This is a genomic window from Micromonospora sp. NPDC049240 (genome assembly GCF_040647835.1).
In the GTDB taxonomy this organism is placed as follows: Bacteria; Actinomycetota; Actinomycetes; order Mycobacteriales; family Micromonosporaceae; genus Micromonospora.
This window is the reverse complement of sequence record NZ_JBEZCX010000001.1, coordinates 561,447-616,379: the sequence shown is the minus strand read 5'-3', so window position 1 is coordinate 616,379 and position 54,933 is coordinate 561,447. Positions and strand designations below refer to the sequence as shown.

Sequence of the window (54,933 nt, the reverse complement as noted above, 5' to 3'; positions counted from 1 at the left end):
GCGCTCGGCGAAGCCCGCCCCGCCGGGGTGACCGTCGTAGACGAACACGGTCGGGGCTTCGGTGTCCGGGTGCAGGGCGGTCGACAACCCGCCGATGTCCCAGCGGTCACACGTCGCCATCAGCGGCAGCAGGCCGATCGCGGCGTGTTCGGCGGCGTGCAGCGCGCCCGGCACGTCGGCGGCCTCGACGCCGGCACGAGCCAGCGACTCCGGCGAGAGCGTGAACCAGACCGCGACCGTACGCAGCTCGCGCGCGGGCAGGTCCAGCGGGCGGGTGTCGATCACCTCGCCGGTGGCGATGCGCCGGCGCTGGTACGACACCACCTGGCTGGTCACGTCCACCTCGCCGAGGAACAGCCCGACCGGGCCGGCGTCGACGTACGAGCGGACGGACACCACGGACAGTGAGGTGACGTCGCGGGCGTGGGTGGACCAGTCCGGCTCCTCGGCGTGCACCAGCGCGCAGCCGTCGGCCAGGTCGAGCGCGTCGACCACGTACGAGACGCCCTGGTGCAGGTAGACCGCGCCGGTGTGGAGCAGGAAGTGCGCGGAGCCGCCGTCGACGGTGCCGAGCAGCCGCCCGGTGGACTCCTCGACCACGCAGACCGGGGCGCCGCCCTCGCCGCGCAGGTCCACCTCGGGGCGTTCCCGGTGCCGCCAGTACCAGCCGGTGGGCCGCTGCCGCAGCGCGCCCGCCTCGACCAGCGAGTCCACCGCCTCCTTCGCGCCGTCACCGAACAGGTCCAGGTCGGCGGCGGTGAGCGGGGCCTCGTGCGCGGCGCAGGCGAGCTGCGGCGCGAGCACGTACGGGTTGGCCGGGTCGAGCACGGTGGCCTCGACGGGACGCCCGAACAGCGCCTCCGGGTGGTGCACGAGGTAGGTGTCGAGCGGGTCGTCGCGGGCCACCAGCACCGCGAGCGCCTCGTCGCCGGAACGCCCGGCCCGGCCGGCCTGCTGCCAGAGCGAGGCGCGGGTGCCGGGCCAGCCGCAGATCAGCACCGCGTCCAGCCCGACCAGGTCGACGCCGAGTTCGAGCGCGTTGGTGGAGGCGAGCCCGAGCAGGTCGCCGTGCAGCAGCGCCCGTTCCAGCTCGCGACGCTCCTCGCGCAGGTAGCCGGCCCGGTAGGCGGCGACCCGGTCGCCCAGCCCCGGCACCGCCTCGTCGAGCGACCGCCGCGCGTTCGCGGCGACCACCTCGGCGCCCTTGCGGGACCTGACGAACGCGAGCGTGCGGACGCCCTCGACCACGCTGTCGGCGAGCAGGTCGGCGGTCTCCCGGAGCGCGGAGCGCCGGACCTGGACGAGATCAGCGTCGACAGCCGAATCCGTGGGCGGCAGCAGCGGCGGCTCCCAGAGCGCGAACGTCACCCCGCCGCGCGGCGACGTGTCCTCGGTGACGGCGGTGACGGGCAGGCCGGTGAGCCGCCCGGCCGCCGTCGCCGGGTCGCCCGACGTGGCCGAGGCCAGCAGGAAGACGGGCGCTCGCCCGAAGCGGGCGCACTGTCGACGCAACCGCCGCAGCACGTGCGCGACGTGTGAGCCGAAGACGCCCCGGTAGGTGTGGCACTCGTCGATGACGACGTACGCGAGCCGGCGCAGGAAGCCGGACCAGTGGGCGTGCCCGGGCAGGATGCCGTGGTGCAGCATGTCCGGGTTGGTGAGCACGAACCGGGCGTGCCGACGGATCCACTCCCGTTCGGTGCGCGGGGTGTCGCCGTCGTAGGTGGCCGGGCGTACCCCGTCGAGGTCCAGGCCGGCGACGGCGCGGAGCTGGTCGGCGGCGAGCGCCTTGGTCGGGGCCAGGTAGAGCACCGTGGCGCGTGGGTCGGCGAGCAGCGTGCTCAGCGCGGGAAGCTGGTAGGCCAGCGACTTGCCGGACGCCGTGCCGGTGGCGACGACGACGTGCTGCCCCGCGTACGCCAGCTCGGCGGCCTCGGCCTGGTGCCGCCACGGCGCGACCACGCCGCGTGGCGCGAACGCCGCCCGCAGCTCCGCGGGCGCCCAGTCGGGCCACGGCGCCGGCTCGCCGACGCGGGCCGGCACCCGCTCGACGTGGGTGACCGGGTCGGTGGCGTGGCGCAGCCGCAGCCGGCGCAGCAGCTCGTCCGGCGTACGCCTCGGGCCGGGGCTGTCGTCGGTCACGTCCTGCACTCTCGCACTGGTGTTCGGAATTGGGAACCGCCGGGTCGGGGTATGGGGAGGGCCGGGCCGGTGACCCGAAGCGGTCGCACGGGGGGATGGTTAGATGCCCAGGAGAGTTTACCGAGGAGGGGCCGATGGAGCTGTCGCTGGCGACCCGCACCGTGGGGGAGCACACGGTGCTCGAGGTCGGCGGTGAGGTGGATGTCTACACCGCACCCCGCCTGCGGGAACGGCTCATCGAGCTGATCGACGGTGGGGCCCGCCACGTGGTGGTGGACCTGGGCCGGGTGGACTTCCTCGACTCGACCGGGCTCGGCGTGTTGGTCGGCGCGCTCAAGCGGCTCCGGTCGGCCGGCGGCTCGTTCGCGTTGGTCTGCGACAAGGAGCCGTTGCTCAAGATATTCCGCATCACCGCCCTGGATCAGGTCTTCCCGCTGCACCCGACGGTCGACGCGGCCATCGCCGCCGACACCACCGGCGCGTGATGGCCACCGTCAAGCTCTCCTTCTCACCGGCGCCGGTGCACGTGCGCACCGCCCGCCTGGTCGGGGTCGCGGTGGCCCGGCGGGCCGGGGTCCGCGAGGACCTGCTCGACGAGGTGCGGCTGGCCATCGGTGAGGCGTGCACCCGGGCGGTCGCGCTGCACCGGCAGTACGGGCTGGCGGAGCTGGTCTACGTGGAGATGTCCGACGGCGGGCCGTACACGGTGCGGGTGGTGGACCGGGCCCCGATCGAGGCGGGTCTCGGGTTGGCCGCGCTCGGCCCGGACGAGCTGGCGAAGGAGTCGCTCAGCGAGGACGCGCTGACCACCGGCGTGGGGTTCGCCCTGCTCGCCGGTTTCGTGGAGGACCTCCAGGTCCGCCCGGTCGACGAGGGTGTCGGCACCGAGGTCCGGATGGCCTGGCCGACCGGCCGCGGCTGATCCGATCGTTCCGCAGGCCGCGTTCCCCGCACGGGGAGCGCGGCCTCGTCGTGTTGACCGGCCTATATATCAGATTTCCTCGCATAACACAGTTACGAAGATCATCGAGACACGGTGCCCCCTCGCTGTGACCCTCACCACGCCGGAGGGCTACAGTACCCGGGTTGTCAGCAAGTGATCGCTCCCCGCAGCCAGCGGGAACGGGTGGATGGCGCGCGCTGGCGAGTTCGCATCCAGGCGTCGGCCCGTGCGTCTCCACGAGCCGACGCGAGTGTTCGGTACAGGAGGACACAGATGTCCGGGACCTTGGCCGCCGACGGCGGCGCACTGTCCCTTACCGGAGCCAACGTGACGTACGTCGTCATCGCCGCGGTCATCGCGCTGGTGGCGCTCGTCTTCGCCGCCGCCTTGACCAAGGCGGTACTGGCAGCCGGTACGGGAACCACCAACATGCAGGAGATCTCCGGGGCGGTGCAGGAGGGCGCGTCCGCGTACCTGCTGCGGCAGTTCCGCACCCTGGCGATCTTCGTGGTGATCGCCGTCGTGCTGCTGTTCCTGCTGCCGGTGCACGACACCGACGGGAACCAGACGCTGGTGAAGATCGGCCGGTCGGCGTTCTTCGTGGTGGGTGCGCTGTTCAGCGCGTTCATCGGCGGCGCCGGCATGTGGCTGGCCACCCGCGCCAACCTGCGGGTCGCCGCCGCCGCGCGGGAGCGCGAAGGTGGCCGCGAGGGCGCCATGAAGATCGCCTTCCGCACCGGCGGCGTGGTCGGCTTCCTCACCGTCGGCCTCGGCCTGTTCGGTGCGGCGCTCGTCGTCATCCTGTTCCGGGGCGACGCGCCGACCGTGCTGGAGGGCTTCGGCTTCGGCGCCGCGCTGCTGGCCATGTTCATGCGGGTCGGCGGCGGCATCTTCACCAAGGCCGCGGACGTCGGCGCCGACCTGGTCGGCAAGGTCGAGCAGGGCATCCCGGAGGACGACCCGCGCAACGCCGCCACCATCGCCGACAACGTGGGCGACAACGTCGGTGACTGCGCCGGCATGGCCGCCGACCTGTTCGAGTCGTACGCGGTCACGCTGGTCGCCGCGCTGATCCTGGGCCGGGCCGCGTTCGGCGAGGACGGCCTGGTCTTCCCGCTGATCATCTCCACCATCGGCGTGCTGGTCGCCATCGTCGGCGTGTTCATCACCCGGCTGCGCGCCAGCGACCGCAACGGCCTGACCGCGATCAACCGGGCCTTCTACCTCTCCGCGGTGATCGCCGCGGTGCTGGTGGCGATCGCCGCGTTCGCGTACCTGCCGGCCACGTTCGGCGAGCTGGAGGGCGGGCTGACCGACGTCGACCGCAACCCGCGGCTGGTGGCCATCGGCGCGGTCGTGATCGGCATCGTGCTGGCCGCCGCGATCCAGGCGCTGACCGGCTACTTCACCGAGACCAACCGCCGCCCGGTGCAGGACATCGGCAAGAGCTCGCAGACCGGCGCCGCCACCGTCATCCTGGCCGGCATCAGCATCGGCCTGGAGTCGGCGGTCTACTCGGCGCTGCTGATCGGCGCCGGCGTCTTCGGCGCGTTCCTGCTCGGCGGCAGCTCGATCACGCTGTCGCTGTTCGCGGTCGCGCTGGCCGGCACCGGCCTGCTCACCACCGTCGGCGTCATCGTCGCGATGGACACGTTCGGCCCGATCTCGGACAACGCGCAGGGCGTGGCCGAGATGTCCGGTGACATCGACGAGCACGGCGCGCGCACGCTCACCGAGCTGGACGCGGTCGGCAACACCACCAAGGCGATCACCAAGGGCATCGCGATCGCCACCGCGGTGCTGGCCGCGACCGCGCTGTTCGGCTCGTACACCGACACGCTGCGGACCTCGTACTCCGACGCGGGTGTGGGCGACGTCGGCACCGAGATCCTCAACGCGCTGAACGTGGCCAACCCGCGCAACCTGGTCGGCCTGATCATCGGCGCGGCCGTCGTCTTCCTCTTCTCCGGCCTGGCCATCAACGCGGTCTCCCGCTCGGCCGGCGCCGTGGTGATGGAGGTCCGCCGGCAGTTCCGCGAGCTGCCCGGCATCATGGACCGCACCCAGCGTCCCGAGTACGGCAAGGTCGTGGACATCTGCACCCGGGACGCGCAGCGCGAGCTGCTGACCCCCGGCCTGCTGGCCATCCTGGCCCCGATCGCGGTCGGCTTCGGCCTCGGCCCGGGCGCGCTCGCCTCCTACCTGGCCGGCGCGATCGGCGCGGGCACGCTGATGGCGGTCTTCCTGTCCAACTCCGGTGGCGCCTGGGACAACGCCAAGAAGCTGGTCGAGGACGGCGCGTACGGCGGCAAGGGCTCCGAGGCACACGCCGCCACGGTCATCGGCGACACGGTCGGCGACCCGTTCAAGGACACCGCCGGCCCGGCGATCAACCCGCTGATCAAGGTGATGAACCTGGTCTCGCTGCTGATCGCGCCGGCCGTGGTGGCCTGGAGCGTGGGCGACGACAAGAACCCCGCGCTGCGGATCACGATCGCCGTGGTGGCCGCGCTGATCATCGCGGCGGCGGTGGTGTTCAGCAAGCGCAAGGGCGTGGCCATGGACAGCTCGGACCACGGTGCGGGCACCCCGGGCCAGCGGACGGAGACGGTGGGCGCCTGACCGACGGGACGGTTCCCGGCCGGCCCCGGTCGGCCGGGAACCGTCCCGTGCACGAAACCTGACCGGTGGCGGTTCCGCCCGGAGGTCGTACGCTGCATCGCATGCGTACGCGCCGGGCGGCAACCGCCGGAAAGCTCACGGTGGTCCTGGCCACGCTGGTCCTCGTCGCCGCCGGCTGCGGCGGGCCCAGCCCACGGGCCTGGGCCGCGTCGGTGTGCCAGGCGCTCACCCCGTGGCGCGCGGAGATCTCCAAGCTGACCAGCAGCACCCGGCAGCAGATGACCGCGCAGACCACCCCGCCGCAGGCCAAGGAGAACCTGGTGCGGTTGTTCGCCGGGGCGGAGCAGGCCAGCGAGACGGCCCGACGCAAGGTCGAGGAGGCGGGCGTGCCGGAGGTCGACCACGGCCCCGAGGTCTCCGCCGGGTTCCGTGGCTCGCTGAGCAAGATGCGGGACGCGTACGGGCGGGCGCGGACCACCATCGACCGGCTCGACACCGCCCAGGCCGGCCCGTTCTACGACGGCGTGCGCGCCGCCGTGGACACGCTGAACCAGGAGTACGACGCGAGCGCGCTGGACACCAGCAAACTCAACTCACCCGAACTCAAAGAGGCCTTCGACGAGGTCCCGGAGTGTCGCTGACGCCACCCTCCCCGAATCCGAACCCGGCCCGCCAGCCCTCGCTGTTCTCCACCGAGGCGGCCGATCCCGCGCTGGCGGACCTCGCCGGCCTGCTCGCCGGGCCGGGTGAGGTGGTGCGGATGGGCGGCACGGCCCGGCTCTCCGTGGTGGTGGACGCGGCCTGGCGGGTGCACGTGCTGGTGGCCGAGCTGGGTGCCCGGGGCGTGCCGGCGGGCTGGGAGCCGACCGGGGACGGCCGGTACCGGGTGCGCACCGCGTACGCGAGCACGCTGACGCCGCTCGCCCGGGGCTGGCTGCACGGCGCGGCGAAGCGACCGCCGGCCCGGTTCCACCTCGACGGGCGGCGGTTACGGCTCTGGGCCGCCGCGGCCGGGGCCGCCGAACCGGCCGGGTTCCGCCTCGGGCTCGGCCCGGCCGACGAGCAGTGCTGGAAGGCGGTGCGCGCCGCGCTGGCCGCGGTGGGCCTGCCGGCCGCGTTCGTGGAGCCGGGTGAGGGCGGCCCCGCGTACCGGATCGGTGGGCGGCGGGTGACCCGGCTGGCGGAGTTGGTGGGGGAACGGCCGCCGGCCGCGCCGGCCGCCGACTGGCCGGGCCCGCACGGCTGACCCGTCGGCGCAACCCCGCCGGCTGTCCGATCGCCGACCGTCCCGGCGGCGGTTTGCGCAGGAATTCGACTGGAGCCGCCTCCGCCGGGGGGTGTGTGATCGTCACAGTGACCCGCCCGGCGCCCTACCCACGGTGTACGGTGGCGCCGTCCGGCAGGGTGCGGCCGGCGACCGCCGGGGAGGCGGCCCGTTCGCCGCCCACGAAACCCGGGGCGCGGACGGCGCGTTACGTTGGACGTCCGGGCCGACCGCGGTCCGGGTGGTGCAACACGGCCCGGAGCGGGCGTGGCGTAGGAGTGAGGTCGGGGAGAGACGTGCCGAGCAACGCTGGAACCACCCGTCTGGTCATCGTCGAGTCACCGGCGAAGGCCAAGACGATCTCGGGCTACCTCGGCCCGGGGTACGTCGTGGAGGCCAGCTTCGGCCACGTCCGGGACCTGCCCCGCAACGCCGCCGACGTGCCGGCGAAGTACAAGGGCGAGCCGTGGGCGCGGCTCGGCGTCGACGTCGACAACGGCTTCCACGCGCTCTACGTGGTCTCGGCCGACCGCCGCCAGCAGATCAACAAGCTGGTGAAGCTGGCCAAGGAGGTCGACGAGATCTTCCTGGCCACGGATGAGGACCGCGAGGGCGAGGCGATCGCCTGGCACCTGGTGGAGACGCTCAAGCCCAAGGTGCCGGTCAAGCGGATGGTCTTCCACGAGATCACCAAGCCGGCCATCCAGGCCGCGGTGGCCAACCCCCGGGAGATCGACCGCGACCTGGTCGACGCCCAGGAGGCCCGGCGCATCCTGGACCGGCTCTACGGCTACGAGGTCTCCCCGGTGCTGTGGAAGAAGGTCATGCCGAAGCTCTCGGCGGGCCGGGTGCAGTCCGTGGCGACCCGGATCGTGGTCGAGCGGGAGCGCCAGCGGATGGCGTTCCGCACCGCCGAGTACTGGGACATCCTGGCCACCCTCGCGGTGGCGAAGCCGGGCGAGGGTCCGCGCACGTTCAACGCCACGCTCGTCGCGCTGAACGGCGACCGGATCGCCACCGGCAAGGACTTCGAGCCGACCACGGGTCGCGTCAGGCCCGGCGCCGGGGTGGTCCACCTCGACGAGGGCGGGGCCAGAGGGCTTGCCGCCCGGCTGGCGGCCCGGCCGTTCACGGTCACCCGGGTCGAGGAGAAGCCCTACCGCCGACGCCCGTACGCGCCGTTCATCACCTCCACGCTCCAGCAGGAGGCGGCCCGCAAGCTGCGGTTCTCGTCCCAGCAGACGATGCGCACCGCGCAGCGGCTCTACGAGAACGGCTACATCACCTACATGCGTACCGACTCGGTGAACCTGTCGGAGACCGCCATCGCGGCGGCCCGCCGGCAGATCGTCGAGCTGTACGGCGAGCGCAGCGTGCCGCCGGAGCCCCGCCGCTACACCGGCAAGGTGAAGAACGCGCAGGAGGCGCACGAGGCGATCCGTCCGGCGGGCGACAACTTCCGCACCCCGGGCGACGTGGCCAAGGAGCTGTCCGGCGAGGAGTTCAAGCTCTACGAGCTGATCTGGCGGCGCACCATCGCCTCGCAGATGACCGACGCGGTCGGCTCCAGCGTGTCGGTGCGCATCCGGGCCGTCTCCTCCGCGCAGGAGGAGGCCGACTTCGGCGCCACCGGCAAGACCATCACCGACCCGGGCTTCCTGCGCGCGTACGTCGAGTCGAGCGACGACGAGAACGCCGAGGCGGAGGACGCCGAGCGGCGGTTGCCCACCCTGGTCAAGGACCAGCCGCTGACCGCCGACGAGCTGGCCGCGCAGGGCCACCACACCCAGCCGCCGTCGCGCTACACGGAGGCGTCGCTGGTCAAGGCGCTGGAGGAGCTGGGCATCGGCCGCCCCTCCACGTACGCCTCGATCATGCAGACCATCCAGGACCGCGGTTACGTCACCAAGCGCGGCCAGGCGATGATCCCGACGTTCCTGGCGTTCGCGGTGATCGGGCTGATGGAGCGGCACTACCCGCGCCTGATCGACTACGACTTCACCGCCAGCATGGAGAACGAGCTGGACGAGATCGCCGGCGGCGACCACGCCGCGGTCGACTTCCTCACCTCGTTCTACTTCGGCAGCGCCAACGGCGCCGGCGACCAGGCCATCGCGCACGCCGGTGGGCTGAAGAAGCTGGTCACCGAGAACCTGAGCGACATCGACGCGCGCAGCGTCAACTCGATCCCGCTGTTCACCGACGACGAGGGGCGGGAGGTCGTCGTCCGGGTCGGCCGGTACGGCCCCTACCTCCAGCGGGCGGTGCCCGGCGAGCAGCAGGCGCCGGCCGCCCCGGCCGAGGGCGAGGAGGGCGGCTCCCAGGGCGACCGGGCGCCGATCCCGGAGGGCCTGGCGCCCGATGAGCTGACCCCGGAGAAGGTGCACGAGCTGTTCCTCGGCGGCGGGGGTGAGCGCAAGCTCGGCGACGACCCGTCGACCGGCGAGCCGATCCTGCTGAAGTCCGGCCGTTACGGCCCGTACGTGGCCAGCGGGGAGCGGAAGTCGTCGCTGCTGCGTTCGCAGTCGCCGGACGACCTCACGCTGGAGCAGGCGCTGCGGCTGCTCAGCCTGCCCCGACTGGTGGGCGTGGCCCCGGACGGCGGGGAGGTCTTCGCCAACAACGGCCGCTACGGCCCGTACGTCAAGCGTGGTGACGAGTTCCGCTCGCTGGACTCGGAAGACAAGATGTTCACCGTCACGCTGGACGAGGCGCTGGCGCTGCTGGCCGCCCCGAAGACCCGCCAGCGCCGGGCCGCCGCGCCGCCGCTGCGGGAGATGGGCGTCGACCCGCTCACCGAGAAGCCGCTGGTGATCAAGGACGGGCGCTTCGGGCCGTACGTCACGGACGGGGAGACCAACGCGTCGCTGCGGCGCGCGCAGACGCCGGAGGCGCTGACGCTGGAAGAGGCGTCGGAGATGCTCGCCGAGAAGCGGGCGAAGGGCCCGGCGCCGAAGAAGAAGGCCACCAAGAAGGCCGCTCCCGCCAAGAAGACCACGGCGGCCAAGAAGACCACGGCCGCCGCGAAGAAGACGACGGCCGCGGTGAAGAAGACCACGGCCGCGAAGAAGGCCCCGGCGAAGAAGGCCGCCCCGAAGAAGGCGTCCTCAACTTCGAAGGAGTAATCGTGGTACGCATCCGCCCCGGGAGGGGCGGGCGCGTACCACGATCTCGGTCAGGAGCCGAGGACCTGCTTCAGGTAGGGGTTCGTGAAGAGGTTCTGCGGGTCCAGGTGGGTGCGGAGGGACTGGAACGCGGCGAACTTCGGGTAGGCGGGGGCCAGCGAGGCCGCGTCGCGCCAGTGCAGCTTGCCCCAGTGCGGGCGACCGCCCAGCTCGGTGGCCACCTGCTCGAACGCGCGGAAGTACGGCTCGTACGGCATCCCCACGTACTGGTGGACCGCCACGTACGCGGAGTCCCGCCCGTAAGAGTGGGAGAGCCAGATGTCGTCGGCGGCGGTGAACCGCACCTCGACCGGGAACAGCACCTTGAACGGCAGCCGGTCCACGATCCGGCGCAGTTCGGCCAGCGCGGTGGGCAGCGCGTCGCGCGGCAGCCCGTACTCCATCTCCACGAACCGGACCCGGCGCGGGGTGCAGAAGACCCGGTCGGAGCGGCCGGTGTAGGTGCGTTCGGTGAGCGCCCGGGCGGAGACGGCGCTGATGCCGGGCGCGAGCGCCGGCACCGCGCGGCCGAGGCGGCAGGCCCCGGCGAAGACGGTGTTGGCGAGGAACTCGTCGTCCAGCCAGCCGCGCCAGCGGGGCAGCGGCCGGTCGTCGGCGGGCACCCGGTCGTTGGTCTTGACCTGCACCCGGTCGGTGTACGGGAACCAGTAGAACTCGGCGTGGTCGTGCGCCTGGTGGAGGCCGGGCAGGTCGGCCAGCACCTCGGCGAGCGCGGCCGGCCGTTCGTGTGCGCGCAGCACGAAGGCGTCCACGCAGCGCAGCGTGACCTCGACCAGGATGCCGACCGCGCCGAGCCCGACCCGCGCGGCGTCGAACACGTCGGGGTGCTCGTCGGCGGAGCAGCGGAGCACCTCGCCGGTGCCGGTGACCAGCGTCAGGCCGGCCACGAACGTGGAGAGGCACCCGAGTGTCGCGCCGGTGCCGTGGGTGCCGGTGGAGATCGCGCCGGCGACGGTCTGCGCGTCGATGTCGCCGAGGTTGGGCACCGCCAGCCCGTGACCGGCGAGCAGGTCGTTGAGCGAGTGCAGCGTCATCCCGGCCGGTACGGTGACCAGGCGACGCGCCACGTCGACGGTGACGTCGGTCGCCAGGTCGGCGAGGTCGAGCCGGTGTCCGTCGGCGACGGCGGTGGCGGTGAAGGAGTGACCGCTACCGACCGCCCGGATGGTGGTGCCGGCGGCGGCGGCCCGGCGGACCGCCTCGGCGACGTCCGCCACGCTCCGGGGTCGCGCGGTGACCAGTGCCGTGCTGTGTTGGTTGCCGGCCCAGTTGGACCAGTCGGCGGGGCTACCGGCCATGGCGAACACTCCTCGACATGAATATGAACTGAATTCATATCAGGAACGTTGTGCCTGGTAAATACCGCAATCGAGGTCGGCTCGTTGTACCGGTAGTCACAGACTCGTGACGTGCGGATATGTTCAACCGTCGAAGGGGGGTGGCGCCGAGTGTCCACACCAGCCGCCACGACCGGGCCGCTGCGTCGGGTACCGGTGCAGGGTCGAAGTGTCGCGCGGGTCCAGCGGATGCTGGACGCCTGCGCCGAGCTCGTCGACGAGGTGGGGTACGAGGGGTTGACCACGACCCTGCTCGCCGAGCGCGCCGAGGTGGCGATCGGGTCGGTCTACCAGTTCTTTCCGGACAAGCGGGCGATCGTGCAGGCGCTGACGTTGCGGACCATGGAGTCCTACCTCCAGCGGCTCGACGAGCGCTTCGCCTCGGACGACCTGACCCACTGGTGGGACGGGGTCGACGCGGCGATCGACGAGTACATCTCGATGCACCGCACGGTGCCCGGTTTCCGTACCCTGCACTTCGGCGACGTGGTCGACCTGCACCTGCTGGACGACCAGCGCGACAACAACGGGGTCATCGCGGAGCAGCTCGCCCGCGTGCTCACCGAGCGGTTCGGTCTGGCCGGCGTGCCCGACCTGCGGTTCCACCTGGAGGTCGCGGTGGAGGCCGCCGACGCCCTGATCAAGCTGGCGTTCCGCCGCCGTGCCGACGGCGACGAGCGGGTGCTGGTCGAGGCGAAGGCACTCATCCGGGAGTACCTGCACCGTCAGGTCGACGCCCCGACCGAGGCCGTCCCACAGGGCTGAGCGGCACGCCGAGCGGCGGGTTCTGAGAGTGCGCCGGGGCCCGCCGTCGTCATGTCCCGACCTGTTCCTGCCCGGTCAGAGGAACGCGTGGCCCTCGCCCCGGTAGGTGGGCACGGTCGCCACCACGGCGTCGCCGTCGACCAGGTGCACCTCGTTGACGTGCTCGCACACCTCGCCCGCCTTGGCGTGGCGGAACCACACCCGGTCGCCGACCCGGAGGTCGTCCGCGGCGTCGCCGGCGAGCGGGGTCTGCACCTCGCCCGCGCCCTCCGCGCCGAGCAGCTTCAGCCCCTCCGGCAGCCACGGCCGGGGCAGCCGGCTCTCCGCCGCCGGGCCGGAGGCGATCCAGCCGCCGCCGAGCACGGTGGCCAGCCCGGGCGCCGGCCGGCGGACCACCGCGCAGGCGAAGAACGCCGCCGGGGTGGGCCGCCAAGCGCGGTACGCGTCGAACAGCGTCGGGCCGTACAGGCCGGAGCCGGCGGTGACCTCGGTGACCGCCGGGTCGGCGCTGGTGGCGGCCACGCTGCCGGTGCCGCCGCCGTTGACGAACTCCAGGTCGGCGTGCTCGCGGACCGCGGCGACCGCGGCCGAGCGGCGGGCCAGCAGTTCCCGGTACGACCCGCGCTGCGCGACCCGGATCGCCGAGCCGAGCGCCGCCTGCCCGGGCGGGGCGTCCCCGAGACCGGCGATCTGTGCCTCGTACGACATCAGGCCGACCAGCCGGAAGCCCGGCCGGCCGGCGACGGCGGCGGCGAGCGTGCCGGCCGCCCGGGCGCTGTGCACCGGGGAGCGGCGCACGCCGACGTGCACCCGGCCCCGCAGTGGTCGCCAGGAGGCGTCCAGGTCGAGGCAGACACGCAGCGCGGGCCGACTGCCGGGCGGGCACACCCGGTCGATCAGGTCGAGCTGCCCGGCGTCGTCGACCATGAGCGTGACCGCGTCGGCGAGCGCCCGGTCGGCGGCCAGCTCGGCGAGCGCCCCCCGGTGTGCGGTCGGGTACGCGACCAGCACGTCGTCGGCGACGCCGGTGCGGGCGAGCCAGAGCGCCTCGGGCAGCGTGAAGGCCATCACACCGCGCCAGCCGGGGCGCTTGAGCGCGCGGGTGAGCAGCTCGCGGACCCGCACCGACTTGCTCGCCACGCGCAGCGGCTTGCCCCCGGCCCGGCCGGCCAGCGCGTCGGCGTTGTCGTCGAACGAGGAGAGGTCGACCACCGCGTACGGCGGGTCGAGGTGGGCGGTCGCCCGGTCGAGACGATCGCGAAGTTCGGCACGGTCGATGGCCACGTCTGCACGCTAACTGTCCGGACGGCAATGCGAAATACCCTCGCGTCTGTCCGGGCTGCGGGCGGTGGTCCCGGCGGCCTAGGCTCGGCGAACAGGCGATGTCACGGGGGGCGACGCCCTCCGCGCGGCTAGAGTGTTCCACCGGGGATGCCCAGACCTGGGCCGGCACGTGGAGGTACGGCCATCGAAAGCCAGAAGAACGGCGAGTCGTCCGGCGTGTCGTCGTCCGGGACAGCCGCCGACCGGTCCGGGTTCGCCGCCATCCGCTCGGTGCTGCGCATCCGGCCGTTCCGCCGGCTGTGGATCGTGCTCAGCGCCGCCTCCTTCGGCGACTGGCTCGGCCTGCTCGCCACCGCCCTGTTCGCCGCCTCGCAGGTCTCCGGCAGCACCGCCCAGGGCGCGGCGTTCGGCGGCGTCACCGCGATCCGGCTGCTGCCGGCGCTGGTGCTCGGCCCGGTGGCGGGCGTCTTCGCCGACCGGTTCGACCGCCGGTGGACGATGGTCATCTGCGACCTGCTGCGCTTCGTGCTGTTCGCCTCGATCCCGCTCTACGCGCTCACCGGCGCGGCGGGCGGCCTGGTGGTCGGCTGGGCGCTGATCGCCACCTTCCTGATCGAGTCGATCACGTTGCTGTGGATCCCGGCCAAGGAGGCGGCGGTCCCCAACCTGATCCCGCGTACCCGGCTGGAGGCCGCCAACCAGCTCACGCTGATCACCACGTACGGCCTGACGCCGGTGGCCGCCGCCGTCGCGCTGGCGGTGCTGACCCGCGGCCTGCCCGGCGTGGTCGGCGGCAACCTGCCCGACTGGGCCCAGCCGGCCCAGCTCGCGCTCTGGTTCAACGCCTTCTCCCGGCTGGCCACCGCGCTGGTGGTGGCGTTCGGGATCAAGGAGATCAGCGAGGCCCAGCGCGGCGAGGCCCAGCGCACCGAGCAGAGCATGTTCCGCCAGTTCGCCGACGGCTGGAAGTTCATCGGCCAGACGCCGCTGGTCCGTGGCCTGGTGCTGGGCATCTTCGGCGCGTTCGCCGGCGGCGGCATCGTGGTCGGCACCGGCAAGTTCTTCGCCAACTCGCTCGGCGCCGGTGACGCCGCGTTCTCGCTGCTCTTCGGCGCGATCTTCGTCGGCCTGGCGCTCGGCATCGGGCTGGGGCCGATGGTCGTGCGGGACATGTCCCGACGCCGCTGGTTCGGCATGAGCATCGTGCTGGCCAGCGCCTCCGTGCTGGTGCTGGCGTTCGCCATCCACCTGTCCATGGCCATCCTCGGCGCGATCCTGGTCGGCGCCGGCGCCGGCATGGCGTTCCTGGCCGGCACCACGCTGCTCGGCGGCGAGGTCGCCGACGAGGTGCGCGGCCGGGTCTTCGCGGTGGTGCAGATCGGCACCCGGCTGGTGCTGATCCTGGCCATCGCGCTGAGCAGCCTCCTGGTCGGCGTCGGCGGCTCCCGCCAGCTCACCATCGCCGACCTGGGCATCTCCATCTCCTCGACCCGCCTGCTGCTGCTCGCCGCCGGCGCGGCCGGCATCTTCGCCGGGATCAGCGCGTTCGGCCAGATGGACGACAAGAAGGGCGTGCCGGTCCTGGCCGACCTCTGGGGCTCGATCCGGGGCCGCCCGCTGATGCCGGCCGAGTCGTTCGTCTCCTCCGGCCTCTTCGTGGTCTTCGAGGGCGGCGAGGGCGCCGGCAAGTCCACCCAGCTCGCCGCGCTCGCCGAGCGGCTGCGCGGCGACGGGCGGGACGTGGTGGTCACCCGCGAGCCGGGCGCCACCGGGGTCGGTGAGCGGATCCGCTCGCTGGTGCTGGGCACCAGCTCCGACGACGCGCCGTCGCCGCGTGCCGAGGCGCTGCTCTACGCCGCCGACCGGGCCCACCACGTGGCCACCGTGGTCCGCCCGGCGCTGGTGCGGGGCGCGGTGGTGATCAGTGACCGGTACGTCGACTCGTCGCTGGCGTACCAGGGCGCCGGCCGGACGCTGCCGGTGGACGAGGTCTCGTGGCTCTCCTCCTGGGCCACCGGGGGGCTCAAGCCCGACCTGGTGGTCCTGCTCGACGTCGAGCCGCGCACCGGGCTCGGCCGGGTGACGGCCCGTCGGGAGGGCACCGACCGGCTGGAGGCCGAGTCGCTGGCGTTCCACGAGCGGGTCCGGTACGCGTTCCTCGACCTGGCCGCCGGCGACCCGAAGCGTTACCTGGTCCTCGACGCGTCCCGCCCGGTCGAGGAGATCGCCGACGCGGTCGCCCGCCGGGTGGACGAGTTCCTCGTCGACCCGGCCGGCATCGTGCACCCGCGTCCGGCCCAGGGCCCGGACACCTCGGTCCAGCCCGAGTTATCCGAATCGGAGCTGGTGACGATGGAGCAACGCCGACAGTGACGGACGTCTTCGGCGATCTGGTCGGGCAGGACGAGGCGGTGGCCACGCTGCGGCGCGCCGCCGCCTCGGCCGCCGCGCTGCTGCGCGCCGCCACCCTCGGGGCGGCCGGCGCGGGCGCCCCGACCGGCGGCGGAGACCCCGACGGGTACGACGACCTCGACGCGCTCGCCGAGCAGTTCGACGAGCCGGGCGACCCGGAAGGGCCCGGTGCGACCGGCGACCCGGGCGCGACGGCGCCCACCGCCGACCCCGCCTCCGCCGACCCCGGTGCCGGGATGACGCACGCGTGGATCTTCACCGGGCCACCCGGTTCCGGCCGGTCGGTGGCCGCCCGGGCGTTCGCCGCCGCGCTCCAGTGCGTGCACGGCACCGGCTGCGGTCGTTGCCCCGGCTGCCACACCACGCTGGCCGGCACCCACGCCGACGTGCGGCTCGTGGTGCCCGAGGGGCTCTCCATCGGCGTCGGCGAGATGCGCGCGCTGGTGCTGCGGGCGGCGAGCACGCCCTCCGGCGGTCGCTGGCAGATCGTGATCATCGAGGACGCCGACCGGCTCACCGAGGCCGCCGGCAACGCGTTGCTCAAGGCGGTCGAGGAGCCGCCTCCGCGTACGGTCTTCCTGCTCTGCGCCCCGTCCACCCACCCGGACGACGTCTCGGTGACCATCCGGTCGCGGTGCCGGGTCGTGCCGCTGCGCCAGCCACCGGCCGGCGCGGTGGCCGAGGTGCTGGTCCGTCGGGACGGCATCGCCCCGGACGTGGCCGAGTGGGCCGCCGCAGCCGCCCAGGGGCACGTGGGCCGGGCCCGGCGGCTGGCCCGCGACCCGGAGGCCCGGCAGCGGCGGGACGCCGTGCTGGCCGTGCCGCGCCGGCTCACCGGCGTGGGCGCCGCGTTCGACGCCGCCTCGGCGCTGATCGAGGCCGCCGAGGCGGAGGCCGCCGCCTCGGTCGCCGAGGTCGACGAGGCGGAGCGGGCGGCGTTGCAGACCGCGCTCGGCGCCGGCGGCACCGGCCGGGGTGCGGCCGGGGCCATGCGGGGCGCCGCCGGCCAGCTCAAGGACCTGGAGAAGCGGCAGAAGTCGCGGGCCACCCGGGCCCAGCGGGACGCGCTGGACCGGGCGCTCGTCGACCTGGCCGGCTTCTACCGGGACGCGCTCACCATGGCGCTGCGGGCGCCGGTCGCCCCGGTGCACACCGACACCGCGACGCTGGCCGCCGCCGGCGCGCAGAAGTGGGACGCCGAGGGCTCGCTGCGCCGCCTGGAGGCGGTGCTGGAGTGCCGGGCGGCGATCGAGACGAACGTCAAGCCGCGGATCGCGGTCGAGGCGATGATGTTGTCGCTCTGGCGGGGCTGACCCCACCCCACCCCACGCTGTCCACAGGGCATCGACACGCGCGATTGACGTGCGGTACGGTCCGGGGAATGCCGTGGTCACCAAGGCGGCACGCTCAGTGAGGGTGGCGTCGGGGTGGGGCGGCGGCGCCGACCGGGGAGGAGTCCGCCGATGGCGCGGGGGGAGATCGACGAGGCCTGGATCGAGGAGGCGGTGCGGCGTTACCGCCGCATCGAGACGCTCCAGGCCGAGTTCGACGAGGCGGTCGCCACGGTGGAGGTCACCGTCCGGTCACCCGACGGGCTCGTCGAGGTGGTGGTCACGGCCGGTGGGCGGATCACCGACGTGCGCTTCCTCGGCCCGCTGCACCAGCGCAACCCGCGTGACGTGGCCGGTTCGGTGCGGGCCGCGGTGAGCGCCGCCGCGGACGCGGCGCAGTGGGCCCGGGAGAAACTACACAACGAGACGTTCGCGGCCTACCGGCCGCTCGCGGGAGCCTGACATGGAATCGCTGCGTGCGCTGGCCGCCCGCCTCGACGAGGCCGCCGCCGGTCTCACCACGCTGGCCCGCACCGTGCCCGCCACCGACCCGCCGCACCCCGCGTTCGGCGCCCACGCGGCCGGCCGGCCCGGCGAGGTCGGGCGCGCGCTGCACCGGCAGTGGACCGCCGCCACCGCCGACCGGGCCCGCGAGGCGCAGGCGGCCGCGAACCGGCTGGCCGCCGCAGCGGCGGCGCTGCGCAGCGCCGCCGAGCGCTACGCGGCCACCGACGACGCGGTCGTCCGCCGGCTGGCCCGGGAGGCCTGATGGACGCGCTGGACCGTCTCGCCGAGCCGGGCCTCGACCTGCTCACCCGCGTCGACGCGCTGCTCGCCGCCGGCGCGCCCGAGGGCCACCGGCTCTGGCCGCTGCTGCGCCGGATGCAGGTGCTCCCCGGCGTGGCCGTGCGGGAGTTCCTCGAACTGCACCCGGCGCCGCTGACCGGCGCGGGCCACGCCGTGCGCCGGCTCGTCCGGGGGTACGACGACACCTGCGCCGTGCTCACCGACCCGGTCGCCTGGTCCGGGTCCGCCGCGTCGGCCTACGACGAGGCGCGCACCGCCCTGCTCCGGCATCTCGACGAGGGGCCAGAGAGTCTGGTCGGGCGGCTGGAGTCGACCGCGGGTTACGCGGACGCGCTGGCCGGCTGGGTGGAGAGCAGCCGGGCCGCCCTGGCGCGGGCGCTCGCCGAGGTGGTCGGCTCGGCCGAGGCGGTCGCCGTGCACGCCGCGAGCCGGCCGGGCGTCGAAGCCGGCCCGGTCGGCGCTTCGGCGGCGGCCGAGATCGCCACCCGGGTGCTGGGTGTGCTCGGGGTGGCCTACGACGGGGCCGAGACGCTGCTGCGCCAGTGGGGGCCGAGCCTGACGGAGACGACCTGGCGGGACCGCGCCGTCTCCGCGCCGCGCTACGGCGGCACCACCCGGATCGGCTACTGACGGCCCACGGCGTCGCACGCCGCTCCGACGGTGGCCGGGCACCGGCGTGCGACGCCGTGGCTTTCCCCTGCACCCCCCGCAGGTATGCCTTCACTCAACGCGGTGGATGGGCGTTTGTCCCGGGGCCGGCCCAGGTTTCAACCGTCCGGGCGAGGCGCGGGGGCCGGTTCGGTCCGGTCGACCGGGATGGATCGCTGCACGGTGTGACCGGACGGCGACCGGTGGGCCGTCCGACCGCTCCGGTCCGCGTAGGGTAGGCGCATGGGCATGCTCTGCGCGGTCAGCTTCAACCGGTACGGGCGCCTCTACTACCTCGATCCCGGCGAGTTCCGCCCCCGGGTGGGGGACCGGGTGCTGGTGCCCACCGACGAGGGCCCCGAGGTGGCCGAGTGCGTCTGGGCCGCGCAGTGGGTCAGCGAGGACACCGACGGTTTCCCGAAGCTGGCCGGGCTGGCCGGCGAGGACGACCTGCACCGCGACGAGCTGCTGCGCCGGCGCAAGGCCGACGCGAAGGTGGCCGCCAAGCGGCTGATCCGCGAGCACGGCCTGCCGATGAAGGTGGTGGCCGTCGACCACGTCCTGGCCACGCCGGAGTCCGGCAGCGACCGCACGACCATCTACTTCACCGCGCCGCACCGGGTGGACTTCCGTTCCCTGGTCCGCGATCTGGGTGCGACGCTGCACTGCCGGGTCGAGCTGCGGCAGCTCTCCGCCCGCGACTCGGCGCGCGTGCAGGGCGGCATCGGCTCGTGCGGTCGTGACCTGTGCTGTGCCACGTTCCTCACCGACTTCGAGCCGGTGACAATCCGGATGGCGAAGGACCAGGACCTTCCGCTCAACCCGCTGCGCATCTCCGGCGCGTGCGGCCGGCTGATGTGTTGCCTGAAGTACGAACATCCTCTGTATGCCGAAAGCAGTTCATACCCAACGTCCGGTCAACGCGTTGAAACGCCGGCTGGCCAGGGGAAAGTCGTATCCCGCCACCCCCCAAGCGGTACCGTGACTGTTCGCCAGATCGCCGACGGCCAGGTGAAGCGATGCTCCCTCGCCGATGTCTGCGGGCCGCGTCGAGCGCACGAAGAAGGGCCCCACTCCGTAGAGCAGGGCCCCTCTCCTCGGGGGGAGTAAAGCCTGTTGCCGCAGGCGCACTCCTATTCGGGTTGGACTATCCGCAGGCCGCTCGGCAGCTCTCGACCACTGCAGGCCACGGCAACGGGGATGCCCGGCTCGGTGGACACAACCACCTGCCAGTCACCGTGAATCTGGTATATGGCGGCGGCGACCACCGTCCCGTCGACCTCCAGCGTTGCGGCGCTTCCCTCTCGGAGGATGTCGCGGATGCGCTCGACTGCCTCTCGGGTACTGATGCCCTCGGCGGTCGCCAGGGGTGCCGCGAAGGCCAGGGCTGCGTGCTCCAGCGGCCAGTGCGGGAACTCCTCAAGGGCGCTCGGCGCGAACGACCACACGGAGACGCCGACGCCCTCCTCCGGGTAGGTGCCCCGAGTGAGCCCAACCGCGAAGGTCGACCCCCCACTCTCCATTGATGAGTAAGCCAGGGGCAGCGGAAGCGGCTGCTCCGCGACGTCCCACACGGGGAACTCGACCCGGGGAACCTGTGTCATAGCCTGCTCCTGTCGTCGGCCCTACAGAACGGTAGCGACCGCGCTGTCACTCGCGCTGCCGCCAGGGCCGCTGCCACGCACGGACCAGCGCCACACTCCCGGGATGGCGGGGCAGAATGACCAGGTCGGCAGTTCGCAGTACGTGGAGTTGTTGCACTGGTTGTCGTACTGCCGGTCGAGCGCGCCGGACGGCTGGTAGAGGTAGCCGTGGATGTAGATGGTGCCGGGGCTCCAGCCGTTCGTCACGCCCGATCCCGAGAGCGTGAACGTGGCGCGGTAGTAGATCATGCCGGCGGTGGTGGAGCCGGGGGTGACGGCGGGCTCGGCGATGGCCGGCTGCGCGGCGACCAGGGCGGCGGCCGACAGGGCGAGCGTCGCACCTGCGGCGACGATCTTGTTGCGTAATCTGGTGGGGGTCATCTTGTCTCCTGTCCAAGACTGAGCTGGGGGTTGATGAAGCGCGATGGGAGGAGCCTGGGAGTCGGCGCGCGGTTCAGATCGGACCGGTGGGGCGCGCTCCCTCGGCAGCCCTGCCGGGGTCACTTGTGGTCTTCCACGATCGGCCGGCGGTACGGGGTCCAGCCGACGAAGCGCTCGTACAGCGCTTGCGGGGTTGGGCCGTCATGCGGGTTCAGGTGGAACAGATCCTTCATCGCCTCGTAGAGCATCCCGGCCAGGTAGATCGTCAGGGCCGGCAAGGCTCCCTCGAACTCGACGCGCAGGCGGAGTCGCGCTTCGGGGCATGGCCACGGCTGGCCGTCCACCCGGCAGAACCACATCGGCCGGGTCGGTGTGTGCGGTGCCTGCTCCCCGAACGATGCGGGGCGGTTGGGCTTGGGCCCCGAGGCGGGCGGCGCTGCCCGGGTGCTGAAGCTCTCCATGTATCAACTCCTGCCTGCGAGTCAAGAAGTCGGCGGCCAGGTTCCAGTTGATCTCCGTGGGGTCGTTCCAGCCCGGGTCGTAGGGCGGCGGCACGTAGCGGCGGAAATCGGGGATCATGTCGGCGAGGGAGGGGGGCTGACCGCCCTCCGCCTCCCGCTTCTTCCTGCGGGCGGTGCGGCAGGAGGGGCACGCACATCTCCTGCCCCCTGGGAAGCGCCGCGACTTGCACGGCCGATGCCTTGGCCGCGTGAGGTCGTCGTCGTCATCCATGCTGTGCCCCTCCTGCCAGTTGCACGGAGGCCGGGCCGCGACCCGCTCCCCCCCTCCACGACCCGGACCCCGAATTCTGGGAGTGGGGCCGCTCCGGGTCTCAGGCGAAGCGGCCCCGGGCTACCCCACCCCTCAGCAGGCAGCCCAGCGAGTACGCCCCTGCTCCCGAAGAGGTCGCCGGGCGGCGTCGCATGGATGACAGTCTTGTGAGGACACCGCTACTGTCGGAAGGCATACGGGCTGGTCACGTCGGCATCCTGGCGTCCTGGCGGCGAGCCTGGCGATCATCTGGCGATCTTGGTGAATCCCTGGAGGGGTCATGGAAGGTGAGCGCGGTACGGACCTCATCCGAGCGCAGCTCCGCAGGATGCGAATAGCGGCGGGCCTCAATCAGGAGGAATTCGGCCGGCGGGCCGCCTACTCAGGGTCGCTGGTGTCCTCGGTGGAGACGGGTACGCGCCCGCTGGATCTGCCTTACGTCAAGAGGGCGGACGAGGTGCTGGGGACGGACGGGCTATTCGAGTCCCTGCTCAACCTGGCCGAGCTGGCAGGGCAGCCCTCCTGGTTCCGGCCGTGGCTCGACGCCGAGCGGGCAGCCGACCAGCTCAGGTGCTACCAGCCGACGCTGGTCCCCGGTCTTCTCCAGACCGAGGCGTACGCCCGCGCGGTGATCCGCTGCGACGACAAACTGACCGACGCTCAGGTAGAGAAGCGGCTTGCCGCCCGGATGGATCGGCAGTCCATCCTGGCCCGCGAGGAGCCACCGCAGTTCGTGGTGGTGCTCGACGAAATCGTGCTCCGTCGTGTCGACGAGGGCTTCCAGCGCGTCATGGTCGAGCAGATCCACCACCTGATCGAGCTGGCCGAGCGGCCGACCCTGAGCGTCCACATCGTGCCGGCGGACATCGGGATGCACGTCGGCCTGACGGGCCCCTTCATTCTGGCGAGGGGCGCGGATGGCGGCTGGGTGGGTAATCTGGAGAACCAACTGGGCGGTGCCGTCGTCGACAAGGACGAGACTCTGGCTACCCTGCTGTCAAGGTGGGAGACGGTCCGCAACGAGGCCCTGTCCCGCAGGCAGTCGACCGAGCTGATGAAGGAAGTTGTGAAGTCATGGACCTGACCGGTGCCAAGTTCCGTAAGTCCACCCGCAGCGGTTCCGGCGGCGGCGACTGCGTAGAGGTCGCGGACAACCTGCCCGGCATGGTTGCCGTGCGCGACAGCAAGGACCCTGCGGGCCCCGTGCTCGCGTTCGATCCGGCGGCCTGGAAGGGCTTCCTGGGGCTCGCCAAGAGCGACCCCTCCCTCTGACCCACCAACACGAAAAGGGCCCCCCAGCGCGAAGCTGAGGGGCCTTCTTCGTACCGTCTATCGGGTCAGCGTGGACGCCCCCGGACCAGAGCCCAGAAGCCTGCGGTGCAGACCACCATCGTCCACCAGAACGCCTTCGCTGCAGGTGAAGCCCTGCGGATAACGCTCGACATAGCGCATCACCTCCCCGATCGACCACGGTACATGACGCGCGCAAGCCGCCGGCTCATCTGACCGGGCAGGCACCGCTCGCGCAGTCCTCGTCAGTGCCGTCCGCGACCAGCCGGGCCGACGCCTGCTGGTAGTCGCTCGCCGTGATGCGCTCCATCGGGGCCTGCGGCCGACTGCCGTCCACCATGATCGTCGTCCCCTTGAGCATCGGCAGCCAGCTCGCGATCGTCTCGGCGACCTTGCTGACGTCCAGCCCCTCCGGCACGTTGGCGGTGAAGCTGACCGCGTTGTCCGCGTACTCCTCCTGGTACATCTGCTGGAACGCCAGCATCGCGTCCAGCGGGATCTCGTCCGCCGACTGCACCAGGTCGGCCGCCTCGTACGCGTTGTAGCCGAGCGCCTCGACCTCGTCGAGCAGGTTGTCCTTGGTCGGAAACTCCACCACGGCGGTGAGGTTGCTCTGGTCGTACTGGCACAGCTCCGTATGGAACCCCTGCGCCTGGAACTCCTGAACCTTCTCGGCCTGCTCGGCGCTGGCCAGGGAGAACCTCACTCGGCGAATGAAGTAGCGGGCGTAGATCGGGTGGATGCCCTCGCTCACGCCCGGCAGCTTGGCGATCGTGCCCGTCGGCGCGACGCAGGTCACCTTCACCGGCTCAGGGATGCGCAGCGCGAACGCCGCCTCACGGGCAGCCTTGCGCACCTCCTTGGCCATGTCTCGCAGCTCGCGCCGCAGCACGCCGATCAGCGGCACCTTGCCGTAGGCGTAGCCCCGCTTGGCGAAGAACGCCTGCACGCCCAGGTGGCCCACGCCGATGCGCCGGTTGGCCGCCAGCTTGGCCGCCTGCTTCGGGTCGTTGACGTCGCCGTAGGTGGCCCGGATCAGGAAGCGGGTGATCAGCCGGTGCGCCTCGTCGAGTCCGAGCCAGTCGACCGGCCCTCCCTTGCGGGTGGGGGCGAACTGGTCCAAGTTGACATGGCCGAGGTTGCAGTTCTCCCAGGCTTCCAGCGCGATCTCGCCGCAGGGGTTGGTGGCGACGACCTCGTTGACCTCGCCGACGTTCGACAGGCTGCTGTTCCAGTAGCCCGGCTCGCCGTTGAGCAGCATGCCCTTGACGACGGCATCGTGAACCCAGCCGGCGTGGTTGCCGTCCGGCCCCTGCTCGGCGAGCTGCTTGAAGAACTCGTCGGTCACCTCGACGCTGATGTTCGTCGTCCAGTGCTTGCCGGTGTCCTGCTTGCAGGCCAGGAAGTCGAAGATGTGCGGGTCGTCCCAGCGACAGATGGCCATGCGGGCCGACCGGCGGTTGCCGCCCGACACCACACACTCGGCGATGGCGTGGTCGATCTCCATGGCCTCGGTCGGGGTGAGATGGGTGCGCCGCTCGAAGAACGGCACCCGCTGGCTGGTGCCGGCGTAGTAGACCCGGCCGTCCTCGCGGTGCTCGATCTCGCCCGGACCCCACGGTGCCGGCTTGGCGGCGTCCCAGTGCACAACGGGCGGGATGCACTCGGCGAACGCCCCGTTCAGCACCCGGGCCACCTCGTGCATCATCACCGCGAACGGGCCCGGACCACTGGCCGTGCCGCCGAACGTTTTGAGCCGGCTGCCCTTGCACCGCACGCGGCTCACGTCGTAGACGCGGTTGGCGTGCTGCACCTCGCCGTCGGTCATGTAGGTGTCGAGCAGGTCGACCAGGGCGGCAGCCCAGCCCTCACGGGAGTCCTCGACGTTGAACGCGCCGGCCCAGTCCGAGTCGTACTCGGTGCTCAGGACGCCAGCCTCCAGCATCTCCTCGTAGTCCTGGTGCATCGGGTCGCAGACGATGTGCACCTTGAGCTGCCGGCGGGGAGCGCCGAACGGCTGCAGGAAGCGGGAGCTGTAGTTCGCGCCGACGCCGCCGCCCTCCATCAACCGGAGGAACGTGAACTCGAAGTGGTCGGAGAGCTTCTCGCCCCAGCCGGAGACGTGGCAGTTGAACAGGTACTGCCGGCCCTTCACGCCCGAGGCCCACAGGTGACGGCCGGCGGGGATGATCGCGAACCGCAGCATGTGGTGCCGCAGGCGGTCGAACTCCTCCCAGACCGACTTGGGCCACTCGCCCCAGGTGCCGTAGACCAGCTCCAGGTTGCCCCGGCAGACCCGTTCGACGGTCTCGGGCCAGGTCTCCTTGGTGCCGTCCGGCTTGGTGCGGGAGTAGGTCCGGTCGTAGACCACCTCGCCGGTCGGGCCCCAGGGGATCTCCGGCTGCTGGTTGAGCTTGATGATGTCCACGTGCTGTTGTGCTCCTGTCATCGATCCAACTATCATGTCAGAGGCAAGCAGAGCGGGCACCCGCAAAGGGCACCCGCTCACACTTGCACGTCCTATCAGTCCTGCTCGGGCGTCTCCACCCCGTTCAGGTGGTCGACCAGCTTGCCGACGGCGACGTCCAGCCGAGCCGTGATGGCCTGACGGCTCACGCCCTCGTGGGCGGCGATGTACCTGTGCTCCCAGTCGAGCCCGTACCGCATGAACACCGACCGAGCCTCCAGCCAGGTCAGCGGGGTTCGCCGCCACGCCGACTGGATGTCAGCGAGGTGCGCGTACAGGGTGTTCGACTCCTTGGGGTTGGCCTTGGCTCGCGGCATGTCCGGATCCGGGGCGGTCGGGTTGCGCATGCCGTAGGCGTAGCCCTTGTCCCAGACCGCCGGCAGGAGCTGCTCCACCAGCTCTCGGGTGTACGAGCCGCCCTTGCCCCCGACCGGCGGTGCCTGCTCGCCCCGCTCCTCGACCTCCTGGCCGGCGTCGAGCATGACGTCCAGCGAGCTGGAGCGGGTCGCCCGCTCCGCACTCCGCTTGACCTTGTCGATCAGGTCGCAGGTCAGCTCGTGCTGCAGCGTGCCGAGAGTGGCCCCGTTCTCGCCGTTCACGCACTGCTGGACCCGGACCGGGTGGGTGGCCAGGATGAGCAGCGCCTCCTGGAGCATGTCGTCGTACTCGGCAACGCTGGAGTAGTCCGTGGACACCCGCCGCGCCGCCTGGCCGGCGATCCGCTTCACGCCCGGGTACTCCAGGACCGACCAGTCAACCCACTCACTCACTACGGACCACCTCCTTGATGTTCGTCTCGCCGTCCTTGGTCACCGCGACGATCAGCCCCGGCGCACCGACGGTGCCCTTCGCGTGCTTCCACCACGTCGACTCGCTCTCCATCGACGGCGGCTGGATGAAGGTGCGCGGCCCGTCCGTGTCGATGAACTCGTGGTGCAGGTGGCCGGCGACCAGCAGGTCGGCCTGGTGCATGGCCGACTCCCGGTTGAACGCCTGCCCCTTCCACCACTCGAAGTGCCGGCCGGGCCTCCACTGATGACCGTGAGCGTGGGCAACCACCGTGCCGGCCACCTCGGTCACCACCGTCAGCTCGTCGGTCTGTGGCACGTAGAACTCGACGTGGCCGAACGCCTGCGGGTTGAGCCGGGCGGCGTCAGTGACCGCGATCAGCGACTCCGTGTCGTGCGAGTCGTCGTACCGCGTCACGCCCTTGCCGGCGAACCGCACCGCCTCGCCGTGGTTGCCCGGCACCGCCGCCATGCTGACCCGGTCGGCCAGCGGGGCGAACAGCTCCAGCGCGTAGAGCATGGTCCGGCGGGTCAGCCGGATCTGTTCGTTCAGCGTCAGCGGGGTGCGCCAGGTGTTGGCCCCGCCCTGCGAGACGAAGCCCTCGATGTGGTCGCCCAGCCAGCCCAGGTGGACGTGGCCGATCGGGAACTGCTCGCTGTACATCAGTAGCCGGTCGGCCGCCCGGTCCAGGCAGCCCAGCGTGCGGGCCAGGGTGCCCTCTACGCCGTCGCCGTCGATCTTCCCGTACTGCATGTCCCCGAGCAGGACCAGGAAGCCGTGGTCACCCTGGGGCCGGCTGGCGGCCGGCTTGTGCAGGCGGACCCGGTCGAACAGCTCGTCGAGGTTGGGGCGGGCCGGCTCGGCGGGCGCGGGGTGATGGGCGTAGCTGAACCGCCGGCTCACGCCCTTCTCCCCGCTGGGCATCGTCCACTCGGACGTGCGGTAGCCGGTCACCATCCACTCGGCCGGGTCGAGGCCCTCGGCCCAGAGCTGGGCCGCCGCGATGTCCTCGGTGGTCTCCTCTTCGGAGCCCCGGATGGTCACCGTGGCGGCCTCGCCCGCAACCTCGACCTGCCGGGTGAAGTCGCGCTCGGGGTTGGTCTTCCGGGCCTTGATGGCCGGGCCTACCGGCTTGTCGAGCAGCTCCTTCAGCAGGTCGTCGCTCACACTATCACATGCCCTCTCGACGAGACTGGGCCCGTCGGTACGCGCGGATGCTGGACGCCGACACCGGGGTGCCGTACCGCTCCAGCCAGTCGGACAGGTACTCGGCGCTGGTCTCGCCCTCCAGGTGGCGGACGAATGCCCGACGGATCGTGTCGGTCATGCCGTCGATGGCGGCCTGGAGCTTGCCCTTGGCCTCGGTCTCCTCGGCCCGCTCGACCGCCTCCTGGTCGACCTCCGGCTCGGCCGGCTCGACAGCTTCCGGCTGCGGCTCGACGGCGGGCTGCGGCTTCGCGGCGCGCGTCCGGCGGGCTCGGGTCTTCGGGGTCTCGCTCACTGGGGTACCACCTTTACTCGTTGGATGATGCGGACCCGGTCGCGACACCAGGTGAAGTCGGTGCCGAAGAACGACCAGTAGTCCGTGTCGGGGTCGTCGGGGTAGTGGCTGTTGAAGCGGGCCAGCGCCGGCTCCTGCCCGTCCGGCGGCATCACCATGGCCAGGTCACCGTGCTGCAGGTCGCTGTCGTCACCCACGACGTCGCGCCTCCCAGAAGTCGGCGATGAGGCGCAGCAGGCGAGGCAGGCCGCTTGCTTCGGTGATCGTGCCGACCTCGATCAGGTCGCCGTTGCCGACCTTCATGTAGACCGGGACGCGCTTCTTCACTGGCTGTCCCCTCCCAGGATCTTCAGCAGGGCCTCGGCCCCGCCCTTCAGGTACGTGTCGGTCACGTCCCCGTCGCGCAGGCGAACCCCCTTGGCCTGACGCAGAGCGCGGGTGATCTTGTTGGTGAACTCGGCTCCGGCGTCATCCGGATCGCCCCAGACCCAGACCCGCGAGAAGCCGGCGAGCATCCGGCGGTGACGCGGCTTAAAGTTGTTCGCCCCCGGAAGGGCGACCGCCGGCAGGCCGATCTTGTTGAGGATGACCGCGTCGAACTCGCCCTCGGTCACGTGGATCTCGTCGCCAGCGCGGAACAGTGAGCCGATGTTGTACATCCGGGCCGGCTCGTCCTTCACGGTGTTGTACTTGCCGTGGAAGTGGTCGCGGTGGTCGTGCTCCTCCATGCAGCGGAAGCGGATCGACAGCGCCTTGCCGTCCTTGTCGAGGTACGGGATGGCGAGCATGTTCCGGTAGCGCGAGTGGCCCGGGAACGGGTCAACGACGACGCCAAGCCGGTACGTAACCGCCTCCTCCCTTCCGATCCCCCGACCGAGCAAGTACCTTGCGGCGTCCGCCGTAAGCTGACCCGCGTACGCCGTCGTCGCTTCCTCCAGCGCTTCCCGCTGCGAGGCCGAGAGTGGCAGCAAAGGCCCTTGCTCGGACAAAGTCGATCCCCTCCTTCTTCATGATCAAGGTGTAGGCGTCGCCGCCCTCCCCGCAGGAGTGGCAGTTGAACAGCCCGGTGTTGGTGTTGATCGAGCACGACGGCGTCCTGTCCTCGTCCTGGAGCGGACACCGGACCATCTGGCTGACCTTGTACGGGTTGACCTGCACCCCGTAGTGCTCCAGCACGGCAGTAAGGTCAGGGCGCTCGTCGGTCACTCCACGCGCTCCCAGGCCAGGGGAGCGCGCTCGCGGCGGGCCTCGATGCGCTTGGTGACCCCGCCGCCGTGCCGGGGGCCGTAGTGGCGGTTGTAGTCCTTCGCCCAGTTCTCCAGTGACGTGATCGCTGCCTTGGCGTGGCCCTTGGCCGCGAACGGGCCGGCGTACTCAGTGAGCCGGGAGACCTCGTTGCCGTCGCGATCCTCAGTGATGATCACGATCACTGCCCTGAATACCTCGGCGGCGTCGCCGTTCAGACGCGGCACCGGATCACACCCCTTCCAGGTCGACGTCGAAGAACTCCTCGACGGCCTCGATCTCCGAGCGGCCCCACAGCTCCTCGCCGTGGTTGGCGAAGTCGAGCAGCACCTCCACCTCGAAGTAGTCGGCGGCGGTCACGAGCTGCCGCCCGTGTTACTGCGGTTGGTGGTCAAGGTTCAGCGCCTCTCTTGCTGGCGGGTTGCGTAGGTATTCGATGGCTCGCAGCAGGGCCTCGATGTCGTCCCTGAAGTGGGCGAGCACGCTGTTGCAGGGGGAGCAGAGCAGGCCGCGCACGGATGCCCGGCTCCCCTTCTCCTTCTCCAGGGCGTGGTCGTGGTCGACGGCGAGCTTCCGCTTCAAGCCCTTGGCTCGCCGGCAGATCGCGCACCGCCCGCCCTGGTGAGCCAGGACCGTTAGGTACTCGTCTCCGGTGATGCCGTAGGTCTGCTCAACCCGGCCGGCGTGAGCCCGATCGCGGCGCTCCCGCCGCTTCGCCAGCCCGCACCGGTAGCACCGGAGGTCGGTCTGCTGGTTCGGGCCCTTCTTCTTGCCGCAGTCGGCGCACGGCTTGCCCCGGTGTCGCTCCGACCCGCTCACTCTTCGTCGCGGCGCTCGCGCCAGCGCTGGAACTCTTCCTCCTCCAGCGGGGCGAGGTTGCACCCGCAGCAGGCTCCAGCCAGGTCGCTCGCGTAGTTGAAGCCGGCCCGGAACGCCTCGCGCGCCTTCTCTTCCTCGTCGCTCACAGGATCACATGCCTTCGGTTCGTTGCCGGATGTGCGGCGGAGTGGCGTGGAACCGCGTCAGCTCGGGCTCGCAGTACATGATCGCGTACTTGCGGGCCGTCGGGTCGGATGGCCCCATGCGCTGCTTGATGCACGCGACCTTGTACTCCATGGTGTTGGGGTCCAGGGCCACGGACAGGGACAGCTCGGGCTTCTCGCTGAGGCCACCCTTCACCTGGTCACGCGACGGCGGATCCCAGGGGCTGGTCTTGGCGTCCCAGCTCTTGTCCGTCGCGTGGTGCAGGAAGATGGTGGTGGCCCCGGTGTTGCGGGCCAGCTCGGTGCCCATGGACATGACGGCCATCTGCTCGGTGTAGTCCGACTCAGCGCCGTCGAAATCCATCAAATTGTCAAAGCAGACCACCTCGGGATACCGGTTGTGCAGCTCGACGTAGCCCTCCAGCTCCTCATCCACCTGCTGCCAGGTGATCGGGGAACCGAAGGAGAACTGCACGTTGGACTGCCCGAGGGCGTCGAGGTACTTCTCTCGGTACTTCCCGCCCATGGCCATGCCCTTCTCGACCACCTCGGTTGTGTCGCCCGTGAACATCGAGGCGAGCCGCGAGCTGGCGGTGAAGGCGGACATGTCAGCGGAGAAGTAGAGGGTGGGCAGGTTCATCTGCGCCACCCAGTACAGGGCGAAGCCGGACTTCTGCGTACCCGAGCGACCGGCCACCATGATGACTTCCCCGTGCCGGGGGCGGCACCCGCGCGCATACAGCGCCTCGAATGCCGCCACCCGGGGAAGCTCACGGCCGGACTCGGCGTGCAGTGCCAGCGACCTACCAGCGGTCAGCAAGGAACTACAGCCTCCAGGCTCAGGGGGATGATCAGTCGAAGTCCGGGGCGTCGTCCAGTGCCGCGCTGATCGCGGCCTCCCGGTTGGTGAAGTAGTTGGCCGCCTTCGCCTCGGTGGAGGGGTCGACCGACTTCCACACGAAGCCGGAGCCGCCGTTCTTGAACGGCTTCTTGGTAACCACGCCGAGGAAGACCTGACCGATCGCGGCCTCCAGGTCGGCGACCAGGTACTTGTGGGCGATCGTCGCGCCCTTGATAACCCGGCTCGGCTGGGCCTTGTCCAGGGACTCCTCGGTGCGGAAGACCGTGATGTCGGCGGTCAGCTCGTCGCGGACGCTGGAGACACCCTGGTAGGTGTGCGGGACGTTCTTGCGGATCGACTTCGGCTCGATCAGCAGGGCCAGGTCGTTCATGTGCTCGGCGGGCTTGAAGAACTCACCGGCGGACGGCTTGGCGAAGGTGAAGGTCACTGCGTTACTCCCTGGTCTGGTCTCATTATCACGTGAACTGGTGGAACAGGTGGTGCAGGTGTCAGCGCGTGAAGTGGCTGACGCAGCGGGCCGGGACGTCGGCCACCTTGCTGTACTTCCAGAGGCCACACGGGGCCTTCTGGCTGACGTAGATGCCGCCGATCAGGGCGAGCAGGATGACCAGGCCGGCGATGAAGTCGGCCAGCGGGTCACGCTGCTTGCGGCTCACTTGCCGGCCGCCTTCAGCTCCTTGCCCCGGGCCTTCCAGGCCACCAGGGCGTCACCGACGACGCGCTCCTGGTTCTCGGCCCAGATGCGCTTCAGCTCGTCGACCGACTGGGCTGCCTTGATGAGGGTGAGGACCGGGTCCTCCTCGGGCTCGGCCGGCGAGCTGGACTGACCGGCCTGGCCGATCTCGTCCCAGACGTCGCTCGCGGGTGCCGGCTTGCTCTGCTGGGCCGGCGGGATCACCGTGCCGCCGAGCGTGCCGGCGACATTGCCCTTGGCGTGGGCCATGTTCGCGGCGGACACGACCAGCTCGGAGAGCGTCAGGCCGGTCACACTATCACGATCGAGCCCGAAGTAGTCGACGATGTCGTCGAAGACCTCCTGCCGCAGGCCGGCAAAGGATACCCAGGTGTCCTCGTAACCCTTGCCGTACTTGATGGTGACCTGCAGGCCCCGGGCCCTCGGCTCGCTGTTGATGCTCACTGGCTGGTTCAGCCCCTCTCTCGCTGTTGGAACTAACTCTACGCCGTGTTGCTGTGACTTGCAAGTGTGAGTTGCGCTGATCACACTTTCACGTTGTCGAACGGGAACATGACCTTCTTGTTCTTGCGCAGCTCCCGCACGATCTTCGCCACCTGCACGCCCTTCCAGCCGATGGCGAGGTCGATCCAGTAGACCGTGCACACCCCACTGCCGGCGGGTAGGTGAACGATCAGCCCCCAGTCCGGCCGGACGTCAGGCAGCGGCGTGCGAGTCTGGGTCTTCCAGTCGTAGAACTGGCCGCGCGAGTACATGGCGAGCTGCATGGCCATCTTGAGCGCACCGTACTCGACGCTGCCGGTCTTGAGGTCGGTGATCAGGTTGCCGGCGATCTGGTCGGGGAAGTAGCCCGGCGGGCCGCCCTTGGCCTTCTCGGCGTCGGTCATGAACGCACCCGGGCCGGGGCCGTCGTAGTACGAGACGCGGTCCGGGGTGCCGGCGACCTCCATCTCGTCGACCACCACCAGGCGCTCCGCGTGCACGACTTCCAGGTCCAGGGTCGCCATCATGTAGGCGGCCATGTCCTTGCGGTCCTGCTCGGTCACCGGGGTCGGTGGCCGACCGGGTCGCTGCAGCACGTCCGGCAGCGGCTCACCTCGGTCGACGAACTCCGACAGCAGGTGGGTGTCGGACCCCTTCTCCCGCTTGTCATTCGCGCCGGCCACGTTGACCAGGTGCTCGGCCTTGGCGTCGAGCTGCTTCTTCCCGGCGGGGTCCGTGTGGTCGAGGCCCACCGCCTCGCGGACGACCTGCGGGGCCAGCGTCGCGCCCCTCAGCACCATCCGCTTGCCCCACTTGGCCAGGGCGGACTTGTCCTCGATGACGTCGATGAAGGTGGTGCACCGCGTGTAGGGCACCAGCTTGTCCTTGCCGGGGACGTGGATCAGGGGTCGCTTCCAGCGGTCGCGCGGCTGCTCGTCGACCACCTCGTTGGCAACACTCGCCGAGCCCGGCGTGACGAAGGCGCTCACCAGGCGTAGGCCATCCAGTAGCGCAGGTTGCCGTTGTCCAGCATCGTCGGCTCACACTCCTCAGGGTCCATCAGCTCCAGGCCCGCCTCCTTGATGGTGGCCAGGGCCTCGGTCATGTGCCTCCCAGTCGTGTTCGGAGTGATGTCGAGGTGGAAGTCCTCCTCGTCGCGGTCGATGTGGATGGTGTAGTGCTCAGCTTCGACGATCTGCGGCATGCGCGCTCGTCCTCCCCCACGGAGACGTGTTGATGTGCTCAGGACTCACTCTAATGGATCAGCGCGCCACGTGCAAGTGTGACCGGCAAGTTCTACCGGGAAGCGCCGCCAAGAACAACATTGGCCCATAGATCGACGATCGACCACGGGCCAATGGGCCAGGCTTGAGCCTGAACGGAAGATGAACGGCTACCCGAGGCACACCCGAACGGTGATCCCCAGGGCATCCACACGTAGGACACAGTCCCGTTCGGAGGGATCTGGGATGGGGGTCGGGGAGGCTGTCGGCGTGGCCGGGCGGGTCGACGTCGGCGCGGCGGAGGGGGTGACTGTCCGCGCGGACGGCCTCGGTGAGCTGGTCCTTCCTGCCGGCGGCGAGCTGGTCGCCTCACTCTCCGGAGGGGAGGTTGGCCGAGCCGGCGTGGAGTGCGTGGGCGCGTCCGCCGTCGGTGCCGTTCGAGCTGGCGAGGGGGGCTGAGTGCTCCCTGGAGACGCCGTCAAGCCAGGGGGCAGCAAGGTCGGAGGTGGTGACCAGTCGGGTCGCTCCGGCGCTTCGATCGGCGGATCAGCCTGCGGCCCGGGTGTGTCGTCGCCCATCAGCCCCATGGAGAGCCCGCCGGCCACGGCGACGCCGGCCACCAAGACGCTGGTCGCGGCGAACCGGGTTGGCCGGCTGCGTGCCTGAGTAGCCACCCAGGCGAAGGGCAGGGCCAGCGCGCCAATGGCGGCACCCGCAGCGCTGGCCGAACGCGAGATGCCCATGGCCCAAGGGGCAAGGTCCAGCAGGTGCTCCGGCCTCCCGGCCGCCACATCGGCGACTCCGGATGACAGGGCCGCCTGCGCTTCGGCCTTGCTCTCGGTTATTCCTACGATGACGTGCCCCCGTCGGCGGACCTCTCGCTCAACTGAGCGTCGAGTGCGAGATGCCCCCGGCGCGGACGGCACATAGATGATCGCCCGCATTGAGCCAATCTACCCTGTGAGCTGCATCTATTAACGCCGGGGACATCTATCAGTCCGCTTTCGGTCGAGGGGTGGTCTTGCGGGCCGGGCGGCGAATCAGATCGGTGTCAATGTCTGGTCGCGCCGGCACGTAGAACCAACCCTCATCGGTGTCCGGGTCGTAGTGAACGACGAGCCCTTCGTCCTTCAGCCGCTTGAGGAAGCTCTGCAGGCGGCGATCCTCTGCCGGCTTCAGCTCCTTGCCCTCGCGCCGACGAGCCTCGGCCCGCAGCATCTGAGCAGGGAAAAGGCTGCGGTGCTGCTCCTGGACGAACCAGGGCATCAGCTCCTCGTTGCGGGTGACGCGGCGCTCCAGGCCGTGGCGACGCCGGAAATTGCCGAAAAACGAAGGCACGACATCGATGTCGTACTTGCGCTTGTACTCCTCGACCATCCACTGATACGTCTTGCCTTGCTCGAACCAGCGTATGATCTCTTGTTCGCTCTGAACCTTCGATGCAACCATGCGACCCCCTCGCGATAGTCAGAACCGGACAAGTGCAAGTGTGACTGGACGTGGCGGTCCCGTCAAGCCACATGGTATCGTCAATGTGACCACAAGGACGATGCGAGGAGGAACTGCATGGCGAAGGTTAACCTGACTCTGTGCGACGTATGCGCAGACCGCACCAAGGACGCGAGTCCTTACACCATCAAGAGCCGAGCCGGGAACGTGAGCACCGACCTATGCGACGACTGCGCGAAGCCGATCAACGACCTGCTCACCAAGCTGGCGGATCGGCCGGTGCCGAAGACGCGAGGCCGGATCCCGGTCACCACGGTCGAGGACATCGAGCGCATGAAGGCCGAGAAGGCCGGAGCCTCCGCGAAGTAGAGACGAAGATAGCGCCCCACCAGCGATGTTGCCGGTGGGGCGTTCTTCGTTTACGGGGTCACTCGGCCGACAGCCAGGGCAGGTACTGGTCGATGAACGACCGCACCGCAGGCAGAGCCATGATCCGAGTAATGGTGCCGGCGACCTGAGTGATCACCAGGGCCGCGCCGGCCAGCACCGCGTAGACCTTCGGGGGCAGGGCCTCGCCGACCGCGTCCAGGGCTACGGGAACGGCGACCAGCAGGACGGAGCAGGCGGCGAGGAATGCCTGGAACCGGGTGCGGACGGCTCGACGCCGCGCGTCGCGCTTCTCCGGGGTCAGCGAGTGCCGGCCCATCAGGCCGCCAAGCGGGCGGCCAGGTCGTCGGCGACCTGCCTGGCGATGGTGGCCGGCAGGGCGGTGGCGACGATCTCGGCGATCTGCTTGGCGGACAGGCCGGCGAGCACGCCTTGGACGATGGCGGCCTCGTCGACCTTGTCGCCGGCTGCGGCCTTGGCCGCGAGGTAGGTCTCGTTGAAGACCTTCAGGGTGCTCATGCCGGTCGGGATGCCGCCACCGACGTACTGCCAGGGCAGGGCCCGCATCAGCCGGGCGACGTCCGGGTCGTTCAGGATGGCCAGGAACTGCTTCGGGGTCACGGTGTCGTCCTCCTTGATGAGGGTGGCCAGGCCGAAGGGCCGACCGTCGGTGTCGGATGCGGCGGTGAAGCTGATGTGGAAGTGATGGTCGTGCGGGTTGGAGCCCGTGTACCGACGGCCCTTCCAGCCCGAGCTGGCCGACCAGATCGTGCGGTTGAAGATGATGTAGGCGATCCGGCGCTCCAGGCCGGCGCGGCAACGACCCACCAGGTACGCGACCACCTGCTCGGCGGTCAGGCCGACGCGGTTGAGGTCGCGGTCCAGGTCGACCGCGCGAACCTCGTCAAGGTTGTCGCCGTCGCGGTACTCGGCGTTCCCGGTGCGGTCCGGGTTGTGGCCGGACTTGCGGGCCTGGTGGCGCAGGTCGCCGACGGTGCCATCGCTGGACCTGTCTCGCGTGGGGGCGACCTGACTCAGCTCGTCGCGGATCTGCTTGACCGGCGCGGTGATGACCCAGGTCACTGGTGCACCTCGCCGTCGGCCAGGAAGGCCCAGTCGCCGAGCACGTCGTCGTCGACCGGCTCGCCGGAGCACTGCTCGGGGTTCTCGTCGGTGCAGGCGAGCACCTGTACTTCGTCTTCCACTGGTGATCTCCCGTCAGGGATGGACGACGCGGGCGATGCCGGCGGCGCGGATGATCCGGGCGCAGCCGTCGCAGGGGGCGTCGGTGACATAGAGGGTCGCCCCGAGGCAGGCGGCTCGGCCGCCCGCGTCGAGGATCGCGTTGACCTCGGCGTGCACGCTGATGCACGAGCCGGGGCCGGTGTCGTAGGAGGAGCCGGGCGCGACCTCGGCGTTGCTCATCTGGCCGCGAGGGCATGCCCCTGCGGTCAGGCAGCCGGGCTCGCCGGGCGGGGCACCGTTGTACCCCTGCCCGATCTGCCGGTGGTCGGCGTTGACGATGACCGCGCCGACCCGCCTCCGGGTGCAGTCCGCCCTGGTGGCGACAGCCGGCGCGAGCTTCTCCAGGTAGTAGGTGTCCCAGTCGGGCCGGGTCACGGGTGCAGCCGCACGTGGTCGTCCAGGCGCTTCTCGACGTAGACCCGCTCCACTCGCTCGTGGCGGATCTCCTCGCGCATGCCGGCGATGTCCTTGCCGTGCTGCCGGAGGAGATCCTTGACGTCGCCCAGGCCGTCGAGCACCTTGTCGACGTCGTCGCGCAGGTTGGTGTCGTGCGAGTTCTGCACCTGGGCGCGAGCCGCCCGAGTGTGGTCCTTGACCTCGTTGAGCTTGTTGTTCTGCCGGCGCAGGATCTCCAGTAGAAGGCCGAACGCCCCGGTGGCGATGGCAGCCTGGACGGTAGGTTCGATCATCGCGGCATCACCAGGAAGCGCGGGTCCTCCCATCGCAGGGCCCGTACACGCAGTCGCTGGTAGGACAGGGTGCTGCCCCGACTACCGCTTCGGTAGGCCCGGGGGCGGAAAGTGTGGTCGCCGGCCGGCAGGACCATCGTGCTGGCCATGGAGTGCTGCTGGCTGAAGCCGCCGTCGGCCGGCGCGGAGAGGAAGAGGACGTCTCCCCAGGTGCCGCCGAACAGATCCTGCGGGGCCGCCCCGTTGTGCGAGACGCCGGCACGCAGGTCACCGGATGCACCCGCGTTGATGGCCATCCAGGCGCTGTACTCCACCTGCACCAGGGCGGGCATCGGAAGCGTGAGGGTGAGCAGCGGCATCGAGGACACGTTCGACCAGGAGGTTGCGGTGATCGAGGTGGTGTCGGGATCGACCTTCTCGACCATCGGCAGGGGCGGCGCGGCCAGGAAGGCAGGGTTGCCCCAAGCCGAGCCGTCCCAGAACTCCCACTTGCCGGTGGACAGGTTGTAACCGAGGTCGGAGGCGCGCGGGGTGTCCGGTCGCAGGGTGCTGCTCCAGGCCCGGACCCGGCCGCCGATGAAGCGCCGGTCGTCGGTCACGGCGGTGAGGCTGACGCTGGTGTCGCCGGGGTTGATCGTAATGCGACCGAGGGGCTCCTCCCAGACGCCGGAGCTGGTCCGGGTCAAGGCCGGCACGCCGCCGCCGGGGCTGCCCTGGATGACGGCGATGGTGGCAGTGTTGGCGGCCGGGTCCATGCGCCACACCACGCGGTCGACGCGGATGGCCGCACTGGCCGGCTGGATGGTGCGGGTCTCGACGGCGTCGGAGATGCCCATGACGCCGCGCAGGTAGGTCGAGCCGGGCTGGATGAACACCCGCATGCCCGAGCCGTCGGCGGTGACCTTGCAGTCGGTGCCGGTGGCCGAGCCGACCACGCCGCTGTCCTGCAGCTCACGGAACAGCTTGCTGTACTGGTCTTCCGTCGTGTCCTGGTTGTCGAAGGGGAAGGCGGTGATAGCCAAGGCAGTGGCTCCGTATGGGGTGGGGAGGTCAGGAAGCCCAGCGGTGGACGGTCACGCGAAGCACCGGGAAGTTCACGGTGGTTACGCGAGACCCGGCCTTGTACGCCTGCAGCTCGAAGGTGTGCGAGCCGGCGGCGAGCTTGCCGGTGACCGTGGTGGACTGGCCGTTGTTGACGCTGAGGTCGGCGTTTCCGGTGGGGGAGGACTGGAACAGCACCTGCCCCCATCCGCCGCCCAGAAGGGCGTCGGGGTCGGCGTCGTCGCAGGAGACACCGACTCGCAGGGTGGTTGCGGTGCCGCCCGAGCTGATGCTCAGCCACGCGCCGTACTCGACGGTGACGACCGCGTCGCGGGCCAGCGTTAGGCCGACGGACCCGATGCCGGGCAGGTTCGTCCAGGAGGTGGAGGTGACGGTGCCGCCGGTTGCGGAGACCACGAGCGGATCGGGCAGCGGGGGCGGCGCGGCCACCTCGGCGTTGCGTTCCAGCAGGGAGACGCGGCTCTCGACGCCCTGCACGCGGGTCGACAGGGATGGGCTGGCGTCGAAGCCGGAGGGGTCACCGATGGCTACGCCAACCTTGAGGCCATCGGCGTTGAGCTTGATAACGCAGCCGGCGACGACGGCAACCAGCTCCTGCCCCTCGACGACCACGGTGACGCGGTCGCCCAGGTTCCAGTCCCGACCGAACTCCATGGTCAGGGTGTCCTCGGCCGGCACGGCTTGGATGGAGAGGGTCGAGAAGCCCTCCTCGGTGAGGACTTCCATGCCGGCCTGGCGCAGCTCGTCCCAGTCGTCGGTCTGTCGCTGATCGATGAAGCGCTCGATGCGCCGACCCCATTCGGCCTCGGCCGCCAGGGACGCCGGGGTGTTGAGGGCAAGGAACTGGCGCTTCACGCCCTCCTCCTGGCCGGCGACGATAACCTGCGTCGCGCCGGGCGGCGAGATGCTCACCCGGTGGCCGGCGAGGGTGCCGTTGTCGACGTCCAGCCGGATCTCGGCGAACCGGTCGACTGCCTGGGAGGTCTCCAGCTTCAGCTCGCTGCCGCGCTGCACCACCCGGAAGCCCAGGCTGTCGACAGTGGCGATCTCGGCCATCAACTCCCCGAGGACGGGGAAGCGGGCGCTCTTGGTCATCACGGTGCCGCGATGCAGGTTGGCACCGAGCGACAGCCTGGCCTTGCGCCGGCTGAGCGGTGCGCTGGGCCCGATGTTGACGTCTACGTACTGGTGCAGCAGGTCTTCCGCCACGGCGGTGCGAACGTCGTGCGACTTCTTCTGAGTGGCCAGGTCGGGGTTCGACGGCTCCGGCGCGGCGAGCATGTCGGCCAATACGACGTCGTCAGTGACGCCCTCGAAGGTGACGAGTCCGCCCGGGTTGTCCATCGTGACGGCTGCCTCCGGCTTGACCGTGGGGCCGGAGAGCAGCACGTCGGTGGGGCCGGTGACGACGATGCCTGAGCCCTTGGTTCGCAGGGCCGGGGTGAGCGGGTGGTCGACAGGAAGGGTGAGCTTCCAGGTGCCGACGTTGTTGCGGATGAGGCTGGCCTCCAGCTCGGCCTCTTCGGGCAGGATCTGGCCGAGCCGAGTGAGGTCGCGGTCGCGGACCTCGATGAGGATGTCGTCGTACTGCATGTCAGATCACCGTCGTCTTCCTGGCCTGCCAGGAGACCTTGATGGTCGAGGAGGCGCTGGTGCCGGTCATGGAGACGTTGGCGGTGGCGATGCCGGGCGGGATCCTCCACAGCTTCGGGGCCGGCGCGAGCGCGCTGTACCGGTTGGTGCCGGTGTCGTCAACCACCGTGCCGGCCCCCGTGTCGATGGTGAGCCGCCGGCCGTCGGCCAGGGTGCCGGCCCACAGGAAGCTCTCCCCAGTAGGGAGGCTGGCCTGGAAGTTGCTGCCCGGCCCGGTGACTTCCCAGACAGGCGGGGACGCGGCGTCCCCAGGGTTGGTGAGGGTGATGCTGCCCATGGCCTGCGAGGCGGACATGCGCAGCGCGGTGAGCGGGCCGTTGAGAATGCCTCGCCCGGTGGAGGCGCGGATGGTTTCCTCGCTGACTTCCGAGGAGATCCAGTAGGGGTTGCCGGCTCGGACCGTGACGACGGTCTTGAGGTCAAGCTCGCCAGTGGTGTCCTCGCCGTAGACGTAGCCGCCGCCGGAGGTGCGCCGGATCTTGAGGTACCAGTTGGTCGTGCCGTCGTCCTCGAAGAACCGCAGGACGCACTCGCCGGACAGGGCCCGGACGAGCCGGGACCACAGCTCCTTGAGGTGCTCGCGGTCCCGGCCTCGCAGGTAGAGGGGGAGGTCGACGTCCCGGGCGCGCTTTCGCTCGCCACGGAACACCGCGCCGTCCCCCGCGCCTTCCGACCACTGCTGGCTCACCTCGGGCATGCCGAAGCCGGTCACGCCCTTGAGGGCCTGGAAGCCCTCGCTGGTGTTCAGCACTTCGTCGAGGTCGAGCGTGTCGGTGCCCGATTCGAGTTGCAATCTCGGCATTACCAGCCCGCCCTTGCGCGGTCGAGCGCCGAGAACAGATCCTCCTCAGACGAGATGGAGCTGCCCGGCGCGGCGTGATAGTTGATGACCTTGGTGACCCGGCTGCCGCTTTCGGCAGAGCCGTCGACCGCAGCGGAGAGCCTGGCGGACAGGCCACCGGAGGCCAGGTCAGGCAGACCGAAGTCGGTCGAGGCCACCTCGTTGGTCAGCCACTGCAGGGATCGCCGAACCTCGCCGTAGCGGGACTCCAGGCCCCGGATGAAGCCGTCGATGATGAGTCGGCCGGCGTTGACCAGGAGCACCTTGTCGAGGGATTCGGGACCCTTCCAGCTCGTGAGGCTGGAGGTCAGGCCCTGCAGGGTGGCCTTGACGCCGCCGATCTTCTGCTTGATGCCGGAGATGAAGCCCTCGATGAGCTGGCGGCCGGCGTTGATCAGCGCGCTACCCAGGTTGCCGAGTGCGCTCAGCGCGGAGCTGCGCAGCCCTCGCAGAGTCGAGGTGACCTTGCCCATGGCGTTGCTGACGGCGGACTGCAGGTTCGACAGGGCCGCGCGCAGGTAGCTCAGGACGGCGGACCAGCAGGTGCTCCACAGGGTGCGGATGGAGCTGCTCGCGGAGCTGAGGCTCGACTTGACCAGGCTGAGTCGCCGACTGAAGTCAGCGGTGAGGCTGTTCCAGATGCCGACGAAGAAGTTCTTGACGGCGTTCCAGCAGGTGCTCCAGATACTGCTGATCAGCTTGGTTTCGGCGCGGAAGACGCCGATCACGTTGGAGAAGGCGAACTTCAGAATCCCGACGATGAGATCCCAGACGCCCTTCCAGACCTGCTTGACGCCGTTCCAGACTGCCGCCCAGTCGCCCCGGAACAGCGCGCTCCAGGCGTTCCAGATCCCCATGACGATGCCGACCACGCCCCGGAAGACCTGGGCGATGGCCTCGATCGCGACGATCAGGACCGACATGATGATGCCGGCCAGCCAGGTGATAACCGGGCCGAGAACTGCCATCAGGACGCTGACGACGGCGGTCAGGACGTTCACCACGGGGATGACCGCACCGACCAGCCTGGTGAACGCCGAGATCAGCGGGGGCAGGGCCGTCGAGATGATCTGGACGATGATCGTCAGCAGCGGAACCAGGATCGCCATGACGAGCTGGATCAGCGGAGGCAGAAGCGGGGTTACCGCAACCAGCACCTGGGCGATGAGCTGCGCCAGGGTGGCGAGCACTGGGGCCAGGGCGGTGACGATCTGGATCAGCGCGCCGCCGAGGATCTGCACGATCGGCATGAGCGCCGGCACGATCTGCATGAACGCTGCAGCCAGGGGCGGCAGGATCGCGGAGATCAGTGGGCCCAGGATCTGGGCGAACTGGCCGATGACCTCACCGAGCAGACCGAACACCGGGGCGAGCGCCTGGATGGCGGGATTGAGCGCGATGATGCCGCGCATCAGTCCGTCCATCATGGCGGACAGGCCCTTGGCGATGGCCGGGCTGCTCAGGGCCGTGGCCAGCATCTTGACGATGTGGCCGATGGCCGTGCCGGCGGATGCCATCGGGCCGTTGATGATGTTGCCGAGGTTGCCGAACAGGTCGGCGATGGCTGGCCCGGAGACCTTGCCGATGTTGCCCATCGCCGTGTGCGCGGCCTCGAAGACCGCCGCCAGTCCGCCCTGGAAGACGGGACTCTGGGCGACCTTGGCGATCTGCTCCAGAGTGGTAGCGAAGCCCTGCAGGCTGGCACCGCCACCCATCTGGGCCGCAGTTCCGATGCCGCCGAGGATCTGGCCGATCGACTTGGCGACCGAGCCGAGGGCGTTCAGGTTGGCGATGCCCTGCTCGACCCAGCTCTTGAGGGAGCCGTCGGCAGCCGCGCGCTCCAGGAAGCCGGCGAACTGCTTGGTCAGGTCAACGAACCACGTCGACATGCGGGGCAGGTAGCTTGCGCCCAGCTCGCCGAGGGTCTTGATGATCGAGGCGATGCTGCCGGCCGCGCCGGAGGCGATGTTGATCGACGAGGTGAGGTCGTCGAACATGCCCTTGATCTGGCCGTTGAGCGCGCCGTTGAGCGCGGTCGAGAGCTTGGCCCCGAAGGTGCCGAGGGCGGTCGACGCCGAGCCCATGCCGGTGACGAACTGCGGTAGCAGGCCGGTGACGAGCCGGCGAATCGGCTCCTCGGCCTTGGCCCAGAAGTTGTCGGAGACCGTGGTCTTGATCTGCTCCCAGGCGGTCTTGATCTCCGGGATGACCTTGGTCATGTCGCGTAGCGCGATAACCAGCGCGCCGACGCCGAGCACCATGCCGGTGAACGCGCCGGCCAGGGCAAACCCGACGGGCAGCATCTGGGCCAGCGCGACGGCCAGTGCGGCGGCGTTGCTGGCTGAGGCGATGGTCGCGCCGGCCAGGCCGAGGACCGCCAGGGCGATGCCGCCGATGATCGGAACGGCCTTGTCCAGGCGCAGGAGCGAGCGGCCGATGTCGTCGAGGATGTCGCCGACGACCCGGGCCCCGGACATGGCGGCCAGGGCGGTGGCCACCTTGGCGAGGGCCGCGTTGTTGATCTTCGGGAAGAACTCAACCTCGCGGGGTCGGGCGACCGCCTTCAGCCGAGCGTTGATGTAGGTCGTCGACCCCTTGAGCAGCGTGGGCTTGACCGTGATCTCCAGGGGGCTGATGTCCTTCGCCCAGTCCTTGAGATCCTTCTTGAGCTTCCGCATCGCGGTCTTGTCGAGGTCGAGCTTGACCTTGATTTCCTTGAGCTGCTCCTGGATCGCCTCCAGGTCGCGCTTGGCGCGCTCGCGGAACTCCGAGGTGTCGGGCAGCACCTTGACGCTGATCCGCCCGATGACCTTGCTCTGCGCCATGCTTACCGCCTCTGGAAGTGCTGGTAGAGATCAGCGACGGTGACGGGCTTGCCGGGCTCTGCGGGAGCGGCCACCTTGCGCTTCTTCTTCTTCGCCTTGGGGCGCTCGTACTCGGGGATCTTCGGGGCTTTGCCCTTGCCCCAGTTGCCGGTCGCTCGCGTGTTCTGGTTCAGCGCGTCGATGAGGTCGGCGACCATGGCGCGGTCGCGGCCCCAGCCGAAGAACTCCCGGCCGCCGGACGCGAGGGCAACGGTGAGGGAGGTGTCGGGCAGCCTCTGCACGTACGTCAGGACAACCAGCGGGGAGGGGCCACGCCCCTCGATCACGTTCACCAGGTCGATGCCGTAGTGGAAGCGCAGATCGGGCAGCAGCCCCTCGCCGTAGTCGTCGATCAGGCGGCAGAGGGCGAGGCTTCCCCCGCCTGGGTGCCCGCCGCGTAGCGCTCGAAGATGGTGGCCATCACGGCCAGGTCTTCGCCGATCTCCTTGAGCAGCGCCTTGGCCTGGGTCGGGTGCTCGGCGATGACGGTCAGCGCCTCGCGCAGCAGGACCTCCTGGTCGGCACCGTCCTCGTCGAGGCGGTTCTGGACCGAGGTCAGCGCGTCGCGGTTCTTCTTGGACAGCCGCAGCGGGTTGAGCAGGCGGACGGTCAGGCTGCCCAGCGGGATGTCGAGGGAGCCGTACTTGGCTTCGGCGGCGGCGCGGATGTCGTCGAGCGAGACGGTGTTGGACATGGGGTTGCGGACCTCCAGTAGTCATGACGCGGACCTGCTGATGGCACCGAGGGGTGCCCCGGCTGCGGGCGGGTCCGCAGTGCATCCGCAGCCGGGGGGGTTGGTCACACGATCACGTGCGGTCAGGGGGTGACGGAGCCCAGCGGGGTGATCGCGTAGGTCCACTTGTTGGTGCCGTGCTGCATCGGCTTCACGCCGAGCGGCATGCCGGCGAGCGTCTCGGTGTCGCCGACCTCCAGGTCGTCGGCCCGGTAGATTTCCGCCTTCGGCGCGTAGATCGCGAAGACGTTCTCGCCGTCGATGAAGATGGCCAGGAAGGCGCAGACGGTCGGCGTCGGGTCGGTGGGCACGCCGACGGTGCCGTCGGCCAGCTCCTCCATGTTCGAGCCGTAGAACAGCTTCAGCGCCGGCTTGTCGAACTGCTGCAGCGTGAAGGTGATCGTCTCGGTCCGAGCGCTGTACGACGTCCTCAGCGTCTTGTTCTGCAGCGTGCCGATCGTGGTGGCCTCGCCGCCCTCGGACGTGATGCCGAAGATGTCCTCCAGCGAGGTGTGGCCGACAGGCTCCCACGGGTCGGCCGGGGCGGTCAGGTCTACCGCCATTGCGGTGCCGGTCGGGGCGGTCAGGTAGTTACCGGAACCGATGACGAGCGTGGCGTTGTCGTTCAGGGCCACGGCTACTCCTTATGGGGTGAGCGGGTACGGGTTGGTGCGCGACTTGCGAATCGCGATGAAGAACTGGGTCTCGTAGCGCCACACCCCAGTGGGTAGGTCGGCGTACTGAACGGGCCCAGTCGCGGTCGCCCAGTCCGTGGCCCGCCTGGGTGCCGACGTCATCTGGACCTTGGTGAGATGCCCCTTGCCGGGGATGACCCGCTGCGCCTTGACGGCGTCGCGCAGGACCACCCGGACCGCCTCGCCCAGCAGGGCTGCATCGGTGTCGCCGTCGGGGTCCTGGGCGAAGGTGTGCACGGTGACGTCGGCGGCGTCGGTGAAGCGGGGGTCGCCGGACCACACGCCGAACTGCGGCATGCGGCGCGGCAAGACCAGCGGGAAGGTCTGCTTCGGCGAGATGAGGGACTTGACCTGCACGCCGGGCAGGCCGGCGCGGAGGATGTCCAGCAGGATGTCCTCAACCGGCGACAGCTCAACGAGCGCCAGAACCTCGGGGGGCAGTCCGGCCACGGCTTACCTCCGCTTCTTGGTCTTGACGGTGAAGAACTTGCCGGTCTTCGGGTCGCGCCTCGGCTTGGGCCGGGTCTCGCGCCTGGTCTTCCGGCCCTTCCTCGGGATGCCGGTGGCGTTGGCGAGGATGTGCAGGCCCTCCATCTCGCCCCATACCTCTCCGGTCTCGGGGTCGATGTAGCCGGCGCGGCCGAACTCGATGGACAGGGCGGCCTTCTCGCCGCGCTCGTCGGACAGCACGAGGTAGCGGTCGATGCGCCCCTCGTCGACCTCGATTGCCGCGTGCCCGTCCTGTCGGTGCAGGACCAGGTCGGCGTCAGCCTTGGCCTTCATCGCGAAGACCAGCTCGTCGAGGTAGTCCTGGACTCCGTCGAGCTTGGCCATCCGACGTTCGAGCCCCTTGTAGAGGACGACGTCAGCCATCAGGCCGCTCGCGGATGTCGATCGACCAGTGCCGGGTGTGGCGGGTCCCGTGGTGGTAGGCCGGCGGTGTGACGACGTCCCAGAGGATGCCGCGCCACTCGACGCGGGACCACAGGTTGACGTTCGGCAGATCGGCGTCGACCAGCATGCGGGTGACATTGATCTGCGCCTGGCCGGGCACCTCGGCGCGGGCCGAGCGCTGCGGGATCATGATGGCCCGGACCCGATAGGGCTCGGACGTCATGTCGACGATGTGCTGCTCGTTGCCACGCGAATCGGTGACCAGCTCGGTGGGCCATACCTTGACGATCTGGCCACGCCGTCGCTGCAGACTCACCAGGGCTCCTCGTCGGAGGAGAACATCTGGATGGGCTCGTTGGAGCCGGCGTCGGGGACCAGGCCCTCGAACCGCCTGGGTCGCGTGCCCCAGGCCGAGATGGGCGCGGAGTAGATGCCGCGCTTCGAGCCGGCCAGGCCGGCGAGCATCTTCTGCTCGGCGACGGTGAAGTGCACGCTGCCGGCTTCGGAGCCGACTTGCGGCGCGCGGTCACTCCAGCCGAGCGTCTCGTCCCCGGCGCGGGACTGGTTGTAGCCCTGCGGGTTGTCCATGTACCGCTTGCAGGCCCGCAGAACCACGGTCTTCACCAGACGGGGCGCGGCATCGTCAGCCCAGTCCTTGCCGTAGTAGCGGGCCAGCTCGGAGGCGTCGTCCAGCGAGCTGCGGGCGATGCGCTCCTCATCGGCGTCCAGCTCCCAGTCCAGCCGGTCCTTCAGTTCGTCGAGGGTGGCGTAGGCCATGGGTGCTCCTTCCGCGCGCAAGGGAGCGGACCGCCCCGCAGGGCAGCCCGCTCACACTTGCACGTCAGGTCACTTGGACAGGCCGGTGATGTTCGCCAGCTCGGTGTCGTAGGCCACCGTGAACTTCGGGTTGACCGAGGTCCGGCCGGCGACCGGGTCCGGCAGCGAGTCCGTGCCGTTGAGCTTCAGTTTGATCGCCCGCACGAAGTGGTTGTTCTGCGAGACGAACGCCTGGCCCTGGGCGTCGGTGCCGACCAGCGGGTCGTCCACGTACTGGAAGCCCTTGTACAGGTTGAAGATCGACCGGTCCTGGAACCGGGTCGAGTCGTAGTCGCGGATCCAGCGGATCGCCACGCCGTTGTGCGAGGCGGTCGCGCCGAACGGCACGGACTGCGGCACGGACGGAGCGCCGGTCAGGAAGATGAACGCGGAGTCCACCATCGCGATGGCGGTGTCGCCCGGCAGCTCGCGCGCCACCACGAAGTTGAAGCCGTACCGCTGGCCGATGGTGGCGTTCCGCAGCGCGGACACCGCCTCGGCCTCGCCGACGTTGCTGGCGAGGTTCAGCTTCTCATCGGTGAGGAGCGCGGTCTCCCAGTCGGTGCCGATGAGGATGGTCCGCCGGGCGCTCGGCAGGCGCAGGTCGTTCATCACCTGGCGGGCCCGGATCAGGCCCAGCCGCAGGTCGGTGTCTTCGATGCCGAGCGTCACCTCGAACGGGGCGTCCTTGGCCGCCTTGGTGGCCTGGTACTCCAGACCGCGACCGAGCGCCTCGGTCTGCTTGGTGGCCAGCTTGGCCCAGCCGCCCAGGTCCATCTCGTTCTGCTCGTCGGTCAGCTTGACCGCCGAGTACAGGTCGCCGCCGAACGAGACCGAGACCTTGCGCTCGGTGTACTCGTCGAACTGGACCTCCTGCGTCCGGTCCGCCCGCCAGCCGTAGCTGCGGTACGGCAGGACGCCCTCGACGACCACGTTGACGGTGTCGTCCTTCGCGCCCCGGAACTTGTCGATGCCCTCGCGCCGGAACACGGCCGGAACGACGAGCTGCTCCTCCAGAGCGACCGCCGCAGTCGCGACGATCTTCTCGGGCTTGACTACCTGGTGCACCACTGTGTCTGCCCTCCAGGGCTACGAAGAAGCCCCGAGCTGGTGAGACTCGGGGCTTGGGGAGTACGGGGTCAGTAGCGGGAGGCCCGCGCCTTGCGGGCTTCCTTGATGGGGTCGAACGCGTCCTCGTCGTCGGAGGGGTCCAACCCGCCTCGCAGGTCTCCCGCCTGGGGGACCACCGCGAACTTCTGGAGCCGCTTGGCGTGCGCCGCCAGCTCCTCCTTGGTGCTGCCCTGCAGAACCTCGGCCAGCTCCTTCGGCAGACCGTGCTCGTCGGCAACGTCGCGAACGAGGAGCTGGCGCTCCAGGGTCGCGTTGGCCTCGCGCAGCTCCTTGGTGGCGGACTCGAAGTCCTCGGGCGTCTTCGCCTCGGAGAGCTTCTTCTCGACCTCGCGGAGCCGCGTGCGGTAGTTCGCTGCCTCGGCGTTGGCCTTGGTCAGCTTCTCCCGAGCCCACTTGGGCAGCTCGTCGTCCTTGTCGTCCTCGGCCTCGGGCGTCTCCGGGGTCTCGGGCTCCTCGGCCGGCTTGTCGGCCGGCGGGGTTTCCGGGGTCTCGGGGGTCTCGGGGGTCTCGGGCTTCTCGTCGTCGGGCATGAGTGGTTACGCCTCCTGGGCTCGGGATCGGCTCGCCTCCTGGGCGAGTTGCTGTTCCTGGCGGATGAAGCGCCGCCACGCGGAGAGGGCCGCCTTGCCGGACAGGCCCTCGGTGACCTCTGGCCACTGCTTCGCGTAGCGCCGGTTCAGCTCGTAGAGCGGGCTGGTGTCGCGCTGGCCCTCGTAGACGGGCTCGGCGTAGCAGTGGCAGTTGTCGTGGTACCGGTCGCCGTCGCTGTACTCCGCAGCCCGCTTGGAGCTGTAGAGGTCGCCCTTGCGGACGAAGCCACGGCTGATCAACATGGCGCACCAGCCACACGGGGTGCCGGTGCGCGAGAGGCGGACCCAGCCGATAACTCGGGGGTCGCGCTGAGCGTTGTTCCAGATGGTGCCGCGAGCGCCGTCCATGACGATCCGCTCTGCGGCGGACGCCTGACGCAGACCGGCTTCCTTGTGGGCCTGCTCGCGGGCTGCGTCGACCTCCTTGGCCGGCGCGTCGGTGCCGATCTTGTCGACCTTGGCGGCGAGGTTGTCGGGACCCAGGGCTTCGAGGTCGATGCGGGCTTCCTGCTCGGCCAGGCGCTCCAGGCGCTCAGCCTCCGCAGTGGAGCCTCCGTTCAACTTCTCGACCGGGATCCGGTCCTCGGCGGGAGCGTCGCCGGCCTCCACTGGCTCCGGGCGCTCACCGCCCTCCAGGGGCTGTTCGGCACCGGCCAGCGAGTTGAACTCGCGACGCAGCATGGCGAGGCTGACGACGGCCGGCTCAGGCTTCCTGGGGTCCGGTACGGTCCTGCCGGTACGCAGAGCCCGGACGAGCCGGTAGTAGGCGGTCGCCAGCGCGCGGGCCTGACCACGGCGACGCATGATCAGGCGGACGGCTTGGTTGAGCCATGCGCCAGCGGCTCGGGCTGTCGCGGTCGGGGGCATGCCGGCCCAGATGTCGAGGGCGTCTTCCAGGGTCGCCGCGCCGAGCTGGGCGAGCGCTACGTGGAAGGCGACCGAGACCTTGTCGGCTTCGGCCGCCCTCTCCTCTGGCGTCACGTGGCGACCACCGCCGCCTCAGTGGTGGTGCGCGGGTCGTCCGGCGAGGATCGGCGCAGCCGGCTGGCGATGGCCAGGTCGGCGCTCTCCTCCTCGTACAGGCGGTTCCACTCGTCCAGCTCGGTCTTCTTGACGTCCGGCACGCGGGCCCACAGGCCGCGCCTCGGGATGCCGAGCTGGTCAGCAAGCTTGCCCAGGCCGTCGGCGGACTGCGCGAGCGACTTCAGCTCCATGTCGCGCCAGATGACCTCGACCTCGTAGTCGCTGAGCGAGGTCTCGTCCAGCTCGCCCTCCATCGCGCCAGCGAGGGTGTCGACGCGCTCCCAGCTCTCGCCGAACGAGGTGCGGAACTCCTCGACCATGCGCGAAAGCGCGGTCTCAGCGGCCAGCAGAGCCTCGGCCGAGAGGTTGGCGATCTGGCCCAGCAGGTGGTGCGGCGGGGTCTGCGAGATGGCGCTGAGGTGGCGGATCGACATGTCGATGGACTCGATGAACCCGCCCAGCGGGGTCTCGTCCAGGCTGCCGAACTTGACCTGCTCGTCCTCGGCGAAGAGGAAGCGCTTGGCGTTGTGGTTGATCGGCAGCGGCTTGGGGTTGCCGTTGTCGTCGAGGACCGGCTCGCCGGCTTGCGGGTGCGGGCTGCCGTCGGGGAGCAGCTCGGGGTGGCGCTCCAGCGGGGGAGCCATGCCGGTAACCCAGCGGACCTTGGTGGAGGCGTAGGTCTGTGCCACCAGCAGATCGAAGATGGTCTGGTTGATCCGGTTCTGCACGGGGATCATGGGCTCGACGACGCCGTACGTCCGACCCTCCAGGTCGACGTAGGCCGCGAACCGCGTGACCGGGCACTCGGGCGCTCCGTGCCGGACGCCCTTGCTGACGCGGATACTCTTCTCATCGCTGTACGACTTGAAGGTCACCTCGTACTTGAAGGTGCCGTCCCACATGGTCGCCTTGCCGAGGTCGTCGTCCTTGGGCTTGCGCACCACGGTGAGCGCGACGACCGGCGTAATGTCGTTGGCAGGATCCTCGAACAGGGCCGCCGTCCGCATCGGACTCAGGCCCCGGGTGACCACGCCCTTGGCGATCCGCTCGGTGACGGTGAAGCTGTGGCCGTACGTGACCGCACCCCGGTGCACGGCGATCTGCCGAGCGGCGAGGCGTGAGCGCTGCCAGTGCTTCGAGCCGGCGGCCTTGTCGGCCTTAGCCGGGTCCCCGCCGGGCCGGCGGAAGGTGTCGACGTACAGGGCCTGCGTGGGCGTCTTCACCAGCAGGGGCATCCAGTTGGACACCGCCCGCTTGGCGAGGAGCTTGTACTCCTCGTCTGCCCCCTCGGGCATGTACGGGTCGTCGTGCTCGCCCTGCACGTAGTCGTCGATGCGCTGCAGCCGGTCCTCGTCCTTGTCGAGGATGCCGAGGAGCTGCCTGGCGTAGCGAGCCTGGTCGCTCACACTATCACATCCTTACATCCAATAGGACCGGCCGGTCTTCGGCTTGGTCTTGCGACCGCGCGTACGCAGGTCGTGAAGGGCCTCGTGGGCGAGCATCAGGGCGGCGTAGGCGTCGACCTTGCGGTTCTCGCTGGCCTTCTGGAAGCTGACGCCGTACGGGGTGTTGCGGCGGTGCGCGTTGAGCACGTGGCGCTTGAGCGTCAGGTCGCCGTCGTGGTGCAGCTTGCCGTTGAAGATCGACGACATCAGCCGCTCATGGGCCTGGGTGTTGCGCTTCTGCGAGCCGCGCATGTCCCAGCCGATCGGCGAGCGTTCGGTGGCCTTCGCGCCCAGCCCTTCGCCGTACGCCTCGGACCAGTCGGTGATGTACGACTCCCAGAGCGCCACGTCGGCGTAGAAGGCCCGGACGTTGAAGACCCGGAACATCTCGTGGACGGCCGAGTCGACCGCGTGCCGAGGTACTTCCCAGTTCTCGCCCTGCGGGCCGTCCGGCTTCTCCCAGATGCCGAGGGTGAAGGCGACCATGTCCTTGACTCGGATGACCACCAGGGCGGTCGCGTCGTCGGTCTTGCCGCCGTCGAATCCGGCCACGATGTCGTCGCCCGGCTGCAGGGTCGCGCCCTCGACTTCGAGGGGAATCCACTGCTCGGGGCCGTAGAGGGCGTCCTCGTCGGCGATGACCTGGTTGAGCCACATCCGTCGAGAGCGCGCCACCGTCAGGGTGGTGTTCTGGATCGACTTGATGATGGTCTCGACCCGAAGCCAGATCGCGTCGCCCCGGATCTTCGGCAGGACGATCTGCAGGGCTTCCTCGGTCAGCGGGGTCTTCGGGTGCGCCTCGATCGAGTCGTACAGGAAGCCGACGTCGACCGCCCTGCCTTCGAGGATCTTGTTGTAGGCGTCGCGCATGCGCTCGGCCACGGAATCCTCGCCGGGCAGGTAGGCGTTGGTGATCGCCAAGTACCGCGAGTCCTTCTTCGTCGCGTTACCGTCGATCGTCTCGTACATCTTGTGCCCGTTATTGCCCAATACCCAGTGATGCGTCTCGTTTAGAAGGGTGAACGTAGTTCGCTTACCTTCGAGCGCCCGGTACGAGCTGGTAACCGCTTCAAGTCGCTGCCTGCCGCCGTTGGCCCGGATGAGCCGAGCGCCGGCCTTGACGCGGTAGGTCTTCATGAAGTGGTCCGACATCAGCGACGGGATCATGCCCATCGTGTTGTCTGTCTGCGACTGGTTGACCGCGCTGACCTGCACCCACGCCTGCGGGTGCGGCTTGCCGACCGGGTCGCCGACTCGGCGGGCCTGGCCGCGCTTGACGTCGTCCCCCTTGGCCCAGTGGGCGAACCGGGAGGGGCCGACGAACTCGACGAGGCAGAGCACCGCGAGCAGCGGGTCCTTGCCCCATCCCTTCATTCGCTGCAGCACGCCGGTCCGGTAGATGAAGCGACCGTTCTCGTCGACCGCGTACCACCACAGGACGAAGCGGAGCTGCTCGGCGGTGAACCGCCAGGGGCCGCCGCCTTCGGCGAGCAGATACTCGGAGCACCAGCCGGCGATCTGCCAGCCGATCGTGCGCTCGGGAAGCTTCCAGCGGCCGAGGGGATCGCGCAGCCAGGTGGGGCCCAGGTAGGCGGGCTCCAGGGCGTCGATCTCCTCGGGGGTGAGAGCGGGGGTCGCGGTAGCGGCTGTCAACTCTCACCCCCGGGTGATGGTTCAGACGCCCAGGTGGAGCATCCTCACGGTGCTGGTGTTCGCGGCGACGACGGCGTAGATCAGGTCGGTGCTCGTCAGGTCGAGCGTCATCGACGCGGCCGGGTCGAGCGCGTAGCCGTAGCTGCTCGACGTGACCCCGGGGCCGCCCAGCAGGACGGTCTCGGAGCCGGCGTTGGTCAGCACGACGGACCGGGCGGTCTCGTTCTTGCTGGTGTACGGCTGACGGTTGGCGTCGTTGACGCCGGCCAGCAGGCTGGTGGCGGTCGTGCCGACCGTCTTGGTGGAGTGGGCGACTGCCACGTCCGTTACCTCCGGAGGATCGGTCAGGCGGCGTGCGCCGCGAGGATCTCGCGGTAGGCGGCGGCCTCGGGGCTGTCGGCGGTGAGGCTGTACTCGGCCCAGTTGTTCCAGTAGGCGACGTAGTCGACGTCGTCCTGCTGGCCGAGCCAGGCGATGTGGTCGCGGATGGCCTGGGCGCGGCCCTCACCGGTCTTGTCCGAGCTGATGCGGCGGATGCCGTACTCGGGAACCAGGAGACGTACGCCCGGGTAGGCGGCGCGAATCTTCGCGAAGGCCAGGCCGAACATTTTGTCCGGGCCCCAGTAGGCGGTCGCGGCGGCCTCGTTCTGGTAGGCGTCGACACCGAAGTGCGTCATGCCCGGGTAGCCCCAGTCGGTCGGGCTGCCGCCCTTCTCGTCGAGCCAGTAGCGCGTGACGATCGGGCCGTGCCCGAGCACCAGCGCCCTGTTCTTGTGGCTGTTGACGATCTGCGTGACCCGGGCCGCCGTGAGCTTGTGGGCCGACGGCGTCACGTCGCCCATGGGCTCGTGGTACCAGGTCAGGTAGATCGGCCGGGTCAGGAGGTCCAGCCAGCTCGGGAGCTGCTCGACGTCGTCCTTCCAGGACACGTGCATGACGGCCTGGGGCGCGGCGACGAACTTGGCGCAGTTCATGGCCGGCAGCTCGGGTAGCGAGTCGGTGTCCGAGCCGTCCTTGCCGAACTCCCGCATCACCCCCAGTCCGGGGTAGTCCTTGACGAGCTGGGCGGTCTTCGCCGGCTCGGTCGACATGCCGACCAGCAGCTTCGGGGCCTCCAGCGTCAGCCTCTGCACCGTGGTGGAGGCGACCCCGTTGTCGAGCTGCAGGCTGAGCTTGATCGACTGACCACGCTTGATGGCGGTCGAACGAATGGTGGTACCCGGCACGGGCGCTCCTTCAGTTGGCGGCATCGAGGAGGTGCTGGTAGTCCTCGATGGCGTAGACCGCCGCCGGCTTCTGCTCCTCCTCGGGCTCGCTCAGCTCAATGCGAGCGCGCCGCCGGTCCCCCTCGGTGACGAGGAGGTTGCCGAGCGAGGAGTAGATGACCTGAGCCATCTGCGAGGAGCGCTTGGAGGACCGTTTGAAGTGCGACAGGTCGTCGCAGAGGCTGTAGAGGACCGCCCAGTCGGACTGCTGGTAGAAGTCCGTTTGCCCGGACTCCTTGACGGAGTCCCAGAGCTTCTGGGCGATGGGGTGCCAGTTGCGGTCCGCGTTCGGCACCTTGGTGGGGCGGGCTTCGCCCTTGGTGACCGACTGGACGTCGCCACCCTTCCGCTCACGCGGACGAGCCAGGTCGTCCTCGCGGTTCGGGATGGGGCCGCGAACGCCCATGTCGGTCACCTCCTGTCAGCGGGAGAACGTGATGTCGTCGAGGCCGAGCTGGCCGGCGCTGGCACCGGACGAGATGTTGAAGCTCGCCTGGCCGGCGGTGTTGATGAACAGCACGGTGGCGATGTTCGAGCCGGTGGTGCGAACGCTGATCTTCTTGGTCTTGGTCAGCGGCCGAAGACCCGTCGGCACGGTGAAGAGAGTGGAGCCGGCCGATGTGTTGGCCGGGATCTCGATCGAGCCGCACAGCCGGGTGATGTCCGGGTATTCGCCTCGCGCTCCGGGCGACTCGTAGGGGTCGCCGGAGGCGGTGATGCCGGAACCCAGCGTCAGCGCCTGGTAGGCGGTCGGCTTGAGGTTCGGGGCGTCGATGCCGAAGGGGGCTACCAGGTAGCCCGGCATCGTCGCGTGGCCGGTGCCGTAGACGCCCGCGATGGTCGTCCGCAGAGCGGGGTCCGCTGGGTTGGTCGAGACCTCCCAGACCAGCTTCTTCGAGCGACCCTGGCCGGCAGACTCGTGCACCTCGTAGACCCGATGGGCGACGCGCTGGTCGGTCGACGCGGCGTTGCGCAGCTCGTTGTTGCCGTTCCACCAGGTGATCTTCAGGGCGGCCCCGCCGCCGGGGTTGCCGGCGAAGAACTGAATCTGGTCGACGTTCGAGTCGGCCTGCGAGTAGGCAACCGTGGCGCGGTACCAGGTGGTGGTCGCGTTGAGGTTGACCACCTGGACGCTGGTCGCCGGCAAGCCGAGGCCGGAGCCCCCGGTCCCGCCGGTCCCCGGCTTCACGGGAAGGGTGATGCGGGCCATGGGGGCTCCTTGGTGCTCATGAAGAAACCCGGCCCCACGAGGGGAACCGGGTGGTGTATGTCGAGGACGCCTGGACTCGAACCAGGGACATCGGGGTTATGAGCCCCGCGCTCTACCAACTGAACTACGCCTCGGGGGAGGGCTACAGGTACTGGCCCACCGGGTGTTCGTGGTCGTCTTCGGGCACCTCCTGAAGCTGCTCCTCGGGCTTGCCGA

Annotated in this window: 66 protein-coding genes, 1 tRNA gene and 1 pseudogene (2 of these 68 running past the window's edge); 16 read left to right on the top strand and 52 right to left on the bottom strand. The window is 70.1% G+C overall.

Translation table 11 applies throughout. The features are described 5' to 3' along the window. Window positions 1-2,142, bottom strand: a pseudogene (locus AB0B02_RS03215) (DEAD/DEAH box helicase) (its annotated part extends 171 nt beyond the left edge of the window); the annotation flags it as partial. 134 nt (window positions 2,143-2,276) lie between these two features. Here AB0B02_RS03215 and AB0B02_RS03210 point away from each other — a divergent pair. The 6 genes from AB0B02_RS03210 to topA all read left to right on the top strand — a co-directional run bounded on the left by AB0B02_RS03210 (window position 2,277) and on the right by topA (window position 10,096). Beyond that, window positions 2,277-2,627: an STAS domain-containing protein gene (locus AB0B02_RS03210; protein ID WP_357295558.1), complete on the top strand. Its 351-nt coding sequence runs from the start codon at window positions 2,277-2,279 to the stop codon at window positions 2,625-2,627. Continuing rightward, window positions 2,627-3,064: an ATP-binding protein gene (locus AB0B02_RS03205; protein WP_107154712.1), complete on the top strand. Its 438-nt coding sequence runs from the start codon at window positions 2,627-2,629 to the stop codon at window positions 3,062-3,064. Before AB0B02_RS03210 ends, AB0B02_RS03205 begins: the two co-directional genes overlap by 1 nt. Before the next feature lie 294 nt (window positions 3,065-3,358). Next, window positions 3,359-5,707, top strand: a complete 2,349-nt coding sequence (locus AB0B02_RS03200) for a sodium-translocating pyrophosphatase (RefSeq protein WP_281943518.1) — start codon at window positions 3,359-3,361, stop codon at window positions 5,705-5,707. A gap of 101 nt (window positions 5,708-5,808) precedes the next feature. Further along, a complete protein-coding gene (locus tag AB0B02_RS03195) occupies window positions 5,809-6,348 on the top strand; it encodes a hypothetical protein (protein ID WP_107154714.1) in 540 nt (179 codons plus the stop codon). Then, window positions 6,339-6,953, top strand: coding sequence for a hypothetical protein (locus tag AB0B02_RS03190; protein ID WP_281943514.1), 615 nt, complete (start codon window positions 6,339-6,341; stop codon window positions 6,951-6,953). The genes AB0B02_RS03195 and AB0B02_RS03190 overlap by 10 nt, the downstream gene beginning before the upstream one ends. A 314-nt stretch (window positions 6,954-7,267) precedes the next feature. Then, window positions 7,268-10,096, top strand: a complete 2,829-nt coding sequence (gene topA / locus AB0B02_RS03185) for a type I DNA topoisomerase (RefSeq protein ID WP_281943513.1) — start codon at window positions 7,268-7,270, stop codon at window positions 10,094-10,096. Window positions 10,097-10,146: 50 nt separating this feature from the next. Here topA and AB0B02_RS03180 read toward each other — a convergent pair whose 3' ends face one another. After that, a complete protein-coding gene (locus AB0B02_RS03180) occupies window positions 10,147-11,463 on the bottom strand; it encodes a D-arabinono-1,4-lactone oxidase (protein ID WP_357295509.1) in 1,317 nt (438 codons plus the stop codon). A 219-nt stretch (window positions 11,464-11,682) separates the two neighbouring features. Here AB0B02_RS03180 and AB0B02_RS03175 point away from each other — a divergent pair, with 219 nt between their 5' ends. Beyond that, window positions 11,683-12,258 (top strand): TetR/AcrR family transcriptional regulator, encoded by a 576-nt coding sequence (locus AB0B02_RS03175; protein WP_281943818.1) that lies wholly within the window; start codon window positions 11,683-11,685, stop codon window positions 12,256-12,258. 75 nt (window positions 12,259-12,333) lie between these two features. Here AB0B02_RS03175 and AB0B02_RS03170 read toward each other — a convergent pair whose 3' ends face one another. Then, a complete protein-coding gene (locus tag AB0B02_RS03170; protein WP_281943509.1) occupies window positions 12,334-13,542 on the bottom strand; it encodes an amino acid deaminase/aldolase in 1,209 nt (402 codons plus the stop codon). 216 nt (window positions 13,543-13,758) lie between these two features. On the opposite strand from AB0B02_RS03170, the gene tmk reads away from it, so the two are divergent. The 6 genes from tmk to ricT all read left to right on the top strand — a co-directional run bounded on the left by tmk (window position 13,759) and on the right by ricT (window position 19,850). Next, window positions 13,759-15,915 carry a dTMP kinase gene (gene tmk / locus AB0B02_RS03165; RefSeq protein ID WP_357295490.1) on the top strand — a complete coding sequence of 719 codons (2,157 nt, stop codon included), beginning with the start codon at window positions 13,759-13,761 and terminating at the stop codon, window positions 15,913-15,915. Next, a complete protein-coding gene (locus AB0B02_RS03160) occupies window positions 15,912-17,267 on the top strand; it encodes a DNA polymerase III subunit delta' (protein WP_281943505.1) in 1,356 nt (451 codons plus the stop codon). Before tmk ends, AB0B02_RS03160 begins: the two co-directional genes overlap by 4 nt. A 150-nt stretch (window positions 17,268-17,417) precedes the next feature. After that, window positions 17,418-17,747, top strand: a complete 330-nt coding sequence (locus AB0B02_RS03155; protein WP_281943503.1) for a YbaB/EbfC family nucleoid-associated protein — start codon at window positions 17,418-17,420, stop codon at window positions 17,745-17,747. A gap of 1 nt (window position 17,748) precedes the next feature. Beyond that, window positions 17,749-18,054: a hypothetical protein gene (locus AB0B02_RS03150; RefSeq protein WP_107154722.1), complete on the top strand. Its 306-nt coding sequence runs from the start codon at window positions 17,749-17,751 to the stop codon at window positions 18,052-18,054. After that, window positions 18,054-18,722, top strand: coding sequence for a hypothetical protein (locus AB0B02_RS03145; RefSeq protein ID WP_281943499.1), 669 nt, complete (start codon window positions 18,054-18,056; stop codon window positions 18,720-18,722). The genes AB0B02_RS03150 and AB0B02_RS03145 overlap by 1 nt, the downstream gene beginning before the upstream one ends. A gap of 261 nt (window positions 18,723-18,983) precedes the next feature. Continuing rightward, window positions 18,984-19,850, top strand: a complete 867-nt coding sequence (ricT, locus tag AB0B02_RS03140; RefSeq protein WP_357295450.1) for a regulatory iron-sulfur-containing complex subunit RicT — start codon at window positions 18,984-18,986, stop codon at window positions 19,848-19,850. Between the two features lie 23 nt (window positions 19,851-19,873). Here ricT and AB0B02_RS03135 read toward each other — a convergent pair whose 3' ends face one another. From AB0B02_RS03135 to AB0B02_RS03125, 3 genes are all read right to left on the bottom strand, one after another. Then, entirely contained in the window at window positions 19,874-20,344 is a 471-nt protein-coding gene (locus tag AB0B02_RS03135; protein ID WP_357295440.1) for a hypothetical protein, read from the bottom strand. A 21-nt stretch (window positions 20,345-20,365) separates the two neighbouring features. Next, window positions 20,366-20,764 (bottom strand): hypothetical protein, encoded by a 399-nt coding sequence (locus AB0B02_RS03130; RefSeq protein ID WP_357295436.1) that lies wholly within the window; start codon window positions 20,762-20,764, stop codon window positions 20,366-20,368. A 119-nt stretch (window positions 20,765-20,883) separates the two neighbouring features. Next, window positions 20,884-21,225 (bottom strand): hypothetical protein, encoded by a 342-nt coding sequence (locus tag AB0B02_RS03125; protein WP_357295429.1) that lies wholly within the window; start codon window positions 21,223-21,225, stop codon window positions 20,884-20,886. 590 nt (window positions 21,226-21,815) lie between these two features. Between AB0B02_RS03125 and AB0B02_RS03120 the strand changes: the two genes are divergently transcribed. Together AB0B02_RS03120 and AB0B02_RS03115 are read left to right on the top strand one after the other, a co-directional pair. Beyond that, window positions 21,816-22,619 (top strand): helix-turn-helix transcriptional regulator, encoded by an 804-nt coding sequence (locus tag AB0B02_RS03120; RefSeq protein ID WP_357295423.1) that lies wholly within the window; start codon window positions 21,816-21,818, stop codon window positions 22,617-22,619. After that, a complete protein-coding gene (locus tag AB0B02_RS03115; RefSeq protein ID WP_357295413.1) occupies window positions 22,610-22,807 on the top strand; it encodes a DUF397 domain-containing protein in 198 nt (65 codons plus the stop codon). The genes AB0B02_RS03120 and AB0B02_RS03115 overlap by 10 nt, the downstream gene beginning before the upstream one ends. A gap of 226 nt (window positions 22,808-23,033) precedes the next feature. Here the strand turns inward: AB0B02_RS03115 and nrdJ are convergent, their stop codons facing one another. From nrdJ to AB0B02_RS03020, 19 genes are all read right to left on the bottom strand, one after another. Continuing rightward, window positions 23,034-25,274, bottom strand: coding sequence for a ribonucleoside-triphosphate reductase, adenosylcobalamin-dependent (gene nrdJ / locus AB0B02_RS03110; protein ID WP_357295408.1), 2,241 nt, complete (start codon window positions 25,272-25,274; stop codon window positions 23,034-23,036). A 74-nt stretch (window positions 25,275-25,348) separates the two neighbouring features. Further along, a complete protein-coding gene (locus AB0B02_RS03105) occupies window positions 25,349-26,062 on the bottom strand; it encodes a hypothetical protein (protein ID WP_357295399.1) in 714 nt (237 codons plus the stop codon). After that, complete coding sequence (locus AB0B02_RS03100) at window positions 26,055-27,248, bottom strand: hypothetical protein (protein ID WP_357295396.1); 1,194 nt, start codon at window positions 27,246-27,248, stop codon at window positions 26,055-26,057. Before AB0B02_RS03100 ends, AB0B02_RS03105 begins: the two co-directional genes overlap by 8 nt. Before the next feature lie 4 nt (window positions 27,249-27,252). Beyond that, the gene (locus AB0B02_RS03095) at window positions 27,253-27,582 is read right to left on the bottom strand and encodes a hypothetical protein (RefSeq protein ID WP_357295391.1); all 330 of its coding nucleotides are present in this window, start codon (window positions 27,580-27,582) and stop codon (window positions 27,253-27,255) included. Beyond that, complete coding sequence (locus AB0B02_RS03090; protein ID WP_357295385.1) at window positions 27,579-27,779, bottom strand: hypothetical protein; 201 nt, start codon at window positions 27,777-27,779, stop codon at window positions 27,579-27,581. The genes AB0B02_RS03095 and AB0B02_RS03090 overlap by 4 nt, the downstream gene beginning before the upstream one ends. Beyond that, window positions 27,772-27,909, bottom strand: coding sequence for a hypothetical protein (locus tag AB0B02_RS03085; protein WP_357295381.1), 138 nt, complete (start codon window positions 27,907-27,909; stop codon window positions 27,772-27,774). Before AB0B02_RS03085 ends, AB0B02_RS03090 begins: the two co-directional genes overlap by 8 nt. Then, window positions 27,906-28,370 carry a toprim domain-containing protein gene (locus AB0B02_RS03080; protein WP_357295376.1) on the bottom strand — a complete coding sequence of 155 codons (465 nt, stop codon included), beginning with the start codon at window positions 28,368-28,370 and terminating at the stop codon, window positions 27,906-27,908. The genes AB0B02_RS03085 and AB0B02_RS03080 overlap by 4 nt, the downstream gene beginning before the upstream one ends. 31 nt (window positions 28,371-28,401) lie before the next feature. Further along, on the bottom strand, window positions 28,402-28,788 hold the full coding sequence (locus tag AB0B02_RS03075) for a CHC2 zinc finger domain-containing protein (RefSeq protein ID WP_357295370.1): 387 nt from the start codon (window positions 28,786-28,788) through the stop codon (window positions 28,402-28,404). Beyond that, window positions 28,785-29,054, bottom strand: coding sequence for a hypothetical protein (locus AB0B02_RS03070; RefSeq protein WP_357295363.1), 270 nt, complete (start codon window positions 29,052-29,054; stop codon window positions 28,785-28,787). Before AB0B02_RS03070 ends, AB0B02_RS03075 begins: the two co-directional genes overlap by 4 nt. 4 nt (window positions 29,055-29,058) lie before the next feature. Beyond that, window positions 29,059-29,187 (bottom strand): hypothetical protein, encoded by a 129-nt coding sequence (locus AB0B02_RS03065; protein ID WP_357295359.1) that lies wholly within the window; start codon window positions 29,185-29,187, stop codon window positions 29,059-29,061. Between the two features lie 15 nt (window positions 29,188-29,202). After that, window positions 29,203-29,646 (bottom strand): endonuclease VII domain-containing protein, encoded by a 444-nt coding sequence (locus AB0B02_RS03060; RefSeq protein ID WP_357295353.1) that lies wholly within the window; start codon window positions 29,644-29,646, stop codon window positions 29,203-29,205. Beyond that, complete coding sequence (locus tag AB0B02_RS03055) at window positions 29,643-29,792, bottom strand: hypothetical protein (RefSeq protein WP_357295350.1); 150 nt, start codon at window positions 29,790-29,792, stop codon at window positions 29,643-29,645. Before AB0B02_RS03055 ends, AB0B02_RS03060 begins: the two co-directional genes overlap by 4 nt. 4 nt (window positions 29,793-29,796) lie before the next feature. Continuing rightward, a complete protein-coding gene (locus AB0B02_RS03050; protein WP_357295345.1) occupies window positions 29,797-30,570 on the bottom strand; it encodes an AAA family ATPase in 774 nt (257 codons plus the stop codon). 91 nt (window positions 30,571-30,661) lie between these two features. After that, the gene (locus AB0B02_RS03045) at window positions 30,662-31,099 is read right to left on the bottom strand and encodes a hypothetical protein (RefSeq protein ID WP_357295341.1); all 438 of its coding nucleotides are present in this window, start codon (window positions 31,097-31,099) and stop codon (window positions 30,662-30,664) included. Between the two features lie 61 nt (window positions 31,100-31,160). After that, window positions 31,161-31,328 (bottom strand): hypothetical protein, encoded by a 168-nt coding sequence (locus AB0B02_RS03040; protein ID WP_357295338.1) that lies wholly within the window; start codon window positions 31,326-31,328, stop codon window positions 31,161-31,163. Then, on the bottom strand, window positions 31,325-31,810 hold the full coding sequence (locus tag AB0B02_RS03035; RefSeq protein WP_357295335.1) for a hypothetical protein: 486 nt from the start codon (window positions 31,808-31,810) through the stop codon (window positions 31,325-31,327). The genes AB0B02_RS03040 and AB0B02_RS03035 overlap by 4 nt, the downstream gene beginning before the upstream one ends. An 80-nt stretch (window positions 31,811-31,890) precedes the next feature. Then, entirely contained in the window at window positions 31,891-32,838 is a 948-nt protein-coding gene (locus AB0B02_RS03030) for a hypothetical protein (protein WP_357295332.1), read from the bottom strand. Further along, window positions 32,835-33,053, bottom strand: a complete 219-nt coding sequence (locus AB0B02_RS03025) for a hypothetical protein (protein ID WP_357295327.1) — start codon at window positions 33,051-33,053, stop codon at window positions 32,835-32,837. Before AB0B02_RS03025 ends, AB0B02_RS03030 begins: the two co-directional genes overlap by 4 nt. A 1,012-nt stretch (window positions 33,054-34,065) precedes the next feature. Continuing rightward, complete coding sequence (locus AB0B02_RS03020; RefSeq protein WP_357295324.1) at window positions 34,066-34,521, bottom strand: hypothetical protein; 456 nt, start codon at window positions 34,519-34,521, stop codon at window positions 34,066-34,068. A 207-nt stretch (window positions 34,522-34,728) separates the two neighbouring features. Between AB0B02_RS03020 and AB0B02_RS03015 the strand changes: the two genes are divergently transcribed. Then, window positions 34,729-34,890 (top strand): hypothetical protein, encoded by a 162-nt coding sequence (locus tag AB0B02_RS03015; protein WP_357295321.1) that lies wholly within the window; start codon window positions 34,729-34,731, stop codon window positions 34,888-34,890. 58 nt (window positions 34,891-34,948) lie between these two features. On the opposite strand, the gene AB0B02_RS03010 is transcribed toward AB0B02_RS03015, so the two are convergent. The 27 genes from AB0B02_RS03010 to AB0B02_RS02880 all read right to left on the bottom strand — a co-directional run. Further along, window positions 34,949-35,227, bottom strand: coding sequence for a hypothetical protein (locus AB0B02_RS03010; protein WP_357295316.1), 279 nt, complete (start codon window positions 35,225-35,227; stop codon window positions 34,949-34,951). Further along, window positions 35,227-35,991, bottom strand: coding sequence for a hypothetical protein (locus tag AB0B02_RS03005; protein WP_357295311.1), 765 nt, complete (start codon window positions 35,989-35,991; stop codon window positions 35,227-35,229). Before AB0B02_RS03005 ends, AB0B02_RS03010 begins: the two co-directional genes overlap by 1 nt. Next, window positions 35,988-36,113, bottom strand: coding sequence for a hypothetical protein (locus AB0B02_RS03000; protein WP_357295305.1), 126 nt, complete (start codon window positions 36,111-36,113; stop codon window positions 35,988-35,990). The genes AB0B02_RS03005 and AB0B02_RS03000 overlap by 4 nt, the downstream gene beginning before the upstream one ends. A gap of 13 nt (window positions 36,114-36,126) precedes the next feature. Then, on the bottom strand, window positions 36,127-36,528 hold the full coding sequence (locus AB0B02_RS02995) for a deaminase (RefSeq protein ID WP_357295301.1): 402 nt from the start codon (window positions 36,526-36,528) through the stop codon (window positions 36,127-36,129). Beyond that, window positions 36,525-36,842 (bottom strand): DUF2746 domain-containing protein, encoded by a 318-nt coding sequence (locus AB0B02_RS02990; protein WP_357295296.1) that lies wholly within the window; start codon window positions 36,840-36,842, stop codon window positions 36,525-36,527. Before AB0B02_RS02990 ends, AB0B02_RS02995 begins: the two co-directional genes overlap by 4 nt. Beyond that, window positions 36,839-37,864, bottom strand: coding sequence for a hypothetical protein (locus tag AB0B02_RS02985; RefSeq protein ID WP_357295290.1), 1,026 nt, complete (start codon window positions 37,862-37,864; stop codon window positions 36,839-36,841). Before AB0B02_RS02985 ends, AB0B02_RS02990 begins: the two co-directional genes overlap by 4 nt. Before the next feature lie 28 nt (window positions 37,865-37,892). After that, window positions 37,893-39,497 carry a siphovirus ReqiPepy6 Gp37-like family protein gene (locus AB0B02_RS02980; protein ID WP_357295284.1) on the bottom strand — a complete coding sequence of 535 codons (1,605 nt, stop codon included), beginning with the start codon at window positions 39,495-39,497 and terminating at the stop codon, window positions 37,893-37,895. Window position 39,498: 1 nt separating this feature from the next. Continuing rightward, on the bottom strand, window positions 39,499-40,359 hold the full coding sequence (locus AB0B02_RS02975; protein WP_357295279.1) for a phage tail family protein: 861 nt from the start codon (window positions 40,357-40,359) through the stop codon (window positions 39,499-39,501). Further along, on the bottom strand, window positions 40,359-43,223 hold the full coding sequence (locus tag AB0B02_RS02970) for a hypothetical protein (RefSeq protein ID WP_357295274.1): 2,865 nt from the start codon (window positions 43,221-43,223) through the stop codon (window positions 40,359-40,361). Before AB0B02_RS02970 ends, AB0B02_RS02975 begins: the two co-directional genes overlap by 1 nt. 2 nt (window positions 43,224-43,225) lie before the next feature. Beyond that, entirely contained in the window at window positions 43,226-43,555 is a 330-nt protein-coding gene (locus tag AB0B02_RS02965; RefSeq protein WP_357295271.1) for a hypothetical protein, read from the bottom strand. 59 nt (window positions 43,556-43,614) lie between these two features. After that, window positions 43,615-43,956, bottom strand: coding sequence for a phage tail assembly protein (locus AB0B02_RS02960; RefSeq protein WP_357295263.1), 342 nt, complete (start codon window positions 43,954-43,956; stop codon window positions 43,615-43,617). Between the two features lie 122 nt (window positions 43,957-44,078). Beyond that, on the bottom strand, window positions 44,079-44,630 hold the full coding sequence (locus tag AB0B02_RS02955; protein ID WP_357295251.1) for a hypothetical protein: 552 nt from the start codon (window positions 44,628-44,630) through the stop codon (window positions 44,079-44,081). Window positions 44,631-44,639: 9 nt separating this feature from the next. Further along, on the bottom strand, window positions 44,640-45,140 hold the full coding sequence (locus tag AB0B02_RS02950) for a hypothetical protein (protein WP_357295246.1): 501 nt from the start codon (window positions 45,138-45,140) through the stop codon (window positions 44,640-44,642). Between the two features lie 3 nt (window positions 45,141-45,143). Continuing rightward, the gene (locus AB0B02_RS02945) at window positions 45,144-45,563 is read right to left on the bottom strand and encodes a DUF5403 family protein (RefSeq protein ID WP_357295240.1); all 420 of its coding nucleotides are present in this window, start codon (window positions 45,561-45,563) and stop codon (window positions 45,144-45,146) included. After that, the gene (locus tag AB0B02_RS02940; RefSeq protein ID WP_357295236.1) at window positions 45,556-45,900 is read right to left on the bottom strand and encodes a phage head-tail adapter protein; all 345 of its coding nucleotides are present in this window, start codon (window positions 45,898-45,900) and stop codon (window positions 45,556-45,558) included. Before AB0B02_RS02940 ends, AB0B02_RS02945 begins: the two co-directional genes overlap by 8 nt. Then, complete coding sequence (locus AB0B02_RS02935; RefSeq protein ID WP_357295230.1) at window positions 45,897-46,361, bottom strand: hypothetical protein; 465 nt, start codon at window positions 46,359-46,361, stop codon at window positions 45,897-45,899. The genes AB0B02_RS02940 and AB0B02_RS02935 overlap by 4 nt, the downstream gene beginning before the upstream one ends. Window positions 46,362-46,430: 69 nt before the next feature. Next, window positions 46,431-47,471, bottom strand: coding sequence for a hypothetical protein (locus AB0B02_RS02930; RefSeq protein ID WP_357295227.1), 1,041 nt, complete (start codon window positions 47,469-47,471; stop codon window positions 46,431-46,433). A 68-nt stretch (window positions 47,472-47,539) separates the two neighbouring features. Then, complete coding sequence (locus tag AB0B02_RS02925) at window positions 47,540-48,061, bottom strand: hypothetical protein (protein WP_357295221.1); 522 nt, start codon at window positions 48,059-48,061, stop codon at window positions 47,540-47,542. 6 nt (window positions 48,062-48,067) lie between these two features. Beyond that, complete coding sequence (locus tag AB0B02_RS02920) at window positions 48,068-49,102, bottom strand: hypothetical protein (RefSeq protein ID WP_357295215.1); 1,035 nt, start codon at window positions 49,100-49,102, stop codon at window positions 48,068-48,070. Then, window positions 49,099-50,550 (bottom strand): phage portal protein, encoded by a 1,452-nt coding sequence (locus AB0B02_RS02915; protein ID WP_357295208.1) that lies wholly within the window; start codon window positions 50,548-50,550, stop codon window positions 49,099-49,101. Before AB0B02_RS02915 ends, AB0B02_RS02920 begins: the two co-directional genes overlap by 4 nt. Before the next feature lie 12 nt (window positions 50,551-50,562). Beyond that, on the bottom strand, window positions 50,563-52,242 hold the full coding sequence (locus tag AB0B02_RS02910) for a terminase (protein WP_357295198.1): 1,680 nt from the start codon (window positions 52,240-52,242) through the stop codon (window positions 50,563-50,565). A gap of 21 nt (window positions 52,243-52,263) precedes the next feature. Further along, window positions 52,264-52,563 (bottom strand): hypothetical protein, encoded by a 300-nt coding sequence (locus tag AB0B02_RS02905; protein WP_357295193.1) that lies wholly within the window; start codon window positions 52,561-52,563, stop codon window positions 52,264-52,266. Window positions 52,564-52,586: 23 nt separating this feature from the next. After that, window positions 52,587-53,468, bottom strand: coding sequence for a hypothetical protein (locus tag AB0B02_RS02900; RefSeq protein WP_357295188.1), 882 nt, complete (start codon window positions 53,466-53,468; stop codon window positions 52,587-52,589). A 10-nt stretch (window positions 53,469-53,478) separates the two neighbouring features. After that, a complete protein-coding gene (locus AB0B02_RS02895; protein ID WP_357295182.1) occupies window positions 53,479-53,913 on the bottom strand; it encodes a hypothetical protein in 435 nt (144 codons plus the stop codon). A 15-nt stretch (window positions 53,914-53,928) separates the two neighbouring features. After that, window positions 53,929-54,717 carry a hypothetical protein gene (locus AB0B02_RS02890; RefSeq protein WP_357295176.1) on the bottom strand — a complete coding sequence of 263 codons (789 nt, stop codon included), beginning with the start codon at window positions 54,715-54,717 and terminating at the stop codon, window positions 53,929-53,931. 60 nt (window positions 54,718-54,777) lie between these two features. Further along, a tRNA-Ile gene (locus AB0B02_RS02885) sits at window positions 54,778-54,851 on the bottom strand. 8 nt (window positions 54,852-54,859) lie between these two features. Continuing rightward, window positions 54,860-54,933, bottom strand: the 3' portion of a protein-coding gene (locus tag AB0B02_RS02880) for a hypothetical protein (protein ID WP_357295168.1). It continues 52 nt past the right edge of the window; the window shows 74 of its 126 coding nt (coding positions 53-126); its start codon lies beyond the right edge, outside the window — the gene reads right to left on this strand; the stop codon is at window positions 54,860-54,862.

What these genes read in the sequence shown, in the direction of transcription:
- AB0B02_RS03210 (WP_357295558.1), top strand. Translation starts at nt 2,277, where the DNA reads ATGGAGCTGTCGCTGGCGACCCGCACCGTGGGGGAGCACACGGTGCTC.
- AB0B02_RS03205 (WP_107154712.1), top strand. Translation starts at nt 2,627, where the DNA reads ATGGCCACCGTCAAGCTCTCCTTCTCACCGGCGCCGGTGCACGTGCGC.
- AB0B02_RS03200 (WP_281943518.1), top strand. Translation starts at nt 3,359, where the DNA reads ATGTCCGGGACCTTGGCCGCCGACGGCGGCGCACTGTCCCTTACCGGA.
- AB0B02_RS03195 (WP_107154714.1), top strand. Translation starts at nt 5,809, where the DNA reads ATGCGTACGCGCCGGGCGGCAACCGCCGGAAAGCTCACGGTGGTCCTG.
- AB0B02_RS03175 (WP_281943818.1), top strand. Translation starts at nt 11,683, where the DNA reads ATGCTGGACGCCTGCGCCGAGCTCGTCGACGAGGTGGGGTACGAGGGG.
- AB0B02_RS03155 (WP_281943503.1), top strand. Translation starts at nt 17,418, where the DNA reads ATGGCGCGGGGGGAGATCGACGAGGCCTGGATCGAGGAGGCGGTGCGG.
- AB0B02_RS03150 (WP_107154722.1), top strand. Translation starts at nt 17,749, where the DNA reads ATGGAATCGCTGCGTGCGCTGGCCGCCCGCCTCGACGAGGCCGCCGCC.
- AB0B02_RS03145 (WP_281943499.1), top strand. Translation starts at nt 18,054, where the DNA reads ATGGACGCGCTGGACCGTCTCGCCGAGCCGGGCCTCGACCTGCTCACC.
- ricT (WP_357295450.1), top strand. Translation starts at nt 18,984, where the DNA reads ATGGGCATGCTCTGCGCGGTCAGCTTCAACCGGTACGGGCGCCTCTAC.
- AB0B02_RS03135 (WP_357295440.1), bottom strand. Translation starts at nt 20,344, where the DNA reads ATGACACAGGTTCCCCGGGTCGAGTTCCCCGTGTGGGACGTCGCGGAG.
- AB0B02_RS03130 (WP_357295436.1), bottom strand. Translation starts at nt 20,764, where the DNA reads ATGACCCCCACCAGATTACGCAACAAGATCGTCGCCGCAGGTGCGACG.
- AB0B02_RS03125 (WP_357295429.1), bottom strand. Translation starts at nt 21,225, where the DNA reads ATGGAGAGCTTCAGCACCCGGGCAGCGCCGCCCGCCTCGGGGCCCAAG.
- AB0B02_RS03120 (WP_357295423.1), top strand. Translation starts at nt 21,816, where the DNA reads ATGGAAGGTGAGCGCGGTACGGACCTCATCCGAGCGCAGCTCCGCAGG.
- AB0B02_RS03115 (WP_357295413.1), top strand. Translation starts at nt 22,610, where the DNA reads ATGGACCTGACCGGTGCCAAGTTCCGTAAGTCCACCCGCAGCGGTTCC.
- nrdJ (WP_357295408.1), bottom strand. Translation starts at nt 25,274, where the DNA reads ATGACAGGAGCACAACAGCACGTGGACATCATCAAGCTCAACCAGCAG.
- AB0B02_RS03080 (WP_357295376.1), bottom strand. Translation starts at nt 28,370, where the DNA reads ATGCTCGCCATCCCGTACCTCGACAAGGACGGCAAGGCGCTGTCGATC.
- AB0B02_RS03025 (WP_357295327.1), bottom strand. Translation starts at nt 33,053, where the DNA reads ATGCCGCAGATCGTCGAAGCTGAGCACTACACCATCCACATCGACCGC.
- AB0B02_RS03020 (WP_357295324.1), bottom strand. Translation starts at nt 34,521, where the DNA reads ATGGTTGCATCGAAGGTTCAGAGCGAACAAGAGATCATACGCTGGTTC.
- AB0B02_RS03010 (WP_357295316.1), bottom strand. Translation starts at nt 35,227, where the DNA reads ATGGGCCGGCACTCGCTGACCCCGGAGAAGCGCGACGCGCGGCGTCGA.
- AB0B02_RS02990 (WP_357295296.1), bottom strand. Translation starts at nt 36,842, where the DNA reads ATGATCGAACCTACCGTCCAGGCTGCCATCGCCACCGGGGCGTTCGGC.
- AB0B02_RS02980 (WP_357295284.1), bottom strand. Translation starts at nt 39,497, where the DNA reads ATGCAGTACGACGACATCCTCATCGAGGTCCGCGACCGCGACCTCACT.
- AB0B02_RS02975 (WP_357295279.1), bottom strand. Translation starts at nt 40,359, where the DNA reads ATGCCGAGATTGCAACTCGAATCGGGCACCGACACGCTCGACCTCGAC.
- AB0B02_RS02970 (WP_357295274.1), bottom strand. Translation starts at nt 43,223, where the DNA reads ATGGCGCAGAGCAAGGTCATCGGGCGGATCAGCGTCAAGGTGCTGCCC.
- AB0B02_RS02960 (WP_357295263.1), bottom strand. Translation starts at nt 43,956, where the DNA reads ATGTCCAACACCGTCTCGCTCGACGACATCCGCGCCGCCGCCGAAGCC.
- AB0B02_RS02945 (WP_357295240.1), bottom strand. Translation starts at nt 45,563, where the DNA reads ATGGCTGACGTCGTCCTCTACAAGGGGCTCGAACGTCGGATGGCCAAG.
- AB0B02_RS02935 (WP_357295230.1), bottom strand. Translation starts at nt 46,361, where the DNA reads ATGGCCTACGCCACCCTCGACGAACTGAAGGACCGGCTGGACTGGGAG.
- AB0B02_RS02925 (WP_357295221.1), bottom strand. Translation starts at nt 48,061, where the DNA reads ATGCCCGACGACGAGAAGCCCGAGACCCCCGAGACCCCCGAGACCCCG.
- AB0B02_RS02895 (WP_357295182.1), bottom strand. Translation starts at nt 53,913, where the DNA reads ATGGGCGTTCGCGGCCCCATCCCGAACCGCGAGGACGACCTGGCTCGT.
- AB0B02_RS02890 (WP_357295176.1), bottom strand. Translation starts at nt 54,717, where the DNA reads ATGGCCCGCATCACCCTTCCCGTGAAGCCGGGGACCGGCGGGACCGGG.